The 57671-nt window shown below is 36.9% G+C and carries 53 protein-coding genes, 1 pseudogene and 1 riboswitch (2 of these 55 running past the window's edge); of the genes and pseudogenes, 43 read left to right on the top strand and 11 right to left on the bottom strand.

Annotated features, from left to right (window positions below; all coding sequences use genetic code 11):
- The 21 genes from L6W14_RS05345 to L6W14_RS05445 all read left to right on the top strand — a co-directional run.
- Window positions 1–206 carry the 3' portion of an ELKS/Rab6-interacting/CAST family protein gene (locus L6W14_RS05345; RefSeq protein ID WP_227744978.1) on the top strand. Its footprint begins 172 nt before the window's first position, so the window shows 206 of its 378 coding nt (coding positions 173–378); the start codon falls outside the window, past its left edge; its stop codon occupies window positions 204–206.
- A gap of 234 nt (window positions 207–440) precedes the next feature.
- Window positions 441–1529: an ABC transporter substrate-binding protein gene (locus L6W14_RS05350; protein ID WP_131521841.1), complete on the top strand. Its 1089-nt coding sequence runs from the start codon at window positions 441–443 to the stop codon at window positions 1527–1529.
- Window positions 1519–2355: an alkaline phosphatase family protein gene (locus L6W14_RS05355; protein WP_237899711.1), complete on the top strand. Its 837-nt coding sequence runs from the start codon at window positions 1519–1521 to the stop codon at window positions 2353–2355. Before L6W14_RS05350 ends, L6W14_RS05355 begins: the two co-directional genes overlap by 11 nt.
- Before the next feature lie 72 nt (window positions 2356–2427).
- Entirely contained in the window at window positions 2428–3273 is an 846-nt protein-coding gene (locus L6W14_RS05360) for an ABC transporter permease (protein ID WP_237899713.1), read from the top strand.
- Window positions 3270–4055, top strand: coding sequence for an ABC transporter permease (locus L6W14_RS05365; protein WP_131521838.1), 786 nt, complete (start codon window positions 3270–3272; stop codon window positions 4053–4055). Before L6W14_RS05360 ends, L6W14_RS05365 begins: the two co-directional genes overlap by 4 nt.
- Window positions 4052–5053: an ABC transporter ATP-binding protein gene (locus L6W14_RS05370; protein ID WP_131521837.1), complete on the top strand. Its 1002-nt coding sequence runs from the start codon at window positions 4052–4054 to the stop codon at window positions 5051–5053. Before L6W14_RS05365 ends, L6W14_RS05370 begins: the two co-directional genes overlap by 4 nt.
- Window positions 5050–5835, top strand: coding sequence for a DeoR/GlpR family DNA-binding transcription regulator (locus L6W14_RS05375; RefSeq protein WP_237899715.1), 786 nt, complete (start codon window positions 5050–5052; stop codon window positions 5833–5835). The genes L6W14_RS05370 and L6W14_RS05375 overlap by 4 nt, the downstream gene beginning before the upstream one ends.
- Entirely contained in the window at window positions 5832–6842 is a 1011-nt protein-coding gene (locus L6W14_RS05380; RefSeq protein WP_131521835.1) for a histidinol phosphate phosphatase domain-containing protein, read from the top strand. Before L6W14_RS05375 ends, L6W14_RS05380 begins: the two co-directional genes overlap by 4 nt.
- A gap of 115 nt (window positions 6843–6957) precedes the next feature.
- Window positions 6958–8226, top strand: coding sequence for a carboxylate--amine ligase (locus L6W14_RS05385; protein WP_237899722.1), 1269 nt, complete (start codon window positions 6958–6960; stop codon window positions 8224–8226).
- Window positions 8227–8430: 204 nt separating this feature from the next.
- Window positions 8431–9975 carry a tRNA (N6-isopentenyl adenosine(37)-C2)-methylthiotransferase MiaB gene (miaB, locus tag L6W14_RS05390; protein ID WP_048391476.1) on the top strand — a complete coding sequence of 515 codons (1545 nt, stop codon included), beginning with the start codon at window positions 8431–8433 and terminating at the stop codon, window positions 9973–9975.
- On the top strand, window positions 9976–10413 hold the full coding sequence (locus tag L6W14_RS05395; RefSeq protein ID WP_048391473.1) for a YlbF/YmcA family competence regulator: 438 nt from the start codon (window positions 9976–9978) through the stop codon (window positions 10411–10413).
- A gap of 134 nt (window positions 10414–10547) precedes the next feature.
- Window positions 10548–11201: an outer spore coat protein CotE gene (cotE, locus tag L6W14_RS05400; protein WP_175400709.1), complete on the top strand. Its 654-nt coding sequence runs from the start codon at window positions 10548–10550 to the stop codon at window positions 11199–11201.
- A 128-nt stretch (window positions 11202–11329) separates the two neighbouring features.
- Complete coding sequence (gene mutS / locus L6W14_RS05405) at window positions 11330–13900, top strand: DNA mismatch repair protein MutS (RefSeq protein WP_131521833.1); 2571 nt, start codon at window positions 11330–11332, stop codon at window positions 13898–13900.
- A 15-nt stretch (window positions 13901–13915) separates the two neighbouring features.
- Complete coding sequence (mutL, locus tag L6W14_RS05410) at window positions 13916–15778, top strand: DNA mismatch repair endonuclease MutL (protein ID WP_237899724.1); 1863 nt, start codon at window positions 13916–13918, stop codon at window positions 15776–15778.
- Between the two features lie 18 nt (window positions 15779–15796).
- Window positions 15797–17290 carry a glycerol kinase GlpK gene (gene glpK, locus L6W14_RS05415; protein ID WP_054550562.1) on the top strand — a complete coding sequence of 498 codons (1494 nt, stop codon included), beginning with the start codon at window positions 15797–15799 and terminating at the stop codon, window positions 17288–17290.
- 18 nt (window positions 17291–17308) lie between these two features.
- Window positions 17309–18955 carry a glycerol-3-phosphate dehydrogenase/oxidase gene (locus L6W14_RS05420; protein ID WP_237899726.1) on the top strand — a complete coding sequence of 549 codons (1647 nt, stop codon included), beginning with the start codon at window positions 17309–17311 and terminating at the stop codon, window positions 18953–18955.
- A gap of 3 nt (window positions 18956–18958) precedes the next feature.
- A complete protein-coding gene (locus tag L6W14_RS05425) occupies window positions 18959–19876 on the top strand; it encodes an alpha/beta fold hydrolase (RefSeq protein WP_237899728.1) in 918 nt (305 codons plus the stop codon).
- The gene (gene miaA / locus L6W14_RS05430) at window positions 19863–20765 is read left to right on the top strand and encodes a tRNA (adenosine(37)-N6)-dimethylallyltransferase MiaA (RefSeq protein ID WP_048391396.1); all 903 of its coding nucleotides are present in this window, start codon (window positions 19863–19865) and stop codon (window positions 20763–20765) included. The genes L6W14_RS05425 and miaA overlap by 14 nt, the downstream gene beginning before the upstream one ends.
- A 97-nt stretch (window positions 20766–20862) precedes the next feature.
- Entirely contained in the window at window positions 20863–21093 is a 231-nt protein-coding gene (gene hfq / locus L6W14_RS05435; RefSeq protein WP_004225825.1) for an RNA chaperone Hfq, read from the top strand.
- Between the two features lie 95 nt (window positions 21094–21188).
- Entirely contained in the window at window positions 21189–21491 is a 303-nt protein-coding gene (locus L6W14_RS05440) for a rhodanese-like domain-containing protein (RefSeq protein ID WP_131521828.1), read from the top strand.
- 149 nt (window positions 21492–21640) lie between these two features.
- A protein-coding gene (locus L6W14_RS05445; protein ID WP_237899731.1) for an IS3 family transposase occupies window positions 21641–23214 on the top strand; the annotation gives its coding sequence in 2 pieces (ribosomal slippage) (window positions 21641–22283 and window positions 22283–23214; 1575 coding nt in all).
- A 167-nt stretch (window positions 23215–23381) separates the two neighbouring features.
- Here the strand turns inward: L6W14_RS05445 and L6W14_RS05450 are convergent.
- Window positions 23382–23576 (bottom strand): annotated as a pseudogene (locus tag L6W14_RS05450) (response regulator transcription factor); the annotation flags it as partial.
- A 282-nt stretch (window positions 23577–23858) separates the two neighbouring features.
- On the opposite strand from L6W14_RS05450, the gene L6W14_RS05455 reads away from it, so the two are divergent.
- From L6W14_RS05455 to cobT, 6 genes are all read left to right on the top strand, one after another.
- Entirely contained in the window at window positions 23859–24017 is a 159-nt protein-coding gene (locus L6W14_RS05455) for a hypothetical protein (RefSeq protein WP_371824161.1), read from the top strand.
- Between the two features lie 82 nt (window positions 24018–24099).
- Window positions 24100–25512 carry a PapB family radical SAM/SPASM ranthipeptide maturase gene (locus L6W14_RS05460; protein ID WP_131519479.1) on the top strand — a complete coding sequence of 471 codons (1413 nt, stop codon included), beginning with the start codon at window positions 24100–24102 and terminating at the stop codon, window positions 25510–25512.
- Window positions 25496–26359, top strand: coding sequence for an ATP-binding cassette domain-containing protein (locus tag L6W14_RS05465; protein WP_131519480.1), 864 nt, complete (start codon window positions 25496–25498; stop codon window positions 26357–26359). Before L6W14_RS05460 ends, L6W14_RS05465 begins: the two co-directional genes overlap by 17 nt.
- A 676-nt stretch (window positions 26360–27035) precedes the next feature.
- Window positions 27036–28298: an ABC transporter A family member gene (locus tag L6W14_RS05470; RefSeq protein ID WP_131519481.1), complete on the top strand. Its 1263-nt coding sequence runs from the start codon at window positions 27036–27038 to the stop codon at window positions 28296–28298.
- Between the two features lie 39 nt (window positions 28299–28337).
- Window positions 28338–30032 carry an ABC transporter ATP-binding protein gene (locus L6W14_RS05475; RefSeq protein WP_237899735.1) on the top strand — a complete coding sequence of 565 codons (1695 nt, stop codon included), beginning with the start codon at window positions 28338–28340 and terminating at the stop codon, window positions 30030–30032.
- 96 nt (window positions 30033–30128) lie between these two features.
- Window positions 30129–30305, top strand: a riboswitch (cobalamin riboswitch).
- A gap of 91 nt (window positions 30306–30396) precedes the next feature.
- On the top strand, window positions 30397–31452 hold the full coding sequence (cobT, locus tag L6W14_RS05480) for a nicotinate-nucleotide--dimethylbenzimidazole phosphoribosyltransferase (protein WP_131519483.1): 1056 nt from the start codon (window positions 30397–30399) through the stop codon (window positions 31450–31452).
- Between the two features lie 51 nt (window positions 31453–31503).
- Here the strand turns inward: cobT and L6W14_RS05485 are convergent, their stop codons facing one another.
- The gene (locus L6W14_RS05485; RefSeq protein ID WP_004225816.1) at window positions 31504–32109 is read right to left on the bottom strand and encodes a trimeric intracellular cation channel family protein; all 606 of its coding nucleotides are present in this window, start codon (window positions 32107–32109) and stop codon (window positions 31504–31506) included.
- Window positions 32110–32450: 341 nt separating this feature from the next.
- On the opposite strand from L6W14_RS05485, the gene L6W14_RS05490 reads away from it, so the two are divergent.
- The 3 genes from L6W14_RS05490 to glnA all read left to right on the top strand — a co-directional run bounded on the left by L6W14_RS05490 (window position 32451) and on the right by glnA (window position 35626).
- Entirely contained in the window at window positions 32451–33704 is a 1254-nt protein-coding gene (locus tag L6W14_RS05490; RefSeq protein ID WP_131519484.1) for a methionine gamma-lyase family protein, read from the top strand.
- Window positions 33705–33858: 154 nt separating this feature from the next.
- Complete coding sequence (locus tag L6W14_RS05495) at window positions 33859–34236, top strand: MerR family transcriptional regulator (RefSeq protein ID WP_131519485.1); 378 nt, start codon at window positions 33859–33861, stop codon at window positions 34234–34236.
- Between the two features lie 55 nt (window positions 34237–34291).
- Window positions 34292–35626 carry a type I glutamate--ammonia ligase gene (gene glnA / locus L6W14_RS05500; protein ID WP_004225810.1) on the top strand — a complete coding sequence of 445 codons (1335 nt, stop codon included), beginning with the start codon at window positions 34292–34294 and terminating at the stop codon, window positions 35624–35626.
- Between the two features lie 98 nt (window positions 35627–35724).
- Here the strand turns inward: glnA and L6W14_RS05505 are convergent, their stop codons facing one another.
- Entirely contained in the window at window positions 35725–36030 is a 306-nt protein-coding gene (locus tag L6W14_RS05505; protein WP_016991980.1) for a CotD family spore coat protein, read from the bottom strand.
- A gap of 574 nt (window positions 36031–36604) precedes the next feature.
- Between L6W14_RS05505 and L6W14_RS05510 the strand changes: the two genes are divergently transcribed.
- The 5 genes from L6W14_RS05510 to L6W14_RS05530 all read left to right on the top strand — a co-directional run bounded on the left by L6W14_RS05510 (window position 36605) and on the right by L6W14_RS05530 (window position 41422).
- A complete protein-coding gene (locus L6W14_RS05510) occupies window positions 36605–37615 on the top strand; it encodes an ABC transporter substrate-binding protein (RefSeq protein WP_237899738.1) in 1011 nt (336 codons plus the stop codon).
- Between the two features lie 123 nt (window positions 37616–37738).
- Entirely contained in the window at window positions 37739–38755 is a 1017-nt protein-coding gene (locus tag L6W14_RS05515) for a FecCD family ABC transporter permease (RefSeq protein WP_131519487.1), read from the top strand.
- Window positions 38748–39788, top strand: coding sequence for a FecCD family ABC transporter permease (locus tag L6W14_RS05520; protein WP_131519488.1), 1041 nt, complete (start codon window positions 38748–38750; stop codon window positions 39786–39788). Before L6W14_RS05515 ends, L6W14_RS05520 begins: the two co-directional genes overlap by 8 nt.
- Before the next feature lie 48 nt (window positions 39789–39836).
- Window positions 39837–40664 (top strand): ABC transporter ATP-binding protein, encoded by an 828-nt coding sequence (locus tag L6W14_RS05525; RefSeq protein WP_131519489.1) that lies wholly within the window; start codon window positions 39837–39839, stop codon window positions 40662–40664.
- Window positions 40661–41422 carry an IucA/IucC family C-terminal-domain containing protein gene (locus L6W14_RS05530; RefSeq protein WP_237899746.1) on the top strand — a complete coding sequence of 254 codons (762 nt, stop codon included), beginning with the start codon at window positions 40661–40663 and terminating at the stop codon, window positions 41420–41422. The genes L6W14_RS05525 and L6W14_RS05530 overlap by 4 nt, the downstream gene beginning before the upstream one ends.
- Before the next feature lie 60 nt (window positions 41423–41482).
- Here L6W14_RS05530 and L6W14_RS05535 read toward each other — a convergent pair whose 3' ends face one another.
- Window positions 41483–42055: a TetR/AcrR family transcriptional regulator gene (locus L6W14_RS05535; protein ID WP_131519491.1), complete on the bottom strand. Its 573-nt coding sequence runs from the start codon at window positions 42053–42055 to the stop codon at window positions 41483–41485.
- Window positions 42056–42221: 166 nt separating this feature from the next.
- Between L6W14_RS05535 and L6W14_RS05540 the strand changes: the two genes are divergently transcribed.
- The 3 genes from L6W14_RS05540 to L6W14_RS05550 all read left to right on the top strand — a co-directional run bounded on the left by L6W14_RS05540 (window position 42222) and on the right by L6W14_RS05550 (window position 45222).
- A complete protein-coding gene (locus L6W14_RS05540; RefSeq protein WP_237899748.1) occupies window positions 42222–43145 on the top strand; it encodes a DsbA family protein in 924 nt (307 codons plus the stop codon).
- A 14-nt stretch (window positions 43146–43159) separates the two neighbouring features.
- Entirely contained in the window at window positions 43160–43480 is a 321-nt protein-coding gene (locus L6W14_RS05545) for a monooxygenase (RefSeq protein WP_237899755.1), read from the top strand.
- 386 nt (window positions 43481–43866) lie between these two features.
- The gene (locus tag L6W14_RS05550; RefSeq protein ID WP_131519494.1) at window positions 43867–45222 is read left to right on the top strand and encodes a YjiH family protein; all 1356 of its coding nucleotides are present in this window, start codon (window positions 43867–43869) and stop codon (window positions 45220–45222) included.
- A 15-nt stretch (window positions 45223–45237) separates the two neighbouring features.
- Here L6W14_RS05550 and L6W14_RS05555 read toward each other — a convergent pair whose 3' ends face one another.
- Genes L6W14_RS05555 through L6W14_RS05570 form a run of 4 tightly spaced genes read right to left on the bottom strand, consistent with a single transcriptional unit; the run spans window position 45238 to window position 47912 of the window.
- A complete protein-coding gene (locus L6W14_RS05555) occupies window positions 45238–45969 on the bottom strand; it encodes a CPBP family intramembrane glutamic endopeptidase (RefSeq protein WP_237899757.1) in 732 nt (243 codons plus the stop codon).
- A 24-nt stretch (window positions 45970–45993) separates the two neighbouring features.
- The gene (locus tag L6W14_RS05560; RefSeq protein ID WP_237899759.1) at window positions 45994–46689 is read right to left on the bottom strand and encodes a hypothetical protein; all 696 of its coding nucleotides are present in this window, start codon (window positions 46687–46689) and stop codon (window positions 45994–45996) included.
- Window positions 46686–47549, bottom strand: a complete 864-nt coding sequence (locus L6W14_RS05565) for an ABC transporter ATP-binding protein (RefSeq protein ID WP_131519496.1) — start codon at window positions 47547–47549, stop codon at window positions 46686–46688. The genes L6W14_RS05560 and L6W14_RS05565 overlap by 4 nt, the downstream gene beginning before the upstream one ends.
- Window positions 47550–47912: a GntR family transcriptional regulator gene (locus L6W14_RS05570; protein ID WP_237899766.1), complete on the bottom strand. Its 363-nt coding sequence runs from the start codon at window positions 47910–47912 to the stop codon at window positions 47550–47552.
- Window positions 47913–48234: 322 nt separating this feature from the next.
- On the opposite strand from L6W14_RS05570, the gene L6W14_RS05575 reads away from it, so the two are divergent.
- Window positions 48235–48486, top strand: coding sequence for a phage holin (locus tag L6W14_RS05575; protein ID WP_131519498.1), 252 nt, complete (start codon window positions 48235–48237; stop codon window positions 48484–48486).
- 81 nt (window positions 48487–48567) lie between these two features.
- Entirely contained in the window at window positions 48568–50655 is a 2088-nt protein-coding gene (locus tag L6W14_RS05580; RefSeq protein ID WP_237899768.1) for a DUF2339 domain-containing protein, read from the top strand.
- Between the two features lie 185 nt (window positions 50656–50840).
- Here the strand turns inward: L6W14_RS05580 and L6W14_RS05585 are convergent, their stop codons facing one another.
- From L6W14_RS05585 to L6W14_RS05595, 3 genes are read right to left on the bottom strand one after another with little or no spacing between them, the layout of a single operon-like run.
- Entirely contained in the window at window positions 50841–52508 is a 1668-nt protein-coding gene (locus tag L6W14_RS05585; RefSeq protein ID WP_131519500.1) for a pilus assembly PilX N-terminal domain-containing protein, read from the bottom strand.
- Window positions 52508–52957, bottom strand: a complete 450-nt coding sequence (locus L6W14_RS05590) for a PulJ/GspJ family protein (RefSeq protein ID WP_131519501.1) — start codon at window positions 52955–52957, stop codon at window positions 52508–52510. Before L6W14_RS05590 ends, L6W14_RS05585 begins: the two co-directional genes overlap by 1 nt.
- A 1-nt stretch (window position 52958) precedes the next feature.
- Complete coding sequence (locus L6W14_RS05595; protein ID WP_237899778.1) at window positions 52959–53423, bottom strand: type IV pilus modification PilV family protein; 465 nt, start codon at window positions 53421–53423, stop codon at window positions 52959–52961.
- Window positions 53424–53960: 537 nt separating this feature from the next.
- Between L6W14_RS05595 and L6W14_RS05600 the strand changes: the two genes are divergently transcribed.
- The 3 genes in view from L6W14_RS05600 to L6W14_RS05610 are tightly spaced (at most 17 nt apart) and all read left to right on the top strand, a layout consistent with a single transcriptional unit that may run on beyond the window.
- Window positions 53961–55289 carry a G5 domain-containing protein gene (locus L6W14_RS05600; RefSeq protein ID WP_237899786.1) on the top strand — a complete coding sequence of 443 codons (1329 nt, stop codon included), beginning with the start codon at window positions 53961–53963 and terminating at the stop codon, window positions 55287–55289.
- Window positions 55290–55306: 17 nt separating this feature from the next.
- On the top strand, window positions 55307–56977 hold the full coding sequence (locus L6W14_RS05605; RefSeq protein ID WP_369823970.1) for a GspE/PulE family protein: 1671 nt from the start codon (window positions 55307–55309) through the stop codon (window positions 56975–56977).
- Between the two features lie 11 nt (window positions 56978–56988).
- Window positions 56989–57671, top strand: the 5' portion of a protein-coding gene (locus tag L6W14_RS05610) for a type IV pilus twitching motility protein PilT (RefSeq protein ID WP_016991992.1). It continues 364 nt past the right edge of the window; the window shows 683 of its 1047 coding nt (coding positions 1–683); the start codon lies at window positions 56989–56991; the stop codon falls past the right edge of the window.

The raw sequence follows: 57671 nt of genomic DNA on the forward strand, positions 1-57671 counted from the left end.
TTCTTGGCTTTCTATCCATTTTAAAGGATGAGCAAATAGAACCGTTAGATATTTTTCAAGATGTCTTTTCATTAGAGCCCTCTCGTTTTGAAATGTCCTACAATATGAGATGGTGGTCAGTTGTGCAATTGGCATTTACATTTTTAACAATTCTCAAGGAAAATGAGCCGCATACATATGCTGATTTTTTAGGTCTCTCCAAATAATCTAAGTATGTGTACGTCTGTAAAGCAAACGTACACATACTTAGATTTTTCTTATCTTCCCCCGCTAGCTTTACAAGCCTACTTCATTTATTCATTAAATTCATAGATATTTATAATTCCTCAATAATTTTTACTAAATATTCTTAACACCTCCATACTTGCTTAATGTTTGTTTTATAACATAACGTTTGTAAGCAAATAAAAATAAAGCAAAACAAATGGAGGGTCCAACACATGGCAATTCAAAAACTGTGGAAAAAAGGTCTAATTGGTGCATTAGCTATTTCCATGTTGGCAGCTTGTTCTGACAGTTCATCTAGTGCAAATGAGGTAAACAAGGATTTATCGCTTGAGGACATTACAGAAAAAGCAAAGGAAGAGGGCACTGTTCATTCTGTCGGTATGCCAGATACATGGGCGAACTGGGTAGAAACCTGGGAGGAACTCGGGACCGAATATAGCATCAAACACAAGGATACGGACATGTCGAGTGCAGAGGAGTTAGCGAAGTTTGAAGCAGAGAAGGATGATGCTACGGCAGATATTGGAGATGTCGGGATTGCTTTTGGACCAATCGCTAAGGACAAGGGCTTAACATTATCATACAAAACGTCTTATTGGGATGAAATACCTGATTGGGCTAAAGATGATGAGGGACACTGGATTGTTGGCTATACAGGAACCATTTCTTTTTTGACAGATAAAAATAATGTGAAGAATGCTCCAACATCATGGGAAGACCTAAAAAATGGAGATTACACAGTAAGTATTGGGGATGCATTAACAGCTAACCAAGCACAGTTTGCCATCTTAGCAGCGGCTATGGCATTTGGTGGAGATGAGTCCAACATCCAGCCAGGTATAGATTTCTTTGCTGAATTAGCGAAGCAAGGACGTCTACAGGGAGATCCATCAGTAGCAAACCTAGAAAAAGGTGAAATAGATGTTGCGATCTTATGGGACTTTAATGCATTAGGTTATCGTCATCAAATTGATGAGGACCGCTTTGATGTAGTGATACCTAAGGAGGGATCTGTCACTTCTGGTTATGCAACGGTAATTAATAAATATGCCAAAAACCCACATGCTGCCATGCTAGCACGTGAATATATTTTATCTGATGCAGGTCAAGAAAATTTAGCAAAAGGCTATGCGCGTCCAATTCGGGACGGAGTGAAATTACCACAGGATGTAAAAGATTTACTATTACCTGCTGATATGTATACGAATGCACAACCTGTTAAAGACCAAAAGAAATGGGAAGATACAACAAAGCAAATCCCTCAACTCTATCAAGAGCAGGTGTTAATCCATGCAAAATAACAAAGTGGTTCTCATTGTTATCGATGCCTTGCGCTTTGACACAGCCTGCACACATATGGGGTTCTTGCACCATTTAGTCGAGCGTCAGGTAGCTGCTCGCTATAAGGTTTGCTCAGAGGTGCCTTCTTTATCAAGACCATTGTATGAGACGATTTTAACAGGTACACCCCCTATTGTACATGGCGTTACCAGCAATATGACAGTGCGTTTATCGAAAGGGCAAAGTGTCTTTCATATCGCAAAGGAGCATGGTTTAACTACAGCAGCCTCCGCCTATTATTGGGTGAGTGAGCTTTATAATAGAGCGCCATTTAATCATATGGAGGACAGGCTACAACTCGATACACATTTACCAATTGACAATGGTATGTTCTATTTTGAGGATCATTATCCAGATAGTCATGTATTTGCCGATGCAGCATGGTTAATGGCTCAAAAGCAGCCTGATTTTCTGTATATTCATCCAATGAATGTTGATGATGATGGTCACAAATTTACGGCAGATTCTGCTCAATATCGCAATCGAGTTTTAGCAATGGATGCTTTACTATCCTTGTTTATTCCAAAGTGTATGGCGCTGGGCTATGAGGTTATCGTTACGGCTGATCATGGCATGACAAGAGATGGTAATCATGGCGGTACAACACATGAGGATCGTCATGTCCCGCTATTTGTCATTTCAGATGCAGTAAAGGCTGGTATAAAAGAAGGCGTTATTTCCCAATTACAAGTTGCACCACTGTGCTGTCATTTATTAAATATTAAGCCTGCTGAAGATATGGTGCCACTCCTATTAGACGGTGTGTTTACAGCAAAAGAGGTTTAATTATATAGTAGTCGCTCTCATTATAAGGAGCGGCTATTATCCCCATGAGCCGCAAGTCATTTATAGAAAGAAGTGAGTGTGTTGATATCGAAGCGGCAATCCATTGCTTGGCTTTCACCTTTTCTTGTATTACTATTATTGTTTTTCTTAGTACCGCTCCTATATATGCTTATTACCAGCTTTCAAAATAGTGAGGGCTTTACTCTGAAGCAGTATGAATCAATTTTGACGAACGACTACATTCTTCAAGGTTTTAAAAATAGTATTACTTTATCTGTTATCTCAGCTATGATTGCGTTATTTATCACCTTGTTTGCAGTTTATGCCATGATGAAGTTTTCAGAGCCAGTACGGGAGAAGATTTTAATACTTACGAACTTAACCTCCAATTTTTCAGGTATTCCGCTAGCATTTGCTTTTATCGTTTTACTTGGCAATAGTGGTTTATTTACATTGTTATTTGACAAATGGGATATTGAGGCGTTGACATCCTTTTCATTATACAGTTGGAGCGGTTTGTTACTTATTTACATTTACTTTCAGCTGCCATTATCACTAATGCTGCTATATCCCATTTATGATGGAATTCAGCAACAGTGGAAGGAGGCGGCAGCCCTTCTTGGTGCATCTAGCTGGCAGTTTTGGATGAAAATTGGTCTCCCTGTTATGCTCCCAGGAATTGTGGGAACCTTTAGTGTATTGTTCGCCAATGCAATGGGCGCGTATGCCTCTGCTTATGCATTAACAAGTAGTAATTATAATTTAGTGGCGATTCGTATCGGCTCCTTAATAAAAGGTGATATTTTTGCTCAGCCAGAGCTAGCCAGTGCCATTGCAGTTATATTAGCAGTGACAATGGTGACGGCCATGCTGATCAGTGAGTGGAGCATCTCTAAAACAAGGAGGAAAGTAAAATGAAAAAGCGTGGTTTGGCTGATTTCTTTTTCCTTCTGCTCGTGGGATATTTACTATTACCTGTGTTAGCAACAATGCTCTATGCGTTTGCAACAAAATGGAATAAAACGATATTGCCAGAAGGACTCACACTAAAATGGCTTTCCACATTGTTTCAGGATACCGATTTTATTCAGGCATTTGGTCGTTCAGTATTTTTAGCAGGGGGGGCAGTTAGCATTGCACTCCTTGTCATTGTGCCAGCCATTTTCGTCATCATCCTATACTTTCCAAGATATGAAAAATGGATACAGATGGCAGTGGTGATGGTGTATTCTTTTCCAGGAATCATTTTAGCTGTAGGGCTTATACGCGTTTATAGCCAAATAGGTATACCGATGATATTTGTTGTTTTAGGTGCCTATGTTGTGGGAATTCTTCCTTATATCTATCAAGGTACACGAAATAGTTTAAGAAATATAGATGCGAGGCAGCTACTTGATGCCGCTCAATTACTAGGCGCAACCAAAAGGCAGGCATTCACAAAAATTTTACTGCCTACCGTTTATCCAGGCTTATTTGCGGGGGCATTGTTATCCTTCTCTGTCTTATTTGGTGAGTTTGTCTTAATTAATCTTGTTGTAGGTTCTCGCTTTGAAACCGTTCAAATTTATTTAATGAAAAAGCTTAGCACAAGTGGACATATTGCTAGTGCTGTTGTTTTCATCTATCTCGTGCTAATGGGTCTTTTAACATTCATCATTGCTATCGTAACGAAACGATCGAAAGGTGCTACAAATCTATGAGTTATCTTGTTATTGAAGGGCTTCATAAAAAATATGGACAAGTATCTGTTTTAACCAATATTCATATGGAAATTCAAAAAGGAGAATTTATCACACTATTAGGTCCTAGTGGCTGTGGAAAGAGTACGATTTTGCGTATTGTTGCAGGCTTAACAGATGCATCGGCAGGTAAGATTTTGATTGAAGGAAAAAATATGAGTGGCGTACAACCGAAGGATCGTCAAGTGGGTATGGTCTTTCAATCCTATGCACTTTTTCCTAATATGACTGTGCTCGAAAATGTTGCTTTTGGTTTGCGTATGCAAAAAGTTAATAAGGCAGATATAGAGCAGCGTGTTCATGAAATGCTAGCGCTTGTTCATCTAAGTGAGAAAGCTAATGCGTATCCGAAAGAATTATCGGGAGGTCAACAGCAGCGTGTTGCTCTAGCTCGTGCATTAATTGTCCGACCTAAAGTACTGCTATTAGATGAGCCGCTTAGTGCGCTCGATGCTCAAATTCGCAAAAAACTTCAAGCAGATTTACGAGCAATTCAGCGAAAATTAAATATGACAATGATTCTAGTTACACATGATCAGGAGGAGGCAATGGCTGTTTCGGATAGAATATTTGTCATGAATAATGGCAGCATTGCCCAAAATGGTACGCCAACGGAAATCTATACGAAACCAAATAATGAATTTATTGCTAATTTTATCGGTCATTATAATGTTTTTCCACGCCAAACTTTAGAAAAAATGCTTGGAGCATCTTTAATAGAGCAAGCCACGAAATTTGCTATACGACCTGAGGCGTTACATCTCGATCAACGAGATGGGGACTTATGTCTCTTTGGGGTTGCCAAACAATCATTAATGAGCGGCAATATTATTCGTACTACGTTTGAAGGAGAAATGGCGTTTACAATGGAACAACTGCATCAACAAGGGAATTCGATTGAAATGGGAAAATCCTATAAGTGTTATGTCGCACAAGAAGATGTGATTGCGCTATCATGACTTACGCTAAACTGGAAAGATTTGAATTTATTTTAAAAGAATTAGATTCTGAAGGAAAAATTATTGTTGCCAATATTGCCGATGCCCTTCAGGTAGCACCAGAAACAATTCGCCGAGACTTTGATGAATTAGAACAACAGCATTTATTAACAAGAGTTCATGGCGGGGCTATTAAATATACGAATGTACGTAATGAACCGGTATTTTTACGCAAGCTACAAATGCACAAGGACGCAAAGAGACAAATTGCTCGTATTGCTGCAAAACGCATTTGCGACGGCGATACTATTGCAGTAGATACAGGTACTACAACAGTACATATAGCCGATTTTTTACTAGCTGTGGAAGATATAACGGTTGTAACGAATTCAATTGCAGCAGCTATTCAATTTAATTTAGCCATAGAAGAACGACGCATGACAGGCAAGGTCATATTACTAGGAGGCACGGCGAATCCAAAACAATCTTCTGTTGCAGGTGCTATGACGTTAGAAATGCTAGATAATATGAATTTTGATAAGGCTTTTTTATCGTGTGGTGGCATGAGTGAGGGCATTGTTTATGATTACGATTTGGATGAATCTCTTATTTCAAAGAAAATGCTCAAACATAGCAAAGTGAGTTATTTATTAGCCGATGCATCTAAAATTAATGGCAAATCATTTTTTCAAATCTGTCATCTTGATGAATGTACAGAAATTCTTTGCGAAAGCACTTGTCCATTAGAATGGCAGGCGTATGAGGAAAAATGGACGATATGTAATGGAGGGAAGAGTGGATGACAATTGATTATCACGTACATTTAGAAGAGGGACCTTATTCATTTCGCTGGCTAGAGCGTACATCGCAGGCACTGGAGTTTTTTCATTCGGATGATGAAACGGAAAAAGGCTCCAAACAACAAATAACTTGTCATTTACAGCGGCTAGCAAGGCGTGTGAAAAATGGCTGTTATAGTGAGGAATGGTTGGATTTATATCTCGAACAGGCAAAGCAGCTTGGCTTACGTGAGGTGGGGATTGTCGATCACTTATATCGATTTCAACAAACGCGTGCCTATTTTGAGCGCTTTATGAGGCTGGATGATAGTGAAATTGGGCAAATTCAGCGCTATTGGCTGGATCGTGTGATGACAGAAAATATGGATACTTTTGTGACGACCATTCAGCAGGCGAAGGAAAAGTGGCGTCAACATGGCATTACACTGAGACTTGGTATAGAGGCAGATTATTTTATTGGTGGAGAGGAGGAATTAACGGCTTTACTAGCAGGCTATCCTTGGGATTATGTAATTGGTTCTGTTCATTTTGTTGATGGGTGGGGCTTTGATAATCCACAAACACAATATCTTTTTGAGCAAATGGATCAACCCTCTTTACAACAAAATTATGAGCGTTTTTTTAAAGCAGTAGAGAAAATGATTCAATCCAATATGTTTGATTTTGTTGCTCATTTAGATAATTTTAAAGTATTTAATTATCAGGTGGAGGATCGTACGTTTCTTGAAGTTTGGTATAAACGTATTGCAAAGGCACTAACGTCTACTGAAACCGCCACTGAAATCAATGCCGGGCTGTATTATCGTTACCCTGTACAGGAAATGTGCCCGGGTCCTCGTTTTTTACAAATCTTACTTGAGCATGGAGTTGCTTTTACTGTATCCTCTGATGCACATTTCCCAGATGATTTAGGTAAATATACATTTGCCAATACAGAGCTGCTAAAGGGTTATGGCGTTCAAGCTATTGCCTCCTTTGAACAGCGAGTGAAAAAAATGATGACGTTATAGGTTGAGTAAAGGGCACTAAAGCTTCAATGTAGTGCCTTTTATTCGTATTACATAAGTACAATTTTACTCGCATACAAATGATTAAATTCATTTTTATAATGTGAGGCGATTCAGATTGACATCTATTAAAGAACAACCCTTTTTACCTATTATTATACAATCGGGTCAGCATGCATACGGGGTAGCCCGCTCATTTTATGCAGCCTACCGCATGAAAAGTCTTGTCATTGAGCCAGCAAAAAAAGGGAGGACGATGCGCTCACTCCTTTTGAAAGGCTCACAGGGAATTGCCACGCAGAATAGCGGTATTCTGGATTTTCAATACGTTGAACATTTAGATGATCCTACCCGTTTTGTACAAGCGCTAGTGGGATTGGCCATGCAGTGCCAACAAAAGAAATTGATTTTATTAGTTTGTGACTGCTACTATGCAGAGCTTATCATTGAAAATAAAGAGCAGCTTGAAAAGTACTTTATTTTACCTTACATTGATCAGGCATTACTAAATAGGGTGCAAACAAAGGAGAAGTTCTACAGGCTTTGTGATAAATATCAGTTAAAATACCCCAAAACCATCATTATAACAAAGGAACATCATTCAAATAGAGAAATTCCAATCCAGTATCCCATTATTATTAAACCCTCCAATACCGTGGCCTATACGAACTGTTCCTTTCCTGAAAAGAAAAAAATATATCTAGTGCACGATGCACATGAGATGCAGCACATCATTCGCTGTATTTATCGTTCTAGCTATCAAGACACCTTAATCGTTCAAGAATTTATTCCAGGCGACGATTCCTATATCCGTGTTCTAGATGTATATGTAGGAAGAGATCGAAAAGTAAAATTAATGTGTCTTAGCAACAAGCTACTCGAAGATCCATCTCCACAAAACAAAGGTATTTCTTTAGCTGTTATGACCGATTATGATGAACAGCTAATGGAATCCATTCGGCATTTTTTAGAGGACATCGGCTATACGGGCTTTGCTAATTTTGATATGAAATATGATGCAAGGGACGGGAAATACAAGCTTTTTGAAATGAATTTGCGAGCAGGGGCTTCAAGCTACTATGTGACCGCAAGCGGGTATAATTTAATGCAATATGTGGTGGATGATTATTTATACCAGGTTAATCATGAACGAACATATGTCCAGACGAAGCATGTATGGTCACTACTTCCTTCAAAAACACTATTTAAATACATGAAGAATGAAAAATTAAAAATAGAAGCAAAGCAATTAATGAAAGAAGGGCAATACACGGATGCATTACTATATAAAGAAGATATGAATATCAAGCGTTGGATAAAGCTGAAATTGTATCATTCATATTTACAGATAAAATACAGCAAGTATTTTAATAAGAGCAATAGTTAGCAAATGTGAACGCATGGATAGGACATTAAAACTTTCAGGATAGAACGCCAGAGCTGATGGATAATTACGCCTATCTTCATATAATTAAGTCGAAACCTCGACATTTGAGGCGCAAACCTTGTAGGAAGTATCAACTATTCAGTATAATAATAAAATGGGAATTCAAGTGCATGGATTTCGTTTGAAAGGAGTTACCTGATTGCGATGAATGAGGAACAACGCTTAGCTAATCAACAAGTCAATCAACCAAAAAAAGAAGACAAGCCTGAAAAGGATTATAGTAAATATTTTGAGAGGGTCTTTACAGCTCCATCCTTAAAAGATGCTAAAAAACGTGGGAAAGAAGATGTGAAGTATCATAAGGATTTTAGCATTGCAGAAGAGTTCGCAGGAATGGGCAAAGATCGCACCTTCTATATTCGTACTTATGGCTGCCAAATGAATGAGCATGACACAGAAGTAATGGCCGGGATTTTTATGCAGCTAGGCTACACACCAACAGAGGTGATTGAAGAGGCTGACGTTGTCTTGCTAAATACATGTGCTATTCGTGAAAATGCAGAAAACAAAGTATTTGGAGAACTTGGTTTCCTGCTGAAATATAAACGAAAAAACCCTGAGATGCTAATAGGGGTTTGTGGCTGTATGTCGCAAGAGGAATCTGTGGTTAATAAAATTTTAAGAAGCTACCCACATGTTGATATGGTGTTTGGTACACACAATATTCACCGTCTGCCAAACATTTTAAAAGAAGCCTACATGTCAAAAGAAATGGTCATAGAGGTTTGGTCTAAAGAAGGCGATGTCATTGAAAATCTGCCGAAGAAACGTCTTGGCTCCATTAAGGCTTGGGTTAATATTATGTATGGTTGCGATAAATTCTGTACGTATTGTATCGTTCCATATACACGTGGTAAAGAGCGCAGTCGCCGACCAGAGGAAATCATTGCTGAAGTTCGTGAGCTAGCGGCAGCGGGCTACAAAGAGATTATGTTATTGGGGCAAAATGTCAACGCTTACGGTAAAGATTTTGAGGATATTGATTATCGTCTTGGCGATTTAATGGATGAATTAAGAAAGATCGATATTCCGCGGATTCGATTTACAACGAGTCATCCACGTGACTTTGATGATCATTTAATCGAAGTTCTTGCAAAGCGTGGCAACTTAGTGGAGCATATCCATTTACCAGTACAATCTGGCTCGAATGACGTGCTAAAAATTATGGCGCGTAAATACACACGCGAGCATTTCCTTGGTTTAGTGGATAGAATTAAAGCGGCAATACCTGAAGTAACCTTAACAACAGATATTATCGTTGGCTATCCGAATGAAACAGAGGAACAGTTTGAGGAAACATTGTCCTTATACCGTGAAGTTGGCTTTGACGCAGCCTTTACGTATATTTATTCGCCGCGTGAAGGTACACCAGCTGCAAAAATGATTGACAATGTACCTGAAGAGGTGAAAAAAGAGCGTCTTCAACGTTTAAATGAAGTGGTGGGTGAATACTCTCGCAAAGCGTTAGAGCGTTTAAATGGTCAGGTTGTCGAAGTATTAGTTGAAGGCACAAGTAAACGACGCGACGATGTGTTAGCGGGCTATACGAGGAAAAATCGTTTAGTTAACTTCAAAGCACCAGCAGAAGTAATTGGTCAATTAGTGAAAGTAAAAATAACAGAGACTACATCCTATTCACTTACTGGTGAATTTGTGGAAGTCGTAAAAAATGAAAAGGTGGAAGCATAAATGACACAAGTCTTATATACAAAAGAAGATTTAATTAAAAAATCACATGAAATTGCACATATGATTGCAAATACGCCAGAGGTTGAATTTTTCAAAAAGGCAGAAGCGCAAATTAACGAAAATCAACAAGTACGTGAACGTATTGCAAGCTTAAAAAGCTTACAAAAACAAGCGGTTAATTTCCAACACCTAGGGAAAGAAAAAGCATTAAAAATGATTGAAGATAAAATTGCTAAAATCGAGGAAGAAATTAATGCCATCCCAGTTGTGCAACAATTTAAAGAATCACAAGGCGATGTGAATGATTTATTGCAACTTGTTTCAAATACGATCGCAAATAATGTTACAAATGAAATTATTCGCTCAACTGGTGGCGATGTTCTTCGTGGTGAAACGGGTTCATACGTAGAAAATAGTCAACCAGGTAGCTGCTCTTAACAGATTATAGAAATCAAAGCTCGAATGCTGTCATTCGAGCTTTTTTTACGTCTTCTTCTATTGAAGCATTCAGCTGCTATAATAGACCTCTCATCGAAAAGTTTTAAATGATCCATTTCATTCTCTAAAAATATATGTTCACCCAATGGGCGCTACCTGCATATGATGGAGTGAAAAGAGTCGAAGGAGGAATTGCGCTGAAACGTTTACGACAAATCGTGACGAAAGCAGTAGTTGCCAAAGGGAAGAAGAGAACGGAAGAACGTGTAACATTATCACCAACAAATAAACCGACAAGTATTTTAGGGTGCTGGGTAATCAATCACACTTGCTCTGCAAAAAGAGTCGGGAAATTTGTAGAAGTAACAGGGAAATTTGATGTCAATGTTTGGTATGCCTATAGTAATCATTCGAAAACAGCTGTGTTTTCTGAAACGATTCACTATAAAGACAAAGTGAAGCTTCACTATCGAGACGGTGAAATTAGCGTTGGTGATGATGTTCGTGTACGTGTGATACAAGAACCAAATTGTATTGAAGCGATTATCTCTCCATGTGGTACAAAGTTTGAAATTGTAGTGGAACGTGAAGTAGTTGTTGAGGTAATGGGTGAAACAACAATTTGTATTAGTGTCCATCCACTAGACTATGAAGAAGATTGGAGCCTTAATGATGAAAGTTCATCTTCATCCTCATCAAGCTCTAGTTCTAGCTCCTCTTCAAGTCCTGAAGGAGAAGGCAGGTATGTGTTAGAGTCTTCATCGTTTCCTGATGAACGACCAAGATAAGTCTAAAAAACATCATATTTTGATACATGCGAAATGCTAGCATCTTAAAAAAGGTGAATAAAGCGTTTCGCATGTATCTTTTGTTATAATAAATATATCTATAAGGCAAGAGCGAGGTAAATAGTGATATGACAACATATACACCAATGATGCAACAGTATCTACAGGTAAAGGAAGATTACAAAGATGCCTTTTTATTTTTTAGATTAGGTGACTTTTATGAAATGTTTTTTGAGGACGCAATCAATGCCTCACAAATTTTAGAAATTACATTAACAAGCCGAGATGCAGGCGCAAAAGAGCGAATACCAATGTGCGGTGTGCCGCATCATTCGGCTAAAAATTATATTGAAACACTTGTGCAAAAAGGCTATAAAGTGGCTATTTGTGAACAAACAGAAGATCCAAAGCAAGCAAAAGGTGTGGTCAAACGTGAAGTTGTTCAGCTTATCACACCAGGAACAATTATGGAAGGGAAGGCTCTTGATGGTAAATCTAATCATTTTATTGGAGCGGCAGAGCAATTAGATGACACAACATTTGGCTATGCTTATTTAGATTTATCCACAGGTGAGGCAGTAGCATCTTCTATTGAAGGCGATGGAAAAGCCTTATTAATGCAAATGCAGGCTTACGGAATTCGAGAGCTGATTGTAACGGATAGTTTGCAGCTATTATTAGCAGAGCATGCCGTCAATGCCGGGATCGTACTTTCAATTGAAGTGAATGAAATGCCTATAGACAAAGCAGCAAGTTATCTAGAAGCTGTACCAAAACCGTTACAAATTGCGTGTCTTCGATTGTTAGCTTATATTGACCAAACGCAAATGAGGTCTTTATCACATATTCAGGCATTCACGTTTAATGAAATTAAAAATTATTTACGCATTGATTCAAGCTCAAAGCGCAATTTAGAGCTGATTCAATCGATTCGTGGTGGCGATCAAAAAGGTACACTCTTATGGCTATTAGATGACACCGTGACAGCGATGGGTGGGCGAAAATTAAAGCAATGGCTACACCAACCGCTTGCCACACGTTCAGCAATAGAGGCTAGACTAGCGATTGTTACGGATTTATTGGAAGAATATTTTGTACGAACAGAGCTTCAAGCATCCTTAAAACAAGTATATGATTTAGAGCGTTTGGCTGGTCGTGTTGCTTTTGGCAATGTGGGTGGACGAGATTTAGCCCAATTGCGTGATTCTTTACGCCAAGTGCCGACTATTCAACAGCAGTTGATGGGGTCAAATAAAGAAACATTACAGCAATTAGGTGCGGAACTTGATACATGCTCAGATGTCGAGGCATTATTAGCAAAAGCGATTACAGACAATCCCCCTATTACCATTAAAGAAGGGGATGTTATCCGTGACGGGTATAACGAACGCTTAGACGAACTTCGCTATGCCGCTCGTAATGGTAAGGATTGGATTGCCCAACTGGAACAAGAAGAACGTGTGAAAACGGGTATTAAAAATTTAAAAATAGGCTATAATCGCATTTTTGGTTACTATATAGAAATTACAAAATCAAATATTCATTTAGCAGATTTAACTCGCTATGAGCGAAAACAAACACTGGCGAATGCGGAACGCTATATTACACAGGAACTAAAAGAAAAAGAAGCATTGATTTTAAATGCTGAAGAAGAAAGCTTAACATTAGAGTACAACCTGTTTGTAGAAATTCGTGATGTATTAAAAGCTTATATTCCGCGTGTCCAAGCACTGGCTGCAAGCATTAGTGAATTGGATGTCTTACTAAGCTTTGCAAGCGTCTCAGAAAAATATCGATTTACGAAACCAGAATTTCATGGTGGACGTGCCCTTAAAATTATAGAAGGACGCCATCCTGTCGTTGAAAAAATGCTGAATAAGCAAATGTATGTACCAAACGATTGTGTGCTAGAAGAGCAGAATAATATGATGCTTATTACAGGGCCGAATATGTCTGGTAAAAGTACCTATATGCGTCAAGTAGCATTAATTGTTGTTATGGCACAAATGGGCTGTTATGTACCTGCTGAAAAAGCAAAGCTACCAATTACCGATCAAATTTTTACTCGGATTGGGGCGGCTGATGATTTAGCGGCAGGACAATCTACATTTATGGTGGAGATGCTTGAATCGCAACATGCTATTATGCATGCAACAAAAAATAGCTTAATGCTATTTGATGAAATTGGACGTGGAACATCGACCTATGATGGTATGAGCTTGGCACAATCAATGATGGAATATATTCATGACAAAATAGGAGCCAATACGTTATTTTCTACGCATTATCATGAATTGACAGCACTTGAAAAGGATTTGCCACGTTTACAAAATGTCCATGTTTCAGCCACTGAAAAAAATGGTACGGTCGTTTTCCTGCATAAGGTGAAAAAAGGAGCGGCTGATAAATCCTATGGTATACATGTGGCACAGCTTGCTCAATTACCTGAGGAAATTTTAGCTAGAGCACGTGTATTACTTGAGAACTTTGAGGCAGGGAAAGAAGTAGTTGCCGAAACACAGGTGATAGCTGAACAACCAATACAGATGTCTTTATTTACAGAAGACGAACCGATTTCCCCAGCCGAGACAAAGGTGCTAAAGAAATTAGAAAAGGTAAATATTCTAGGTACTTCACCGATGCAGGCAATGAATATTTTATATGAGCTACAGCAAGAGCTAGTGAACGCTAAAAAATAAAGGAGTGATACGTTAGTGGGAAACATACAAATTATGGACGAATGGCTATCCAATAAAATCGCAGCAGGAGAGGTAGTAGAGAGGCCAGCTTCTGTTGTCAAAGAGCTAGTGGAAAATGCTATTGATGCTGGGGGTACGTCCATTGATGTTTTTTTACTAGAAGCAGGTCTCACTTCTATTCAAGTAATAGATAATGGTAGCGGTATGGATGAAGAGGATGCACTAATGTCATTCTCTCGTCATGCTACTAGTAAAATTCATCAGGAACATGATTTATTTCGTATTCGAACACTTGGCTTCCGTGGTGAGGCTTTAGCATCCATTGCCTCTGTTTCTAAAATGACATTGATTACATCAAATGGTGAATCTGGAACACATTTAGAACTTGAAGGTGGACATATCCTCACTCATAAACCTGGTCCGTTACGTAAAGGGACTGATTTAACAGTCTCCCAGCTATTCTTTAATACACCTGCCCGTTTAAAATATATGAAAACCATTCAAACCGAACTAGGACATACAATAGACCTGATGAATCGCCTCGCACTTGGTAACCCACAAATAGCATTCAGATTATTGCATAATGGTCAACAACTACTGCAAACAAATGGCCGAGGAGATGTACAACAAGTGCTAGCAGCTATTTATGGAATACATAATGCGAAGAAAATGGTGTCATTCCAAGGCGAGTCACATGATTATCGAATTTCTGGCTTTGTATCCTTACCAGAGGTAACACGTGCTTCTAAAAATTATATGACTCTATTTGTTAATGGTCGTTGGGTCAAGCATTATTTAGTACAAAAGGCCATTGTGGATGCTTACCATACGTATTTACCTATCGAGCGCTTCCCAATAGTTGTTCTATATATAGAGGGTGATCCTTACTTAACAGACGTGAATGTGCATCCTGCAAAACATCAAATTCGTTTAAGTAAAGAGGCTGAGCTTTTGAAGTTAATAGAGGAAACCATTCGTGAAACAATACGCAACATTATTCGAGTCCCACAAATGGAAAAGAAAGAAAAAATAGTTAAACCAGCTACTGAGCAATTAAACATTTGGAAGCCTGCTCCGAAGATTGATGTGGAGAAAATGAATGCTATCGTAGAAAAATTATATGATGCCCAAACCATTCAAGAAAACAATCTTGAACAAATAGATGAGCCTAAGCCAATTTTTACGGTTCTAGAGGAAAGTTGGCAGCCTACACCACAAATAGAGGCTGAAACAATTGATGAAGTAACAATAGCTGCACAGTCGGAAATATTGGAAGAGATGCCTACGAAGGAACCCTTTCCTGAACTCGAAGTAGTGGGACAAATCCATGGCACATACATTGTCGCACAAATGGAGGATGGTTTTTATTTAATTGATCAGCATGCTGCTCAGGAACGTATTAAATACGAATTCTTCCGTGAAAAAGTCGGTCAAGTTAATCCTCATGAACGTCAGGCATTATTGTTACCACTAACATTCCATTATGCAGCCGATGAAGCACTGATCTTACGAGAACACAGGCATGAATTAGAAGCTGTAGGCGTATTTTTAGAGGAATTTGGACAGTCATCTTTTGTTGTACGTGAGCATCCGAGTTGGTTCCCACAAGGGGAGGAACAGGAAATCATTGAGGATTTAATTGAACAGGTGTTGACAACTAAAAAGGCTGATATCAAAAAACTACGTGAGGCAGCCGCAATTATGATGAGCTGTAAAAAGTCAATCAAAGCCAATCATTATTTAACAAAAGAGCAAATGGAAACATTGCTACGAGATTTACGCAATGCAGATAATCCATTTACATGCCCACACGGACGTCCAGTGCTTATTCACTTTACATCATATGAAGTGGAAAAAATGTTTAAACGGGTTATGTAAGGGAGAGGGGGAAAATGGATGGGTGAATTTATTTTAGCGATTGATCAAGGAACGACAAGTTCAAGAGCCATTTTATTTGATAAAAAAGGTCAAATTGTTCATGTAGCACAAAAAGAATTTCAACAAATTTTTCCAAAGGCTGGCTGGGTAGAGCATAATGCCAATGAAATATGGGGTTCTATCTTGTCCGTTATTGCGGCGGTATTAACCGAAAGTGGCCATGAAGCAAGTGAGGTTCATGCGATCGGCATTACCAATCAGCGCGAAACAACAGTGGTGTGGGATAAACACACAGGTCAGCCGATTTACAATGCGATTGTCTGGCAATCACGCCAAACACAGGACATTGTGAATACCTTAAAAGAACAAGGACAGGAAGAACATTTTCAGCAAAAGACAGGGCTTCGCTTAGATGCTTATTTTTCAGCGACAAAAATTAAATGGATCTTAGATAATGTTGAAGGCGCTCGTGAAAAGGCAGACAATGGGGATTTATTATTTGGGACGATTGATACATGGCTTGTTTGGCGATTATCAAAGGGAAAGGCTCATGTGACCGATTACTCAAATGCAGCTCGAACAATGCTCTACAATATTCATGAATTGAAGTGGGATGAGGAACTTTGTGAGCTTTTAGCTATCCCAATGTCCATGCTTCCAGAAGTGAGAAATTCATCAGAAATATATACAGAAACGGCTCCAAGTATATTTTTTGGAGAAAAAATTCCGATAGCTGGAATTGCGGGTGATCAGCAAGCCGCACTTTTTGGACAAACTTGTTTTACCAAAGGAATGGCTAAAAACACGTATGGCACTGGCTGCTTTATGCTATTAAATACAGGAGAGCAGGCAGTGACATCGGAAAATGGTTTATTGACAACCATTGCGTGGGGAATTGATGGGACAGTGACCTATGCATTGGAAGGTAGTGTATTTGTAGCAGGATCAGCTATTCAATGGCTACGCGATGGACTTAGGATGATTCGTACAGCAGAGGATTCTGAATCCTATGCTAGAAAAGTAGATCATACCGATGGGGTTTATGTTGTCCCTGCCTTTGTTGGACTCGGTACACCTTACTGGGATACAGATGCACGTGGCGCCATTTTTGGGTTAACACGTGGAACATCAAAAGAACATTTTATTCGAGCAACACTAGAATCATTAGCCTATCAAACGAAAGATGTACTAGATGCAATGGAAGAAGCAGCAGGTACTCCGATTGAAGTACTCCGTGTAGATGGTGGAGCTGTCAAAAATCAATTTTTAATGCAGTTCCAAAGTGATGTTTTACAGCTACAAGTAGAGCTAGCAAAACTGAATGAGTCAACAGCACTCGGTGCAGCCTATTTAGCGGGGCTGGCGACAAGCTTCTGGCCAAACCAAGAGGCTTTATCTGCATTATGGGTGAGTGGGGAAACCTATCAACCTCACATGGATGAAGAACAAGCCACAGCTCTGTATACAGGATGGCAGAAGGCTGTAGAGGCAACACGAATTTTTAAATCATAGCTATTGGGGGAGAAAGGTATGTTTTCATTTGAGCAGCGACCAAAAATTTTATATTATCTAGAGCACTATAGCTTTGACGTATTAGTCATTGGTGGTGGTATTACAGGTGCAGGAATTGCATTAGATGCCGCATCAAGAGGCCTTTCTGTCGCATTAATTGATATGCAGGATTTTTCAGCTGGTACGTCGAGCCGTTCAACCAAATTAATTCACGGTGGTCTACGTTATTTAAAGCAATTTGATGTAGGCGTTGTAGCTGAAGTAGGGCGAGAGCGTGAAATTGTTTATGATAATGCTGTACATGTCACAACGCCTGAAAAAATGCTATTACCTTTATATAAAAAGGGATCACTCGGTCCCTTCACAACATCTATGGCATTAAAGGTCTATGACCGCTTGGCAGGCGTCAAAAAACATGAACGTAGAACGATGTTAAATGCTCAGGAAACCCTGGCATTAGAGCCTTTACTTAATCAAGATGGCTTAGTCGGTGGTGGCTACTATGTAGAATACCGTACAGATGATGCTCGTCTAACAATTGAAGTATTAAAAAAGGCTGTAGAATATGGAGCGCTTTGCCTCAATTATGCTGAAATGACGGAATTTATCTACGAAAAGAAAAAGCTTGTTGGCATTAAAGTGAGGGATCATGTGACGGGGAAAATGCTCAATGTCCATGCCGCACAAATTGTGAATGCAACGGGGCCATGGGTTGATGACGTACGACAAAAAGATAAAGTTGCAGATAACAAGCAATTACGTCTAACAAAGGGCGTACATATTGTCTTCAATCAAAAGGATTTTCCGCTAAAGCAAGCGGTTTATTTTGATATGGCTGATGGTCGTATGGCCTTTGCTATTCCACGAGATGGCAAAACCTATGTAGGGACTACGGATACTGTCTATGAAGGTAACCCTGTACATCCAGTGGCAACACAGCAAGATGTGGATTATCTAATTGAGGCTGCTAAAAAGGTCTTTCCAACTGCTACTATCACAAGGAACACAATTGAATCCTCTTGGGCAGGCGTCCGACCTCTGATTTATGAAAAAGGTAAGGATCCATCAGAAATTTCAAGGAAAGATGAAATTTGGACAGCGCCAAGTGGTTTAATGACGATTGCGGGTGGCAAGCTTACGGGCTATCGCCAAATGGCTGAAACGATAGTGGATAAAATTGTGAAGTCCCGTCGCTACAAGCATGCAAGTGCCTGTTTAACACGTGAGCTAGCACTTTCTGGTGCAAAGGGAATTAACGCTATTAATTTCCCTGACTATATTGCCTATAAAGCTCGTGAAGGCGTACAATATGGCTTAAATTATGATGAAGCCAAGCATCTCGTACAAAAGTATGGCACGAATGTAGATGCCTTATTTGATCGGGTGAAATTTTTACATGAACATGGTAGTACAATGCCTCTTGCCTTACATGCGATGCTACTGTATGGCATTGAAGCCGAAATGGTCTATACACCAAGCGACTTCTTTATCCGTCGGACTGGTTTATTATACTTCGATATTGAAGCAGTAAAACTTTATAAACAGCAAGTGATTCAGGTGATGCAACAACGCTTAAATTATACAGAGGAGCAAAAAAATAGATATATTGCTGAATTAGAACAAGCCATTAACGATGCAACAAATTTTGTGAAAGAAGGGGAGTAAGGGATGGAGCGTTATATTCAAATGTCGGATGAACAATTTGTCTTCACGCGAACATTGGAGCCTTCAACGCCATGTATTGGACATATTCACATTTTGCATGGCATGGCAGAGCACAGCGGTCGCTATTTAACATTTGCGAAAACACTCAACGCAGCAGGCTATGTTGTGACGATGCACGATCACCGTGGGCATGGTGAAACGGCAGCATATAATGGGACATTGGGCTTTTTTGCTGAAGAAAACGGCTTTGAGCGTGTTGTAAAAGATGCTCATGAAGTGATTACACAACTTCACGTACCATATGCTAATGTACCATTAATTCTCTTTGGCCATAGTATGGGTTCTTTCATTACTAGACGCTATATTCAATTATACGGAGAGCAAGTTGATAATGTTATTCTCTGCGGCACTGGAAATGTGACAGCCTTGCATGCTGTAGGAAATCTAGTAGCCAAGGCTTTAGCAAAGGGACTAGGAAAAGAAACTGAAAGTAAGCTGTTAAATCAATTGAGCTTTGGTAGCTTTAATAAGCAATTTCCTAATCCGAAGACTGCCTATGATTGGTTATGTTCAGTACAACAAGAGGTGGAAAAGTATATCGATGATCCCTATTGTGGCTTTATTCCAACGAATCAATTTTTCGTGGATTTGACAACTGGCTTTGCCACACTAAATCGTAAAAGAGAATTAGCAAAAGTAAGAAAAGACCTCCCTATTCTCTTGATTAGTGGCAGTAAAGATCCAGTAGGTGAACAGGGGCTAGGCGTTTACAAAGTTGCTGAACAGTTAGCAGCGGTGGGTGTAGAGGATGTAACGGTTTATTTATTAGAGGATAAACGACATGAAATTTTAAATGAAGACAATCAAGAAGCGGTCTTTCAAGTTTTATTACGGTGGTTAGAAAAATATGATAGAAACTAAATTGCAGCAGGCAGAGGTCGTAGCAATAGTGGGACCGACTGCCTCAGGTAAAACGGCATTAAGCATTGAACTGGCAAAAAAATATAACGGTGAAGTCATTAATGGTGATTCCATGCAAGTTTATAAAGGGCTCGATATTGGGACAGCTAAAATTACCGAAGAAGAGATGGAGGGCGTTCCTCATCATTTACTTAGCTTTTTAGAGCCTACAGAATCTTTTTCGGTAGCAGATTATCAAAAATTAGTACGTGCGAAGATCGCGGAAATACAAGCTCGTCAAAAATTACCTATAATAGTAGGAGGCTCTGGCTTATATGTACAAGCTGTCCTCTATGATTTCCAATTTACTGATGAAAAAGTAGATGAAGAAGCACGAAAAGCCTACTATGAGGAATTAGCAAAGCTTGGCCCTGAGGCAATGCATGACAAACTAAAACAACTAGACCCTCAAACAGCGCAGACAATCCATCCAAACAATACACGTCGTGTTATTCGTGCATTAGAAATGCTGGAATTAAGCGGTGTATCAAAAGCAGCTGAAGCGCAAAATCGAGGGGAAGTACCCCTTTACGACCATGTTATTTTAGGTCTAGGTCAAAACATGTCCCGTGACGTGCTATATGACCGTATTAATCGTCGTGTTGATTTAATGGTGGAAAATGGTCTTCTGCAAGAGGTGAAGGGATTATGGCAGCAAAATATCCGTGGAGTACAGTCTATACAAGCCATCGGGTATAAAGAATTATATGATTATTTAGATGGCAAATGTACCCTAGAGGAAGCCCTTGATAGCTTAAAACAAAATTCCCGTCGCTATGCAAAAAGACAGCTTACTTATTTCCGTAATAAAATGGATGTCCATTTTATTACGCCGGATGATCGATTATAAGAATAAAGAAAAATTTCTAAAAATTACTAATTGATAAATTGGTAGAACGTGCTACTATAGGAATGAAGAGGTAGAAAGTTAGTAGGGAGGCTATTTGATGAAATCAATCAATTTGCAAGATACGTTCTTGAACCAACTACGTAAAAACAGTGTTTTTGTAACTGTATTTCTGTTAAACGGATTTCAGTTAAAAGGGACTGTGAAATCATATGATAATTTTACAGTATTACTACTTGATGCTGAAAATAAGCAGCACCTAATCTACAAGCATGCCATTTCTACATTCGTACCAGCAAAACAAATAGAGTTTTTAGAGACAGAAGTATAATAAGTTTGTTAAACAGTTAGTGTTCTCACACTGGCTGTTTTTTTTGCTACAAGCTATAATGATAGTGGAATTTGATATTTTGGAGGACAAAGTTTATGAAAACAATGGAAACAACACAATTATTAGATCTGTTAGATGCAAATGAGGACCTATATATTATCGATGTACGTGAAGAGGATGAAGTAGCACATGGCATGATCCCAGGTGCTCAACATATTGCACTCGGAACTATCCCTGAACGTTTAGAGGAATTAGATGTACAAAAGCCATATATTATTGTATGTAAGGCTGGAGCTCGTTCTGCCAATGCGTGTGCTTACTTAGAAGCACAAGGATTTGATGTAACAAACCTTGAAGGCGGCATGCTGGCTTATGATGGAGAATTAGAATTTAAATAAAGTGTGAGTAAAAAGAAAGAGTTTTTTATCTTGGAATGACAACTTTCACCCCAATTAAAATTAATAGACCAGACATATTATATGATATGCTCCCTATTAGGTAGACAGATTAAAAAATAAAATCTGTTTATCTAAGGGGAGTATTTTTTATGGGGCGAAGCAAACATCCACTCGAGTTGAAACTACATATCCTTCAATTGTTCGAAGAAGGTCACTATTCTATCAATGAATTGTGTGAAAGGTTTTCAATAGATCATCAAACTTTTCATAGATGGAAAATGAGATTTGAGGCAGGTGGACGTGAAGGATTACAAGAAGCTACTTCATGTAAGTTCTATTCAAAAGCGTTAAAACTAGCGGCTGTGGAGGACTACATTCAACGAAATTATTCACAGATGGAGGTGTTGTCGAAATACGAGATTAGCAGTACCTCCGTTTTAAAAAGCTGGGTAAAAAAGTATACTAGTCATAGTGAAATAAAAGATTCAGGTAAAGGAATGAGTCAAGCTATGACAGAAGGAAGAAAGACAACTTTTGAAGAACGTATTGAGATTGTCGAGTACTGTTTGAAGCACCAGAAAAATTATCAGTTGGCAGCACACACCTATGGTGTTTCGTATCAACAGGTATATCAATGGTCGAAGAAATTTGAAACGAACGGTGAAGAGGGATTACGTGATCGTCGTGGTCGCACAAAAGATGAAGTCGAATTAACCGTTGAGGAGAAATTGAAATTAGAGATTCAACGTATTGAACGTGAAAATGAACGTTTACGTGCAGAAAATTTATTTTTAAAAAAGTTAGAGGAAATCGAAAGGAGGCGTCGTTAAGCCAAGTACGTCTACAGCAACGCTATTTAGCGATTCAAGAATTACATCGAGAGGAAGAACTTTCGATTCTTTTACTATGTGAAATAGCTGATGTTTCGCGTGCAGCTTACTATAAGTGGCTAAGTCGCAAGCCTTCTAACAGAGAAGTTGAAAATGAAGCAATTTTAAAGGACATTCGTCTCCTTTACCAACAAGTAGATGGTATTTACGGCTATCGTCGTACAACGTTGACAATCAATCGTCAGCGAAAAGAAAATAATCAAACAACGGTTAACGAAAAGCGTATTTATCGTTTAATGCAGATTAGTGGATTGAAGTCTGTTATTCGTAGAAAGCGCAAGCCTTATCGTAAATCTCCAGCACATCATGTGGCGGAGAACGTATTAAATAGAGCATTTGCATCGAAAAAGCCCAATGAAAAATGGTGTACAGATGTCACAGAGTTTAAGTATGGAAATGGGAAAAAAGCTTATTTAAGTGCAATTATCGATTTATATGATGGTTCAATTGTGAGTTATGTGTTAGGTCATTCGAATAATAATTCCCTTGTTTTCAAAACAATAAAATCAGCTATTCAATCATTACAATCAGGCGAACAGCCATTAATACATAGTGATCGAGGTTTTCAATATACATCAAAGGAATTTAAGCGAATTGTGGAAACTGCCAATATGACACAGAGTATGTCCCGTATTGGTCGATGTATTGATAACGGACCAATTGAATCATTTTGGGGCACATTGAAGTGTGAGAAGTATTATTTACATAAGTACGATTCATATGAAGAGTTAAAACTAGCGATTGATGATTATATTCATTTTTATAATTACTATCGTTATCAGAAACGATTAAGCGGTTTAAGTCCGTTAGAATTCAGGACTCAAGCCGCTTAATACATTTTTTATTATTTCAACTGTCTACTTGACGGGGTGCAGTTCAATATACTTAAATATGTTTGGTCTATTTTTTTGTTTTGTTCGTTCTCAACTAACAGAGCAGTTGAACGGCATGTCATATACAGGGATTTCTCCAAAATTAAATCTTTCATGAGTTGAAAAATTTATTTGATTCTTAGTAAGCCTAGTTTAATAGCAGTAACAACAGCACCTAAACGAGTTTCTGCATTTAATTTGCGAATAATAGAGGATATATGATATTCCACTGTTCTCCTACTCATACCTAATTCTAAACTAATCTCATTATTGGTTTTGTCCTCAGCAATACGCTCTAAAATCTCATATTCTTTAGGTGTTAACTTTATCATATGTAATACTCCCCCCATTTATTTTCAGAAGATATCGTATCAATAAATTCCATTTTATTCTATATTCTGGATAAAAAATACCGTTTAATCAAATGTAAAAAGTGACAATTTTTCAAAAAATAATTAATTTTTCCCTAAGGTTGCGGAAAATACGGATACCTTATTTGAGAAATTTTGTTAACTTTGAACTACAAAACAAATTAATATTTACATATTAGTACCTAATAATTAATTGTTTTGTGGGAGTTATATGGGATCTGAGGAGGTGAAAAAATGCTCAAGAGAATTAATCATGGTTTTAATAGTGCTAGTTCTAGATCTAAATGGTGTGTTTTTTGTGATGCTAAAGATTATTGCAATAAGTGTGATTCTATGGATTGGGGATGTGCTGGAGGCTGGGAAACTTGTTTTAGAAAAGATACAGATGGTTAAAACAAGTGCTTAATTTTTTATTTGGCAATGTAGAGTAAATCATTATTTACTCTACATTGTATCAAGAAATGGGGGGATATTTATGATTGAATCTATGGAGAAAAAAATTAAAGTATCAAGTATTAAAGAGTTAGAAGTTAATCATAAAAAATATATTTATGTACCGAATACTAATGGTTTATTTGAAATAGATGATATTGTTTATTCTATTTTATCAAGTGACAACAAAAGCATAGTGGAAGTTTTTAATCAATTAAATGATAAAATAGCTGAAAATGAATTTAATAGTATTATTGAATCACTAATAGAAAATAGGATAATCAATGATACTACTGATAGAAATGCTGTTAACGAAGAAAATGTTAAAAACATAAGTGCACTCACATTAATGATGGTCCAAGAATGTAATTTACGATGTAAATATTGTTACGCTGGTGACGGAGAATATAACGAAAAAGGCAGAATGTCTATAATGACAGCAAAATCAGCAATTGACTATTTGCTAGAACAGTCAGGTGATCGTGATGATCTATCCATTGTATTTTTTGGGGGGGAACCTTTATTAAATTTTCCAGTAATTAAGCAAGTAGTAGAATATGCAAATTACAAAGTAAAATTACATAATAAAAAAATAGGTTTTAGTATGACATGTAATGGAACGCTAATAAATAAAGAAATCACAAAATTTGTTTTAGACAATAACATCGCTGTTCAAGTAAGTGTTGATGGGACTAAAAGCGATCATGACATAAATCGTTTTTATGGAAATAAAAAGGGAAGTTATGATGTTATTTTAAACAGAACAAAAGAATTAAGGGAGCAAAAACAACTGGGAGTTAGGGCAACCATTACTCCGAATAATGTTGATTTGGTAAATATATATGAGCATCTATTCGACTTGAATTTTAGAAGTATCTATGCTGCCCCAGCTATGCAGATGTTTACAGAAGATCAATTCATTGAATTGTCTAAAAGTTATGATGAATTAATTTGTTATTTCGAATATTTAGTTAATAAAAAAGAATATTATAAAGCTGTCAAACTCAATAATATAATGAAAAATTTAGAACGTATTCATATTGGACACGAATCAACATATTTTTGTGGTGCAGAGGTTAATTTTTTAGCCGTTGATATTAATGGTGATTTATATCCTTGTCATCGTTTTGTTAATAATAAAGAGTATAAACAAGGAAATATTTTTGAAGGAACATATTCCAGTGCGAAGTCAAAATTTTTAGAAGAAGCACACGTTTCAAATAGATTAAATTGTAATAAATGCTGGGCAAAAAATTTGTGTGGGGGTGGGTGTCACCATGAAAATTTAGAATCAACAGGTAAAGTAACGACACCACCTTTACATTATTGCATTTTAACTCAAAAGCAATTAGAAGCTACCTTGCATTTATATTTACGGTTATCAGATGAACAAAGAGAACTATTATTAGAAAAGAAAAATACAAGAGAGTTTGTTAAAAATGGAAATCAAAATTAAGAACTTAACAAAAAATTACAAAAATAGAAAGGTGCTAGACAATATCTCCTTAGAAATTCATAATGGTGTATTTGGTTTATTAGGGGAAAATGGGGCAGGAAAAACAACATTGATGGAAATAATCTCTACATTACTTCCATTTGATGACGGAGAAATTGAAGTTGCAGGGCTAAACGTAAAAAAAGAACCACTTAAGGTTTGTGAAATATTAGGTTATCTTCCTCAGAAGTTCGATTTTTTTCCAAAGGTTACTTTAGAAGAGTCATTTGACTATTTATGTAAGTTAAAAGGAATGAATAATAGTGAAAGTCGAAAACAGGAAATCAACTTAAGACTTCAAGAGGTGGGCCTATTAAGCGAACAAAAAAAATATATTCAAGAACTTTCGGGTGGTATGAAACAAAGATTTGGCATTGCTCAAGCTTTAATTGGTAATCCCAAAATAATACTAATTGATGAACCAACAGTAGGTTTAGATCCTCATGAGCGCATTTCATTTAGAAATTTAATTACTCGGATTAGTCGAGATAAAATCATTCTGCTTTCAACACATATCGTACAAGATATTGCTTCTACATGTAAAAATTTGATGGTGCTACAAAAAGGAAAAGTGAATTACTTAGGTAGTACAATAGACCTTATTAATAAAGTTCGAGGGAAGGTATGGCTTTATAATGTTTTAGATGATGAAATACCTCATGTGGATTTATTTGTATCTTTACAAGATAAAGGCAGCAGTATTGAGATTCGTTACATTGCAGATAGTCCATTACAAGGAAGTATATCGACAGAGCCTACTCTAGAGGATGCATATATTTATATAAATAGAAAAGAGTTATCCATATGAGAGAATTACCTTTTCTAATAAACTTTGAATTAAAAAGACTCATAAAAAGTAGAGCTATTTCCGTCATTCTTATACTAATAATGTTGGTTCTTCCAATTATCATGAATAACTTAGACACTCAGGAAACTTTTATTGAAAAATGGTATGGAACACTTCAATTACAAATGGTATTTTTACTTATTTTAATACCGAGTATGGTTTCATATGTTTGGAAGGGGTATCTTCAATCTTTTGAAAGAGCAGTCATCCTACTAAAATTGACAAATAGGTCGATGTATATAGTTGGAAAAATCGTAGCAGTTATTCTTTTTGTTTCAGTGTATCTATTTTTCTTCTACATAGTTTTTTTTATATTTTATGTAAATAAAGTTCCTATTAGCATTCTATTAATTACATTGTTTCAAGTCTTCCTTTCTATTTTCTACAGCATTACCTTTAGCTTTTTCATTTCCTTTTATTTGAAACGTACTGTATATCTACACATTTTACTAATAATATATTTGGTATTCAGCATTTATTTAAATTCTCCTTATTTTTCTATATGGTTCAATCCTGATTTTATACAACATCAAATGACTGACCTGCTATTTAATGTAAAGAGAGGTATTTTTCTAAGTATTGGCATACTATTTATGTTTGGAAATGTGTTGCTATTTAAAAGAAGGGTGAATGACAAATGAGAGATATCTTTTTATTTTGGTCGAAAGTGGTCTTACGAAGTGATTATTTGTTGACTTATTATACTATCGTCATTCTATTATGTATCTCTCAGTATTTCTTTACAGTCAGTGATGCTCAAGCATTGATTCCTTTATATGGGATTTTTTCAAGTGTATTAACGATTCAAATTATAACTTTGCATCAAAGATATCATGTAGAGAAAATTTTAATGATTTCCCCAATATCGAATGGAAAGCTTTTATTATGGCAATGGGTTTTCAGCTTTATTCTGACCACCCCTGCAATTATGTTACTAGTTGGTTTTGTAAAGTTTGTATATGTAGAGACACCAATATATAAAATTCTACTTATCGTTTTTATTTTTCAGCTATTTACTATATCCATTCCATTTTTGATGGCAACAATTTTTAAAAGTCAAGCAGTGTCTATAATTTTAATTGTCATCATTTATTTTTTATTAATGCTAATGCATGGTTATAGACTAGAAACGATTCAATATTTAGCTCCAACTCTTAACTTTATGTATCCAGATTTTATTCATTACTTAAATGTTATAGGTGTTTTATCCGTTTGTTTGTGTTCTATATCGTTCGCGATTTTATTCAGCAGGAAGGCCACCAATAAAACGGAAAAGTGGGTTGCTGGAATTATGACCAGTATGATGCTTTTCGTTCTATTAAGCTTACATTTTTATAATGGATATAAAGAAGAAGAGCTGTCAAATAAGCCTTATCAAAATTATCAATATAACGGGCTTACTGTCCAATACAAAGGTGTAAGTATAGAAAAAATGAAGAATTATGCGAATGTTTATAAAGACATTACTCAAATAATGGAGAGCTTTGGTGTCAACAACATTCCGTATCACACGCTGAAAATAACGAGGGTTTTTAGCCTTCCAGATAACAATAGTTTAGAAAATATTATTAGTAGCTCTGGCGACATCATTGAAATACGCCCGTATTCTAATAAATTTTTTGAATTTAACTATGGCTATAATATTACAGAAGACATGATAAATACATTAATGAATGAACAGTGGGAAAACAAGGAACAAACTAATTGCTATGAGGTTTTAAAAAGAACAATTGAGCAAAAGGTTATATACACAAATAAAAGCATGCTCTTTAGTGAGGCGAAAAAGAAGTCAGTAGAAAATTTGTTCATAAGTAATGAAAAAGATCCGTATATGGAAAAGTTTCTACATATATTACAGGAAGAACCGAAAAATGCTTATCTGTATATCAAAAGGTTATAAGAAAACCTTAACTAAATCAGGGAGACAGAGTATTATTTCATGAAAATATTAGGTGAGGTATTTAAGTATACAAAGCCATACAAAGCAAAATTATTTCAAGTAAATATTTTGATGGGCATTTCTATGATTTTAAGTATAGTACACCCCCTTTTATTTGGTAAATTTATTGATTCTATAACAGTAAAAGACCTCAATTCAGCATTCATAATTATAGTGTTTATGGCTTTTTTGTTTCTTTTTAATTTATTTTTTAAAGTAATCCAAAAATATTATTTAACGAAATTTGCCTGCTATCTACAAATGGACATTAAGTTAAAGATAATAAAAAGAATCATGGCTATGGACATGGATGAGTATCAATTAAAAGCAAAAGGTGAACTGATGAATAAAATAGAAAATGATACAAAGGCATTTTCTGAAGTAGTATCAGAGTTTTTAAATATTGTTGTAGATTTTATCAGCATAATAATTGTGTTAGTAATATTGATAAATCTTAATTTTATTTTAGCTAGTATTTTATTCATAGCTTGTCCTTTAGCACTTATCATTTTTAAATATTATGGAAGAAAAATAAGGATGATGGATACTGCCATCAAAAAAGATTTAGATTCTTATTTAACCTATTTGGGAGAATTACTGTCATCATTTAAATTATTTAAGATATTTAATACTGAGATAAACGCAATAGATAACTATCAAAAGAAAATTACCTTATTATACAAAAATACTCTTGATAAAATGCGTTTAAGTATAAAATCAGCATCAATAATAGAATTAATAAACTTTACAAGTTATTTGATTATCCTTATTATAGGTGCCTACTTTATTTATAAAGGAAGCCTCACGTTAGGAGTATTAATAGCATTCACTACCTATGCCAATAACTTTAGTCAGTCATTTTTAAGATTTTCTCAACTAAATTCATTTTTACAAGAAGCAATTGTGTCTGTAAATAGAGTAAAAAACTTAATGCAAGACAATAAATATCATCTAAAGAAATTAGAAGTACCTGACTATGTAAATTCTTCGCATCATTTTAGAAAAGATAAAATAGTATTACGGAATGTAAGCTTTACCTATACTAATGCATTATCTCCAGTTTTAGAAAATATAAATCTCCAAATACCTTTGAAGAAAATTGTATTGATTAAGGGAGAAAGCGGATCAGGTAAATCGACATTATTGAATATATTATCAGGTTTATACATTAATTATCAGGGTGAAATATTTCTATCCAATCAAAATATTAGATATATTCCTATTGATGTTTATAGAAAAAGGGTATGTTTGGTAACGCAAGAGCATTTTATAATGACAGGGACAATAAGGGAAAATTTGTTATTAGCAAAGCCGAATGCAACGGACGAAGAATTAATTCAAATTTGTAAAATGGTTAACATTTATTCATATATAGAAACGTTGGACTATAAATTTGAAACTCTTATAGGGCATAACGGGCTTGAATTATCTACTGGGCAACAGCAAAGACTTTCAATAGCAAGATCGCTTCTAAGAGATGCGGATATCTATTTGTTTGACGAGATTACTTCTGCGCTTGATAAAGACAATCAAATAAATATAGAAACATTACTTTTATATTTAAATAAAGAAAAACAAAAGACTGTTATATTGGTTACTCATCACCCTGTTTTAATAAGTGAAGCAGATAAAATTTTTGAAGTTGATAAGCATCAAGTGAATGAGAGGGATTCATTAGTTGTTACAAGCTCTTGATAAGCCTATATTGTTTGAATAGGTGGTGTTACTAAGTTAACACTCAAAAAATTTTTTCCTCTTGACACTAAAAAAGTTGTAAAGTAGATTTAACATAATTACATAAAAGCAATAGGTGCCCACTAGGGAGAATAGGGAATAAAGTGAAAAGCTTTAGCGGACCCGCCACTGTATAAGGGAATTTCATAGTGTATGCCACTAGCAAATTGCTGGGAAGGTACTATGAGGTGTTGAACTTGAGCCAGGAGACCTGCCTACATGCTTTAGAAGATATAGATGATGGAAAAGTCTGTAGTTTATTTGTCATGACAATAAACTACAGACTTTTTATTTTGTCTTAATGAGAACGAGAGGAGAAATAATCATGCAATTATTACAAGACACGATTCAAAACATTCAGGGGGCTGATATGAAAAGTATGGAGCAAGCCAGAAAGCGGATTGATGCGCTTTGTAAGCCCCCAGGTAGCTTGGGTAAACTAGAATCACTTGCCGTACAGCTCTCTGGTATAACAGGACAATTATATCCGATGGTCGACAAAAAAGTGATGATTGTCTGTGCTGCAGATCATGGTGTTTGCGAGGAAGGTGTAACCACGAATCCACAAGATGTTACGGTCTTTCAAACATTAAATTTTCCTAAGGGGGGTACAGGCGTTTGTGCGATTGCTGGCATTACCAATGCAAAGGTGGTCACAGTAGATGTTGGGGTAAAAGGAGATATTCCACTTGATGCAGGTGTCCTTATTCATAAAATTAAATATGGTACAGATAACATGGCACAAGGTCCCGCTATGACCAAACAAGAAGCCATTCAATCGATAGAAGTAGGAATCCGTGTGGCCACTGAGGAAATCATAAAAGGTGCTGATGTACTTGGGACTGGAGAAATGGGCATCGGCAATACAACACCAAGTGCTGCGATATTAGCTGTTTTGACGGGATGCAACCCTATCGAAGTAACGGGGTTTGGTGCAGGAGTAGGCCAAGGAGGCATTGCCTATAAAGCGGCAGTTATTGAAAAAGCAATTACCTTAAATAAGCCTAATCCAAATGATGTTATTGATGTTCTGGCTAAGGTTGGAGGGTTAGAGATAGGGTCGATGACAGGTATTATTCTTGGCGCAGCTGCCCATCTTAAACCCGTTGTCATTGATGGATTTATTTCGACTATAGCCGCCCTCATTGCTTATAAGCTCGAACCAAAAGTAATCGATTATATCATTCCTTCCCATGCTTCAGAGGAACCAGGGGCAAAAATTGCCGCTGCCTTACTAGGCATTGAACCAATGTTGCACATGAATATGCGTTTAGGCGAAGGTTCTGGAGCAGCCTTAGCCTTTCCTATTTTAGATGCAGCTTGCTCGATGATGAAAAACATGGTGACTTTAGAAGAATCAATGCAGTTGTTAAAAAGATAAAAACAATAAAACAGCCAATGACTTAATTTTTGGTCATTGGCTGAATGGTATTTATGCACGATTTAATTTTCGTAATGGCAAGCGCCACTTCATCATATAGGAAAGAATACGTAAAGCTGTAATTACTGCGAATAAAATATAAAGGAAAATATCCCCTGTAAAAACCTCGAAGCCGATTAACAATCCAGCAAGAGCTGCCCAAACCCCATAAACTTCATCACGGAGAACTAATGGTTTTCTTCTAGCTAATAAATCTCGTACAATTCCACCACCTGAACCTGTCAAAACAGCAGCTACAATGACTGCGCTTACTGGCATATCAAGCTTGACAGCATAGAGTGCGCCTTGAATTGCGAATGCTGATAAGCCAATCGCATCTGTGAAGTTACCCCAACGATGCCAATGTTGAATCAGATGATGGGGAAAAATAAAGAATATCGTAATCGCAGCAAGCGCTATTTGAAACATCATATCCTGTCCCCAAAGTGTTGTGACAGGTAGTCCAATGAGTAAATTTCGGATAGCTCCTCCACCAAAAGCAGTCACAATACCAAGTATATATACACCGAATAAATCGTATTCTTCTTCCATGGCAATAATTGCCCCCGAAATAGCAAAGGCAATTGTTCCTATAATACTAAAAACCTCCCAAGCCATCCCTTTCACCCCTTCTATCAATAAATAAACTTTTTTAAAAGTTAAAAGACTTTTTACGTAACAGAATCTATGAATTTAATAGCCAAAATCGGTCATTAAATACGCTTCTTGAAATGAGTCCGCACATTAGCTTAGCGTAAAATGCCCTTAGAAACAATAGGCAAGTTTTACAGGTGCACATACAAATTGATAAAATGTGATTAAAATAAAGAAAAACATTCGTCAAAAGCGTTCATATAACAGTAGTTGGTTAGGGAATTCTAGAGTGATTGAAGTCAATTTAGATAGTCAATAAATCTTACTGATTGAAATGCGAGACATTATGAAATGGAGAAGAAAGAATGACGTTTACATCAAAGTTATCAACAGAAACGCTATCGTTAGCGGAAAAAGTAGAGGAACAAGTTCGGCCTTATCATGCCAAGGTAGAAGAAATGGCGTTCTACAATCAGCAGAAGGTGCTAGCAGCTTTCAGAAAGCATCAAGTAAGTGATTATCATTTACATCCAACAAACGGCTATGGCTATGATGATGAGGGACGGGATAATCTAGAGCGTGTTTATGCAGAAGTATTTGGTGCAGAGGCAGCCATAGTTCGACCACAAATTATTTCAGGGACACATGCAATTACGCTTAGTCTATTCGGTATTTTACGTCCTGGTGATGAGCTGCTTTATATTTCTGGTCAGCCATATGATACATTGCAATCCATTGTCGATGGTGGTGAAAAAGATACAGGTTCACTGAAAGATTATAAAATCGGTTATCGACATGTGGATTTACTAGATAATCAGGTTATTGATTGGGCAGGTGTCGAGGCTGCTATTACAGCACAAACCAAAATGATCGCGATTCAGCGTTCAAAAGGCTATGCAACACGTCCATCCTTTACAATAGAAGAAATTGCAGATATGTGTGTAAAGGTACGTAAAATAGCCCCGAAAGCTGTTATTTTTGTAGATAACTGCTATGGCGAGTTTGTAGAGGCACAGGAACCTACAGAGGTCGGTGCTGACTTAATGGCAGGCTCGCTCATTAAAAATCCAGGTGGAGGCTTGGCTAAAATTGGTGGCTATATTGCTGGCCGAGCAGATTTAGTGGAGAAATGTGCCTATCGTATGACTTCTCCAGGTATTGGAGCAGAAGCGGGGGCCACATTAAATACACTAGGTGATTTTTATCAAGGATTTTTCCTGGCACCCCATGTTGTATCGCAAGCACTTAAAGGGGCGATATTTACAGCTGCAATGCTCGATGAAATTGGCATGAGTACTACTCCGAGCTATCATGCGAAGCGTACAGATTTAATTCAATCAGTATCTTTTCAAACAGCACAACAAATGATTGACTTTTGTCGCGAAATACAAGCGAACTCACCGATAAATGCCCATTATGCTCCTGAACCAGCCTATATGCCAGGCTATGAAGATGATGTCATCATGGCGGCTGGAACATTTATTCAGGGGTCCAGCATTGAGCTAACAGCGGATGGCCCAATACGACCGCCATATACAGCATTTATCCAGGGTGGATTAACATATGAACACGTTAAATTTGCTATATGCAGTGCGGTTCAAGCCATTCAAAAAGCATAACAAGACAATAGATAAAGCCTAAATATGAAGAGTTTTTTACAATTTTTAATCAGATTGAAAAAAATAGTGCCATTCATGTTAGATAACCTTACATGGTTGGTTGACAGTAAAAAAAATTCGTTATATGATAAGCGGGTATTGGAGGAGGACTTAAATGAGTCGTGAAATTAGACGAACTATGCCGTTATTATCGATGAGTATCGTGATGCAATTAACAGAGCTTTCGGCAAGACAAATTCGTTATTATGAAGAACACCATTTAATTGAGCCGCACCGAACAGAAGGCAATCGACGTATGTTTTCACTAAATGACGTCGATATATTGCTTGAGGTTAAAGACTACTTAGAACAGGGTATGAATATGGCGAAGATTAAAAAAATATTTGCTAAAAAGAAAAATCCTGTTGCAACAACTGATGAGCAAGATTTAAGTGATTCAGAATTACGCCAAATTATGCGCGAAGAAATGCGTCAAGCACAGCGCATGCAAAAATCGTCCATCCGAAGAGGGGATTTATCTCGATTCTATTAATAAATAGGGTAGGGTAAACATAAAAGCTAGACAAATTATAGGAGTGTGGAAAACTGTGGGTAAATACACAAAAGAGGACATTAAACGTCTCATCGAAGAAAAAAACGTAAGCTTTATTCGTTTACAATTTACAGATATTCTTGGCACTATCAAAAATGTTGAGATTCCTGTAAGTCAATTAGACAAAGCACTGGAAAATAAAATGATGTTTGATGGCTCATCTATTGAAGGTTTCGTTCGAATCGAAGAATCTGATATGTATTTATATCCTGATCTTGATACTTTCGTAGTATTCCCTTGGACTTCTGAAAAAGGGAAAGTAGCACGTTTTATCTGTGATGTATACACTGCGAAAGGCGAACCGTTTGCTGGTGACCCACGTAACAACCTAAAACGAATTCTTAAAAAAATGGAAGAAATGGGCTTCTCAAGCTTCAATTTAGGGCCTGAGCCAGAATTCTTCTTATTCAAATTAGATGCAAAAGGCGAACCAACATTAGAAGTAAATGACCATGGTGGTTATTTCGATTTAGCGCCAACAGACCTTGGTGAAAATTGCCGTCGTGATATCGTGTTAGAGCTAGAAGAAATGGGCTTTGAAATTGAAGCATCACACCATGAGGTAGCTCCAGGACAACACGAAATCGACTTTAAATATGCGGATGCTGTTACTGCGTGTGATAACATCCAAACATTCAAATTAGTGGTTAAAACAATCGCTCGTAAACATGGCTTACACGCTACATTTATGCCAAAACCACTATTTGGTGAAGCGGGCTCTGGTATGCACTTTAACGTGTCACTATTTAAAGGCAAAGAAAATGCGTTCTATGATGAATCTACAGAATTAGGTCTTTCTGAAACAGCTATGCAATTCATGGCGGGTGTTCTTGCACACGTACAAGGTTTCACAGCTGTAACAAACCCAACAGTTAACTCTTATAAACGTCTAGTACCAGGTTATGAAGCACCATGTTATGTAGCATGGTCTGCACAAAACCGTTCACCATTAATTCGTATTCCATCTGCACGTGGCCTTTCAACTCGTGTTGAAGTACGCTCTGTAGACCCTTCTGCAAACCCATATTTAGCGATGGCAGTTATTTTAGAAGCAGGTCTTGAAGGTATTCGTCAAAGCCTAACACCACCTGCTGCTATTAACCGCAACATCTATGTGATGTCGGAAGAAGAGCGTCAAGCAAATGGTATTGAAAACCTACCTGCAGCACTTGATGATGCACTAACATTACTTGCTAAAGATCAAGTAGCACAGGAAGCATTAGGTGAGCATATTTATGCAAACTTTAAAGAAGCAAAAGAAATCGAGTTCGATATGTACCGTACAACTGTTCATCAATGGGAACGCGATCAATATTTAAAAATGTATTAATCATAAAGATACCGAGTGCCTGATAAAGGGTACTCGGTTTTTTTCTGAACATATTAGGAACGATGGGGTCATATGATAACCCCATCGTTATTTTAGTATTAGCGCATATGTTTATGATGGTGTGGCATATGGCAAGGGTTAGGTGGCATACCGCACATTGTATGTGTTTCACAGCATTCATTCACGACAGATTCTGTGCATGGGAAATAATACTGATGATCAATCATATGTTTGTTCACTGTTGTAACATGTGCAGGTTGTACGTGTGGAACAACTGTATGGATATAATTTGTGCGTACATATTGCTCTGGTGGTAAAAATTGTGGTGGATCATATTGCATGGGCATCATTTGTGGCGGACAGCAGTGTGGACCTTTTGCCGGATGGCGTCTTCGTTGAAACATGTTATTACCTCCTGTTTTGATAAGTTGTAGTTCATTATTAAGATATGAGATATACGTCGATAGGGTCTATTTATTTGCCTATTAATGCATAGGTAAATCTAACAAGTAACTAAAATAGTAGAAAATCTATAATCAATTTGCCTACGTCTTTGAGTGAAATGAAAGCATGACATATTGTTGAAAAAAGATGATGTTAACGGCAGGAAAACCAATTTCGCAGGGCGAGGTGTTTTCCTTTCCAAAGGGCATAAGTTCTCCTCGATCATGTGCAAAACTTTTTTCATACTAACAGTAGAGAACAAAATAGCACATATTTTCGAAGTGAAGAAGTAACGAGTCTAACAGCCATCCACTTGCTTGTTTTTCAACACAATGAGTAGGTTTTAGTTTTATTAAAATAACGTTCTTCCTCGCGTCATTAGCTTATTGGTTAAATGTCATGAAATTTTAAAATAAATTTTTATTAAAAAAGTATGTTTTTTGAAAAAATAGATATTGTCAATAAAACAATCGTACAGTATACTCTTTAATTGATAATGATTATCGTTGTCGATTATTTCTTAGGAGGAAATGTATGCCAAAATTATCACTGCAAAAAAAGAACTTTTTTGTACTTTTCACACTACTATTAACCTTCGCGTTATTATTAGTTGGGTGTGGGGAGAAAACATCGAACTCCAGTAGTTCACAAGAGAACGACAAAGCAGAAGAAAGCAACACTGAATCAGCATCTTCTAGTCGTGAGATTACACATGCAATGGGTACTACAACGATTGAAGGCACACCTACAAAAATCGTTACACTATATCAAGGCGCAACAGATGTTGCAGTTGCTATGGGCATTAAACCAGTTGGGGTAGTAGAATCTTGGGCAGAAGCGCCTGTTTATAATTATATGAAGAATGAGCTTGATGGCGTTGCGATTGTAGGACAAGAAACACAACCAAACCTTGAAGAAATTGCAAAGCTTAAACCAGATTTAATTATTGCTTCTAAAGTACGTCATGAAGAAATTTATGATCAGTTATCGCAGATTGCACCAACAGTTGCTCATGAAACGGTTTTCGATTTCAAAGGAACAGCTGAAATGATGGGTCAAGCAATGAATCAAGAAGATAAGGTGAATGAATTACTTGGCGATTGGGCTACACGAGTAGCTGATTTCCAAAAAAAAATCAAAGAGAAGCTTGGCGATAAATGGCCATTCCATGTTTCTGTTGTCAACTTCAGAGCAGACCATGCTCGTATTTATGTGACAGGTTATGCGGGTTCTATTTTATCTGAGCTTGGATTCCAAGGTCCTAAAAATTTAACAGATGATTCTTTAGAAATTGTGAAGCTAACTGACAAGGAAAGCATCACACAAATGAATGCTGATGTTATTTATATGTTTATGGAAAATGATGAGACAGTGAAAAAAACTTATGAAGATTGGACAAACCATCCACTTTGGAAAGAGCTTGACGCAGTGAAAGCGAATCAAGTTTATCAGGTAGATGAAATTAATTGGAATCTAGCAGGTGGTATTACTAGTGCTAATTTAATGCTAGATGATATTTATGACAAGTTTGAATTAGAAAAATAATGAATGAAGGATGGGCTGTTAAAAGTGTTAGAGAATACTTGAATAACAGCCCTCTCATTGTAGTGTTTGAGCATAATAGAAACCTACAAAAGCTAAATCGTGGATCAAGAAAGTTGGCATAACATGAGAATTATTCTTTCCAGTACACCGATGAAACAAATAGGTTTATTCATCAGCTGTTTGATTCTTTTGCTGGCATTTATATTCAGCATAGCTATTGGTCAAACGTCCATACCTTTTTCGTCAATCTATGATGCTATTTTTCATTTTGATGCTGCTAACAAGGAGCATGTCATTATTCGAACATCTAGATTTACAAGAGCTGTGATCGCTACAGTAGTTGGCGCAAGCCTTGCCATTGCGGGCGCATTAATGCGAGCATTAACAAGAAATCCTTTAGCAGCTCCTGATATTTTAGGTATTAATGCAGGGGCCATATTTTTTATTGTCAGTGCTATTACTCTTTTTTCCGTTCAATCTTTAATGAGCTATATGTGGATTGCCTTTTTAGGGGCAGGTGCAGCGGGGGCGATGGTTTTTTTCCTAGGCTCATTAGGAAGAGATGGGTTAACACCGATAAAAATAGTATTAGCTGGTGCAGCGATTACAGCTCTATTTGTCTCGTTTACGCAGGGGCTTTTAGTCATCGATGAACAAGGTTTACAAAGTGTCCTGTTTTGGTTAGCGGGTTCTGTATCGGGGCGTAGTATTGAAATGCTCGTGCCTGTCTTACCGTTTATTTTAGGAGTGACAGTTGTGGCAATATTTATGGGGCGTTCAATCAATATTTTACAATCAGGAGATGATATTGCCAAAGGATTAGGACAACGAACAATGATTACGAAAATCACGCTAGGCATAATTATTATCATACTGGCAGGCAGTTCAGTAGCTGTTGCAGGTTCAATAGGCTTTATTGGCTTGATTGTCCCTCATATGGCGCTCCATCTTGTTGGCACGGATTATCGCTGGATTATTCCCTACAGTGCCGTGTTGGGAGCAATATTGCTACTGTTGGCTGATATTGCGGCAAGATATGTGATTATGCCATTGGAAATGCCGATTGGTGTCATGACAGCCTTAATCGGAGCTCCTTTCTTCATTTATATTGCACGAAAGGGGTTAGCAAAAAATGCCTAATTATGTGTCGGTTCGAACGAAAACTAATCGTATATCTTTTCAAATTGCTAAAAGAACGGCTTGGATTCTACTACTATTAAGCTTATTATTAGTCCTCATTACGGTTCTTGGTTTATCTGCGGGGAGCGAGTTTATCCATCCTGTCACAGTGGTGAAAGAATTATTAGGCTATGGCAATGGAGATTACGATTTTGTCTTACATACATTAAGGCTCCCGCGTGTCTTAATGGCCTTATTAGTTGGTGCTGCGCTGGGAGTTGCCGGTTTAATTTTACAAGGAATTATCCGTAACCCTCTTGCTGCCCCAGATATTATTGGTGTAACGAGTGGAGCATCGATGGGGGCAATTATTTTTATCGTGTACTTTATGGGCTCAGTCAGTATTCAATTTTTACCGTTAGCTGCTATATTAGGTGCTGGTATTGTCTCCTTCATCATTTATCTACTATCATGGAGAAAAGGAGTCACACCCATTCGGATGGTACTAATTGGAATTGGTATCTCAGCCTTAGCAAAGGCGGTTGTGACGATGCTGCTTGTAATCAGTAATGTAGCCGCTACAACGAAAGCCTATTTATGGCTGACAGGTAGTTTGTATGGGGCCAATATGCAGGATGTCTATTTGCTATTACCGTGGCTAGTCATTTTAGTGCCACTAACATTTATTTTAGCAAGAACGGTGAATGTGAAGGAATTAGGCGATGAAATAGCGATAGGGCTAGGAGTAAAAGTACAAGTGTATCGATTACTTTTTCTACTCATTAGTGTCATGCTAGCTGGTTCTGCAGTAGCTTTTGCTGGTGGCATTGCCTTTGTTGGATTAGTGGCTCCTCATATGAGCAGAATGCTTGTTGGGCGTTCCTTTGCAGGATTAATTCCTGTGACAGCTATTATAGGTGGAATCATTGTCATTCTGGCTGATATGGTGGCACGCACAGCCTTTTTACCAAAGGACTTACCTACAGGAGTCTTTACTGCTGCAATTGGCGCACCATTCTTTATTTATTTATTATTTAGAACGCGCAATCAATAAAGCTTCATGATAAAAAAATTAAAAGCAGGAGAAGAAGGTGACAGGGTTTTGAAAAATGTCTTAGAAGCACAAAATTTACATGTAAGTTATGGAGAAAATCTTATTTTAGAGGATTTGAATCTTCAAATACCAAAAGGAAAAATTACAGTACTAGTTGGGGCCAACGGTTGTGGAAAATCTACACTACTTCGGACATTTGCACGACTACAAAAAGCGAAGTCGGGTGAAATTTTTTTAGATCAGAATAAACTAGATGCCATTTCAACGAAAGAAGTGGCGAAACGTTTAGCTATTCTGCCGCAGGGCCCTGTTGCACCAGAAGGATTAACTGTTCAGCAATTGATTAAGCAAGGTCGTTATCCACACCAAAGTTGGTTAAAACAATGGTCTACGGAGGATGAAGAAATTGTAAACAATGCGCTTGCAGTAACGCAGATGACTGAATTTGCTGATCGCCCAGTAGATGCATTGTCAGGTGGTCAGCGGCAACGTGTATGGATTGCTATGACATTGGCTCAAAAAACAGATCTAATTTTACTAGATGAACCTACTACATATTTAGATATGGCTCATCAAGTAGAAATTTTAGATTTACTATTTGATTTAAATGAAAATGAAGGGCGTACCGTCGTTATGGTATTACACGATTTAAACTTAGCCTGTCGCTATGCCCATCATATTGTGGCTGTGCGTAATAAACAGGTTTATGCCCAAGGCAAGCCAGAGGAAGTGGTGACAGAAGAGATGGTCCAGGCTGTTTTTCGTATGGATTGTACCATTATTAAAGACCCGCTCTTTGGTACACCTTTATGTGTGCCACATGGCAAGGGGCGAACAGTTCAAACAGTGGAATTAGAGGAGGTAGGGATCTGTTGAGCCTATCACTGTCAGCTGAAGAAACATCCGTGTTACTAAGAGACTATCGATTGGCGATAGAGCCTGCAGTAGATGCTACATACTCTTTATATGCCAAAAATTTATTGGACAATGAACAAGCTCTAGATTATTTACAAAAGATTGCCCATTTCTTTCAATCGCCCTCTATCCTAGTTACGGCATCGTTATTTGCGAAGCGCTATAGCGTCTTAACGATAGCTTCAGCCTTCTATGCTATGTCCAGATACGATAAAGGACTACATTGCAGAATTGATAATATGTGGGTAGAAGCGGAATATACAAAACCTTGGCTTCCCAAAATTCGGCTAATCAATCGCACAGTGTCAATACCTACTGAAGACCGAGAAAAATGGCGTGATGAGGTTCTTAGAGAAATCTTTGCGAATAATTTAGCGAAGGTTTGGCAGTCATTGGCGGAAATAAGTAAAATTCCAAAAACAATCTTATGGGAAAACACAGCTATTTATGTGAATTGGCTCTATGAAACAAAAATAGGGGAAGGAGCCAGTGAGCAAGAAAAGGCCCGTATACAAGAGGATTATCATTATATTGTAAACCTAGCACCAGGCTCTATTTTTGGAGAAAGAAAAAATCCTTTGACGAACTATTGTGGTCCTAAAGTGACGATTATGGAATCGGAGCAACCTGTACGCTTGAGAAAAACATGTTGTTTCTATTATCATACCTCTGAAGAAGCAAATGATTTTTGTATCTCCTGTCCAAAAATAAAAAGATGATCATAACAACAAAATCTCTAACCACCAAAAGTGAGTAAACACTTATCATTTCATAAGTGTTTATTCACTTTTATGTTGGTTGTCAATACCTGCCAATAAATAAGGAATTGCAGGTTTGATAAATTCTTCAGGCTGTATCTCCTGATTGCTAGTTCTCCATTCTATAGAAGCGCCGTAGATTCCCCAGCTTAATATTACAGCAGTCATTTTTAGCGCTTCGTTCCCTGTCGCTGCATTTTGTTTCAATAACATTTTGTAAAAGATAATTTCAAGCTGCTCTCTAATAATTCGAGCAATTGTCTCTTCATAGCCTCGATGACAACGATTAGACAATGACTTTTGAAAATTAGTTATCGCTTTAAAGAGAATAAGGAAAGCTCCTTCATTAAGTTCGTTATGTTGTAGAAAGTCATCATTCAAATTAACTAATAATACTTCTGATAGGACCTTCTCTAACAAATCATATATATCTTCAAAGTGATAATAAAAAGTTGCACGATTAATCATGGCCTCTGTCGTAATATCCTTAACCGTTATATCCTTGAACTCTTTTTTACTAGAAAGTGCAATGAAAGAATCCATGATTAATTTACGAGTCCGTATAACACGAAGATCTGTCTTAGATGAGGTCATTACTTAGCACTCCTTTTTAAACAATTTCTTCAAAGTGTTGTATATACAACAATTCAAATAGATTATTGGTTTATTGATGATTTTATTATGAATAAAATACAACTGTAAGGCAAATAAGAGTGTTATATATTTATTTTTAATGAAAGTAAGAAAAGGGGATAGTCAATTGAAGAATCATCCAATGGTTTGTGATTTAGAGACAGGTGTATGTGGAGTAGCTGGCGAGGAGGAATTGGGGATAATTGATTTTAATCAACCAAAGAAATCCATTGAAGTATACTATGTAACTGATCCAATATGTTCTCATTGTTGGGCACTCGAACCCGTTCTTCGACGTTTTATCGAGCAGTACGGACACTATTTTAACTTTCATACGATTATGGGAGGATTACTAGAAAAATGGGGTGATGGTCCAGTAGACCCTGCTAATGGAATATCTGGACCTGCCGACGTTGTAGGACACTGGAGAGAAGTGGGAGAAAATTATCGCATGCCAATAGATGGAACAGTGATGATGAACAATCCAGTGCAATCATCCTATCCACCATCTCGTGTTTTTAAAGTGATTCAAAAAAATCAGCATGATGCTATAGCATTTGAATATTTGCGCAGAGCAAGAGAAGCGCTATTCGTATTCAATCAAAATATTGCAGATACATCCGTTATGATTGACATTGTAAATAGACTGGGGCTTGATGGAGCGGCTATTGTAAACGAATCAGAACAAACAAACGGGCAACCGTTATTAAATGAAGATTTTGACCTTGCAAGAAATCTAGGCGTAAGAGGATTTCCAACTATTATTATGATGAATGAAGATAATAAAGGGTTGAAAATTGTTGGTGGGCGTCCATTTGTAAACTATGTGGAAGGACTAAAACAGGTTCTCAATTTGGAAGAGCTGCAACCAAAGCAACAGCCATCTCTTTTAAGCTTGCTTGAAAAAGAAAAGCTTCTATTTTCGAAAGAAATTGAAGTCATGTATGATTTGGAAAAGTCAGAGGTTATATCTTATGTGAAAAAAGAGCTTTCATCAGAGCAATATGAAATGAAAGAAATACTCGGTGAATGTTATATTACTACTAAATAATGAGGAGAATGGCAATGACATACGTATTACAGGTAGATTTTAAATTGGATGGACCATTTGGTGATGAGATGACAGAAGCGTTTTCTGATTTAGCCAAAAGTATTTATGAAGAGGAAGGACTTTTGTGGAAAATTTGGACAGAGAGCCCTGAAACAAACGAAGCAGGCGGCATCTATCTATTCGAATCTAAACGCACAGCTGAACAATATATAGAAATGCATTCCAAAAGGCTAGCTGAATTTGGGATTACTACTATCAACGCAAAAATCTTTGCGATCAATTCAAAACTGACTGAAGTCACGAAAGGTCCAGTAAAACAATTAAAAAAATGCTGATGTATACTAGAATTGCTAGCTCATTCACAGGAGTCTAATTTCGAATTAAGAAGTTAGACTCTTTTATTTATGGATGTATAAAAATTCAGAATATTGCGAGGTTGAACCAAATGTGTTGTAGCGTTTACAATAGTTTTATAACACGTTAATGGTATAAAAACATGAATAATGTGAGTGTTATTCTATTTAATGCTCAATACTTCAAAGCTTTTAAAATAGTCCTATAACAGAAGGAGGGATGAGGTAGTGAATGAACACAACATATATTTGCTTGTATAGTAGTACAACGATGGATAAATAAATGTTTCTTATAAACACTATTTTAATTGTTGTAATGCAAAATACATAAATTATTGAGATTAAAAGAGATGAGGTTTTATAAAAAAATGAAAAAGTATTCTGTTGCTACATATTTTTACTTCATTATTCCGTCTTTAATTGGTATCTTTCTATTTATGACCCCCCTTTTAACAGAAGAGGGCTGGAAAGTGCCCATTGCCATACTAGCCAATGTTTTAGCGGGGATTGTGGCTCCGGTCATTAGCTATTTTACAATTATAATGTTTGCCATCTCTGCGATTGGTGCACTGATAGCGAAATTTATCCCTCGTAAAAATGCTAAAGAACCTAGTATTTTAGATTCATTGTTTTATGTTAATTGGTTTTGGACCATTACTCGTTTTATCGGTTTAGCCTTTGCTTCAATGGTGGTCTTTAATTTTGGACCTTCTGCCATTAATAATGAAAATACAGGTGGACTCCTAATGGATCCAAATGAGGGACTTGTGACGTTTTTATTTACCATTTTTTTGTTTGCTGGTTTCCTTTTACCATTTTTAACAAACTTCGGTTTACTTGAATTTTTCGGGACAATGATGGTGAAAATTATGCGGCCACTGTTTAAAAGTCCAGGGCGTTCTTCCATTGATGCTCTTACTTCATGGGTTGGTGATGGCACAATAGGTGTGTTAATGACAAGTAAACAATATGAGATGGGGAACTATACAAAAAAAGAAGCTGCGATTATTGCCACAAGTTTCTCAGTAGTGTCCATCACATTCTGTATCGTTGTGCTGGATACTGTGCATTTGGCACGCTATTTTATTCCTTATTATTTGACAGTAGTCCTTTGTGGAATTGTATTAGCCATTATTATGCCTCGAATCTATCCACTTGCGAAAAAAGAAGATACATATATAGATGGGACACCAGTAGATTATTCACGTGAGAAATTACCAGAGGGCTATAATTCTGTCTCACATGGCTTAGAAAATGCACTTGCTATTGCGCATGCAAATCGTGATCCTCGACAATTTTTCAAAGATGGCTCTAGAAATGTAATTGATTTATGGGTGGGTGTTGCCCCTATCGTTATGGCTTTTGGGACAATTGCCTTAATGCTTGCTGAATTTACAAGTATTTTTGTGATTTTAGGAAAACCATTCGAGCCAATTTTAACCGTCCTTGGCTTACCTGAAGCGGCTGAAGCAGCGCAAACAATGGTTGTTGGCTTTGCCGATATGTTTCTACCTTCTATTTTAGGGGCAGGGATTGAATCGGATGTTACTAGATTTGTTATTGCAGTTGTTTCTGTGTCACAGCTAATCTATATGTCTGAGGTAGGTGGACTTATTTTAGGTACAAAAATTCCATTGAAATTTTTGGATTTAGTCGTCTTATTTATACTACGTACGCTTATTTCTCTTCCAATTGCCGCATTGGTTGGTCACCTACTCTTCTAACTAAAATGCCAAGTCTTAAATGGACTTGGCATTTTTCATAAACAGATTGTGATCGATTTTCTTTAGACGTCTCCATAACGTCAGCATGTAGATAAAGAGTACTAAAATGATAAGATAGGCACTTAACATGGAGCCTGCCGTATTTCCCATAATGTTAAAGAAATTATTCAGTCCATGGAAAATAATTGTTACGATAATTGATTGACCTTCCAATACAAGTAAAGCTAGAACAAGGCCAACTAAAAGAGCATAGATGATTTGAAGAATCGTATCTTCTAGAGATTGGCCACCTAGTAATTGTAACGCATGTGTGACGCCAAACAATATACTAGAAATCCAGACAGCAGAAAAAGCCCCTTTTGCTAATAGCATGCGTAGCATAATGCCTCTAAATACAGACTCCTCAATAAACGCTACAATGAAAATTTGCATGATAAACATGACAACTAAATCACTAATAGATGTCATATTCAATCCTTTTGTGCTTACTAAGATGATGCCGAAAATAAGAAGAAGCGGTAAGGTGATGAAGAAATGATTCTTTTTAATAGGATAAAAGAAATATTCTCTCCATTTCTTTTTCGTCGCTATATATATGAAGAGACCTAATGCAAATGGGATTAACAGCGCAAACTGTAGAAAAGGGCTTAAAGGTTGTTTGATAGAAACAAAGGCACCATTTAAAACATAGAAAAATAGGAGTAGAGACTCTAAACCAATTATTTTTATCAACATTTTTGGGTTCATGTTATTATCTTCCTCCTATTCTATTTATACAGGATTTACAGAAACCTTTCGCATACTAGCTGAAATAACTAGATAGAGGAAAATACTAAAAACAAACATGCTCCCTAAAATCGCTAATATAGATGAATTGGCTAATAGTTGATACAACGGAGAATACCATTCAAAGATCACCATTAATATAGGTATTAATGCTAGGAAACCAATTAAGCTATAGCCTCCTAGTATGCCTAAACGATAAAAAACAACGTTAAGGAGAAGGCCAGAACTTAGACAAAATAAAAGCAAGACCGTATCCAATACTACTGTTTGTAAAAATGAATGGGTAATATCAAAAAATAAGATAGGGTGGATGATAATAATATCTTTGATATTGAATAGGGTAGAAACATAAGAAATGATTTGATGAGCACACGCAATAATCAAGGCACCGACCAGACTCCAGCTGATAAAAAATAGCCCGACATACAACATATATTGCTGACGACTTAATCCTAGCTTTAAAAAATAGGGTAAGGTTTTATTGAGAAGTTTTGTTGCCATCATACTGTAAAAAATATAAACAGGAATTGAAATAGTCATAGCAAATGATACATATTGACCAAAAAATGCATCTAAGAAAAATGACAAAAGCACAATCGAAAATAAAATGCTCCAAAAAATAATATTTTGCTTCTTATAGCTTTGAAATAAGATATAAAAACTGCCTTTCATCGTGTTCATCGCCCTGGCCTCACTTTCTGTTTACTTAAATAGACGAGCATATCTTGAAGAGAAACAGATTCAAGCGTAATGTTCTGATCTTCAATGGATTGACCATTTGCGAAGACAATAGCTGTCATCTCTTGCATAAATGTATGTTGATAGATTACTTGTAAATCCCCAATTGCTCTCTCAACATCTGAGGCATTGCCTTTTACAGCCACAATATGATCTCGCCATTCATCAGTGGTCTTTTGGAGCAAAAGTTCGCCCTCATGTAGAATGAAAATTTCCTCAAATAGCTCGCTCGCCTCATCGATTAAATGTGTAGATAGAATAAATAATCGCGGATTTTCTGTTTGCTGCTCAATTAACAAATCATAAAACATATTACGTGCGGCTACATCTAAACCGATATATGGTTCATCGAATATAGTTATAGCTGTACAACTTGCAAAGCCTGTAATAATTCCAAGTGCGGAGACCATCCCTTTTGAAAGGTTACGCACTTTATCTTTTGGATTCAGGGCGAATACTTGTAGCAGTTCCTGAGCTAGCTCCTCATCCCATTTTGGATAAAAGAAGCGATTGGCCTTTAATGTTTGGGCAATGGTCATTTCTTCTTGAAAGTTGCCACTTTCAGCCACAAAGCAAATATCACGTAATGTGGATGGGGCATTAAAGACATTTTCTCCGTTAACTAAAATTTCTCCGCTTGTTGTAGAGATGAGGCCTGATAATAAATTCAAAAAAGTTGTTTTGCCAGCACCATTGTGTCCTAAAAGGCCAATAATCTTTGGTCCTTCCATGGTGAAAGAGATATTTTTCAAAGCTGCTTTCTGTTTATAGGATTTCGTGACATTACTCACATTAATTTTCATTCATGATCCCCCTTGTATCAATTTTTGTAACTCTTCATCTGAAATGCCTAGACGTCTTGCTTCCTTTTTCAATGGTTCAATATGTTGCTGGACAAAGCTTTCTTTACGCTCAGTAATTAAAATATTTTTGGCGTCTTCATGGACAAACATACCGACACCTCTCTTTTTATAAATGACGCCCTTATCCACTAATTCATTCACGCCTTTCCCAGCAGTTGCAGGATTAATCTGGTATTCTTTTGCAAACTCATTTGTAGATGGAATGCGATCTTCAGGCTGTAGCTGTCCATCTAGAATGGCATCTTCTATTCTTTCACGTATTTGTTGGAAAATGGGCTTTTCGTTATTTAAAGAATGAATCACAATCCACCTCACTTGTTAGTTGGTTAATTACTTATGTAACTAACCATATAACTTGTGGCATCTATTGTCAATGACTTGAGAAAAAATGCACAAAAATTTTTACATAAAAAAACCTTCTCATTTTTGAGAGGGCTCTAAGTAAACTAAATAGATGAACATGTTATTCATGAAAAAGCTTCCTTCACTTTCTATGTTTGAAAATAGTTTGCATCACAAAATATTATCAAAAAATCCTAGTAACTTGGCGAGAATTCCATTTTTGCATATGTGTCACATAACCACTATGCATATACTGTGGCAAGAGGGGGGGAGGTGAGCTTTTATGAGAATTAATTGGAAGGTTCGTCTTCAACATATTCCATTTCTACTAGGGCTATTTTCATTGCTGCTCTTACTCGCACAACAAGTGGCTGCAATTTTTGGCTATGATTTTACAGGGGTGATGAGTGAGCAAATATCATCTATTTTAAATACAGTCTTGTCCATTCTTGTGTTAATGGGGGTCATTGTCGATCCAACCACACGGGGTACTAGTGATAGTGAACGTGCCTTAATGTATCGGAGACCGAGATAAAATGAACAAAAAGTGTAATTTTACAATAAGGATAAATATGTTATAATGTTAGAAAATTGATAAAGTGGGGAGGATGATTGAATGTCCCTTGAATTGGAGCGCAGAATTGCAAAGCTCGAGGAGGAAATGGCAGATTTACGTCAGGAGTTGTCAGTATTAAAAGGTTCGCAAAGAGCTGAAAAAATTAATACTCTTGATGCCAGACAGTCGATGATCAAGCAATCAGAACCAATTAAACCAAAACCAGTACTGGAGTCGAAGCCTATCCCGACTAAAGTAGCGGAAAAAGAAGTGCAACCACAGCCATCGATGGAGGAACGTGTTATGTGGGCACTTCCAAAAGTATTCATGGTTATTTTAGTAATGGGCGTACTTTGGGGTCTAAAACTTGTCAGTGACTATGGCTATTTATCGGATGGCGTGAAAATCATCCTTGCCTATGTACTATCGGTGGGATTGGCGGTTATAGCCTATGTACTAGAGCGTAGGAAAGTAGGCTCATCAGCTATAACGATTTCTTTATATGGTGGGGCATTTATTGTTGGTATTTTAACAACCGCAGCGAGTGCCATATTATATGAAATCATTGGTCTTATTCCAGCACTAGGCATTACGCTGCTTTATATTGGCTATGGTATTGCCATTAGCTATTTGAAGAAAAATGAAGCACTAACTGTTTTTGTTGCCTTTACATCATTATTACTACCTTACTTACTAGAATATATGGATTTTAGTGCTGTCATTATTTTATTATTTGTGGTCGTATTGTTTGCTGCATTGCAGTTAGTGATTTACCAGCACAAGCAAAAGCTAGCCCTTTATATCGCCACATTCTTTTCAGTGCTAGCAGTGAGTGTTATAGCATTTATGAATAGTGATCAGCAAGTAGTTTTTGCACTTGGCTTACTTGTGATTCTAGCAATCTTTTATGCAATATGGTGTTTACTGTATAACGCACAATCCAAATGGAAGCCACTTCACATTGGACTCCAATTTTCTTTAGGCTCATTTAGTTTATTACTGCTGAACCTAATCATTCGTTCTCTTGAAAATGGAGAAATGCTACTCCTCATTTTAATGGCTTTATTTGGCGCTGTAGCGTTTTATAGCTATCGTCAAAAATGGCAGGAGGTACTGGATAGTGCTGTGACACTTGTGTTTATCACCTTCTGTAATATGATACTTCTATTGAATATTCCGAATAAAGTGGATGATTTATTGTATCCTTTGATTGCATTTGCAGGCGTGATGATGAGCTTACGAATACGTGCAAGTATGATGAAGGTCGTTACTTCACTTTCCCTTGTGATGACATTTACACTAAACTTTGTTTTCCATGAACCAAGTCCATTTTTCAGCATCGATCATTTAAGCTTATTTATGCCAATCATCTATTTCATCATTATTTATTTATATGCAAGACGTCCTAAAGAGGCACTCTCACCTTTTGAAAAGGTCATGAAGGATTTGTATGTAATCGATATTTTAGCAGTGGTCACAGCTGGCTATTTCTTAGCCTATATTAGCAAGCTAGATGCCGTATACTTTACAGCCACAAATGACATTCCATATATAGTGTGTATCGTACTAGCTGTCTTATTTACTGGTTCTTTATTTGTAGAGGAAACTTACAAAGGACGTGCTTTAACGCCAGTACTTGGCGCATTTTTCCTACTTGTCTCCTTGATGATTAGTACTAGGGTGTCAATGTTGGAAAGCTTAAACACTATCACTAGATTAATTTATTTAGCAGTGGTTGTAGCGATTGTCGCTGATGTGCTTGTAAAAGGAATTATTTATCGATTGTACGAGGACCGTCTGGGGAAATATGTGGACGCCATTGTAAGTACGGGGATTGTGCTCACGATGATTTCAATATGGGGGCTGATCCATCAGTTTACGTTTAACAACGCCCTTGATTGGAAGCTAAGTATAGCTCTTACAACTATTACATTATTCTTAACTGCTAGTGTATCACTATGGATTAGTTCCACACATCATTTAAAAACATTGCGCACAACAGGCTTTATTATTTTAGTTATCGCATTTATTAAGCTAATTTTCTTTGACTTATCTGCCCTTGATTTACTGATTAGAGCTGTTCTATTTATTACCATTGGTGGTATTGGAATGCTATTGTCGGGTAGGTTGTTGAGGAAAAATGAATAGAATAAAGATATAATTGCTAGTAAAAGGTACTCATTAAATACAAAATACCAAAGCGTATACCTTTTATTGTAACGATGTTAAAAGGAAAGATGATAAAACAGCCAAATGAGAGTTGCATTTCTCCTTGGCTGTTTCATTTGTTTAGAAAATCATTAGGTTTCGCATTGTTTATTTCTTTGTAGTTATTAACTTTCTATAATAGAGCCTTCTTCAAGAGGTAATCTTCCACCATCAGGGTTAGGTAATTCTTCGAAATCATCCGATGGCCCTACACCTGGTGGCAGGGGAGGTAAATTAGAACCTTTGTAAATTCTACCATTACCAGTGAAATTTATAGAGTCAGCTATAACGGAACCTCTAATAGAAGCGCTCCCATCTATAATTAACTCAGCATTAGGTGCAATAACATATTGACCTGTAGTAGGTGTACTTCCAGAAACAGTGATTTTACTTCCTCCAGAAATAATATTACCATATACTTTAGAGCTCCCACCCAATGACATATTAGCACTTTGGTTAAATAATGTTGCATAAAATGGTGTCGAACCATTTAAGGTGAATTGTGATGAGCCTACGTAATAGAAATTAACTTTTGAAGGGTCTGCTGTATTTGCGTTAAATCCAGTAGTAGAGTTAAGAGCAGTGAATTTTTTTACATATAAATTCAACTTCCCATTCCCTGTGACATTTATTGTGCCATAATTCATATCAAAATCATCTACTAATAAATTTACTTCCTTATCTACATTAATAGTAATTGTTCTATTACTGTAAATTTCAATAGCTTTTAAATGAGTGTCTTCTGTTAAATTAAATGTTACATCAGTTCTTAGCCAAGCGAATGGCTGCCCCTCTCTTGTTGATAATACACCATTAGACACTAAATCTATTTTATTTCCACTTTTGGTTATCGTATATTTTTGTAATGGATAAAGCTCAGATAATTGATTTGTTTTATCTGATGTACTTTTCCAATAATCATTCGGTAAAAAGCTTTTTGGGTCAATGGCAAGTGGTGGTAATATGGCTTTAGGGTAATGCCACTCATTCTTTTGTTGTTGATTTTTAGTTGTAATGGACTGTTTTGTACTATCCATATTAATATTTCCACCAATTGAACCATCTTCAGTAAGGATTTTTCCAGAATAGTTATTAAAAATAACATTCCCGTACCTTAAAGATGTGTCTCCATGAATTTCACCACTACTATTAAATACAATATCTCCAGATGTCAGAACGGTATGATTTTCCCAACCTCCAGGTATAGTACCAATTTCGTCGCCATCTTCCTCCTCATCATCCTCATCTAATTTAATATATAGGGAAGGTCTAAGTTTTATTTCTTGATCAACTACACGCTCCCTAGTAGAATCAATTGTCCCAGATGAAATGATTTTGACTTTAAAATCTACACTTGTCGGTTGTAGATTAACAGATGCTATTTTACCTGGAGAGATAGTAAACGATGTGTCAGAAAAATCTCCATTATCAATTGCTTTATCAAATTCTTTTTTTAGAACTTCATTTACATAATGCTCCATTGCCATTTGCTTTGATAATTTTGGTAATTTATTAGCTTTGCGATAAATATTTTGTTCAGCAATCCAGCTCGTCATTTCTTGAATTGCGTCATCTTCAATTTTTCTTAATTTAAATTTTACTTCCTCTTTAGCTAAATTAACCCCCGCCTCAGCAATATAAAAAACCGCCTGATCTTTTCGCTCATAGTCTACTTGTTTTAGACTGTTTGAAGAGACACTGAGTAAAGAAATACCAAGGATTGAGATAATCACAACTAAAAATAACGCAAGCGCAAGAGCTGAACCTCGTTGATTTTTAATTTGTTTACTCATTAATTTCCTCTCCTTTGAGTAATATCTGTTGTAACTGTTTGACCATCTTCACTTATAATTTCAATAGCGCCTCCACTGATCGTAAATGATGATATTCTATATGCAATGACTTCATCCTTGCCGTTTGAATTTCGAATAATTTGATTATTTTCTAATCTATAAGTTGATATAATTTCATCACCTAACAATAATGTGTGTAGTTCTGTCGGAGGGTCGGTTGTTTCATCTTTTTCTGAATCGAGGTCATCACTCTTCCGAAAATCCTGCGTAATTACTTTTAATGCAAAGGATATATCCTTAATATCACGATTATGTGTACTTTGCTCAAGTTGTTGCTTTGTAGCAGATGTTACAATACTAATACTCAGCATGGATACGATGGCAAGAATAACAACGACTGTAAGCACTTCGAATAATGTAAGACCTTTGCTATTTCGAAGCCATTTCATTTTATTTTGCCCCCCCTAGTATATACACATTTTCCATAGTGGCTGTGCTGTTTGTGCTGTTTTCAATAACTTTTAGATGCACATAAATCGCATTTTTATAAGTGTCATCTTCAGGAAATGTTTCTAATGTTAAATAGTAAGTATAACGATCTTCTTCATGTGGTAGATATTTATACACTTGATTAGTAGGTAAAGAAGACAAGGACGTTCTAGGGCTTTCGTCATCCAATGTATAGCCCCCTGTTAAATCATCATAAGAATCAGCACCGCTAGACAAATTATAAATCTCCTCCATTTTTTTTTGTGCCGCATAAGTAGCATCCATAATATCATTTGACTTATGTGTTGTTTTATTTGACTGAACGAGTAAGCCGAAAAATGAAATTAACACAATGCCTATTATTAAAAGGGCGGCAACAACTTCGATCAACGTCATGCCATGATTGTTTTTAAGATGTTTTATCAAATCAATTCCCTCCCTATACAACTACTGATATATCAATAGTTTGATCTGTTTTGAGTATCCAATTTTATTTTATTGATTTCTTTGCACATACCTATATAATGAGGACTTCTCAGAGCAATGCTTTATTCAGCCGTTTGAAGACTAATAAATCTTTCATCATTTGGTGTTCATAAAAATAAATATCATATAAGGTGTGTAAAACCTCCTGAATATCATAATTATTTTTAATGCTAAAGATATAGTTATCTTCAATTTATTATAAAATAAAAATTTCTTATTATGTAAGTAAGTTCAAAATATAATGCATTATAATAGTTGATTAAGGCTATTATAACAAATTCAAACTATGTATCGAAAGGAATTTAAGGTTATGTATAGTTCTTTGTGACTAATTGTTGAATTATTTTTGAATTTTCATGTGAAATATCTAGTCAAAATCGGAACAAAGTTGCATTTTAGTAGTGCCAGAATACCATAGTTGTAGTATCATTTGTATATAAATAGAAAAACCACTAAGTTAAATAAAGGATGATGTGGATGAAAATATACATAAAAATAATTAGCTTGTTTTTGGTAATTGTTCTAATTGTGGGATTTTTTGTTCCATCATTTGTGCTAAATGACACAGTTTTTGCTAAAGAAGGTCCTGAATCTTCAACCATTGGAGGTATTGAGATCTACGATGTGAAAACCGCAGATTTGGCAACTACGCTACAAAATGCAATTTCAGAATGGCAAGATGCTGAAATGGAAATTGTTAGTGATGGTATAGCCAAAACCATTGACTCGAAACAATTTGTTTTTGATCCATCAGCAGCTATTGCTCAGTACGAAATGCTGACAAAAAAGCCTTGGTATGCTTTTTGGCAAAAAGAAAAAGTAGTTCATATTCCCATTCCTGTTACCGTCAATGAAGCGATTACGCAGCAAATAAATGAAGCAGGTGTTTGGGATACAGATAAAACACTCCAGAAACTAATCTTACAGGCCAGCTATTTGAAGGAGCATAAGGTTGAAGCCGTTATCAATGAAGATTCCATGCAAACCGGGGAAAGGATTGCCTTTCAGATTGCCGAGCTACCAGCAAATAGTCAAGGAGTAGCAAAAATCATTCCGTTATTAAATGATGTCCATCTAGTTCCAAATCAATCCATCTCGTTACTTACACTTTTAGGTGAACAGGCTGGGGTTGTCAATGATGCAGGTTTAGATTTTGTGGCATCAATGCTATATAGTGTTATTCTTCAAACGGATTACGAAATTTTAGAAAGACACTCTCAGGAAATAAATCCAAGCTATTTGCAACAGGGAATTGAGGCAGATATCAATGCAGCTTTAGGAAAAGACTTACAATTTATTAATCGGTCTGAGCAGCTCGGTAAACTGAAAGCATCTATAGAGGGTAATCAATTAAAGATAGAAGTTTTTGCAGCCGCGAAAGACAAGGACATTACAGTACGTGTTAGCAAGGATAAAATTGTAAAGCCACGCATTATTTATCGCTATTCGGAGGAGTTAAAGGCTGGACAAGAACGAGTGGAGCAAGAGGGGAAAGAGGGTTCAAGAGTGGAAGTTTATCGTTCCATTGTAGAGAACGGAGCAACAGAAGAACAATTCATTAGTAGAGATTATTATGCACCTCAAAATCGAATTGTTACGCGTTCTTCGCAGGAGCCTGTTATTAACACAACGCCTACTCAGAACGTAGGGGCTGCTGCATCAGATCCTGATTTAGAAGTGGATTTAGATGGTAATGGCTTGCCTGATGTGAAACCTTCAAAACCAGAGGAAACAAAGCAAGAAGGACCAGAAATTGTCTATGGCTACTATGATAAGGGTGGTAATTTTGTACAAACAAGTCCATAACGATTGGAGGTATGTTTATGGCAATGAAGCCAGGGCGTAAACGTTTAGGGGATTTACTGGTTGAATCAGGTGTTATTACTGCTGACCAGCTTGAGTACGCATTAACGACTAAGATGAAAAATGAGAAGCTTGGAGATTTCCTTATCAAAGAAAATTTCTTAACAGAGCAGCAGCTTATTGAAGTCTTAGAATTCCAGCTTGGTATCCCTCATATCAGCCTGAATCAGTTTTCTATTAGTCCCGAATTATTACAGCTTATTCCCGCGGAGCTGGCGAAGCGGACAAATATTATGCCGATTCGCAAAGAAAAAAATAAATTATTTATTGCAATGGAAGACCCGATGGATTATTTCGCCATTGAGGAAGTTCGTATGACAACAGGCTGTCAAATCGAGACAAGTATTGCGGCAAAAGATGATTTATATCGGACGATAACAAAGTACTATGATTTACAGGAATCAATGGATGCGGCCATGTTGGATTTGGCTGCGACTAGTACGGAAACACAAGAGGAAATCGAGAATGAGGATTCACCTATTGTTCGTTTAGTGAATCAAATTATAGCCAATGGTGTCGCACAGCGCGCAAGTGATATCCATTTTGATCCACAAGAAACAGAGCTTCGTGTCCGCTATCGAGTAGATGGTGTGCTACGTACTGAGCGATCCTTGCCAAAGCACATGCAAAATGTCGTGTTGGCTCGTATTAAAATTATGGGAAATTTAAATATTACAGAAAATCGTATTCCTCAGGATGGACGTATTAAAACTAATGTTAATTTTAGACCTGTCGATATCCGTTTAGCGACACTACCAACAGTTTATGGTGAAAAGGTAGTGATGCGTATTTTAGATTTAACCAATTCAGCCAATGATATTGATAAATTAGGCTTTAGTGCAAGTAATGAAGCACTTTTCAGGAAAATGATAGCCCATCCAAACGGTATGATGCTAATTACTGGACCAACAGGCTCAGGTAAGTCCTCTACGTTATATGCAGCACTTTCTCATTTAAATGAAGAAGGCGTCAATATTATTACGGTTGAGGACCCAGTGGAATATCAGTTAGATGGTATCAATCAGATTCAAGTAAAAGAAGAAGTCGGCTTAACATTTGCGGTAGGGTTACGATCGATTTTACGACAGGACCCCGACATTGTAATGGTAGGGGAAATTCGGGATCTTGAAACAGCTCAAATTGCTATACGTGCTTCACTAACAGGCCATTTAGTATTAAGTACACTGCATACTAATAGTGCCATCGAATCTATCTCACGGCTCCATGATATGGGGATCGAGCCATTTTTATTATCCTCTTCCCTGGTAGGAATCATGGCGCAACGTCTTGTACGAAAAGTTTGTCGTGATTGTGCTGAACCATATATATTCACTTCTCGTGAGCTTGAAATACTTGAGGAAAATGGGGTGGAAGGCGTAACACATGGTAAAAAAGGGCGTGGATGTCCTGCCTGCAATCAAACAGGCTACAGAGGACGGATGGCGATTCATGAAATCCTCCCTGTTGATCGCCAAATAAAGGATATGATTTTAAATCGTGTTGGTGATCGCGTCCTCCGTGATTATATGAAAGAAAAAGGCTACCATACCCTATTAGTGGATGGATTACAAAAGGTTGTAGCAGGCCAAACAACCACATCAGAAATATTACGTGTTGCAAGTGCAGACTAGGGGTGAAAAAAATGACAGCATATTCAATCGTTGAATTATTAACACGTGCATTTGAAGAAAAAGCATCTGACCTTCATTTAACGAAAGGTATTCCACCGGTATATCGTATCCATGGGCAACTGGAGCATTACGGCACAGTCCCACTTGAAACAGAGGATTTAAAGGAAATGGTAAAGGTCATTCTTCCTGTCCATAAACAACAGGAATTTGAGGACAAGGGAGAAACGGACTTTAACTTTTCATTGCCTGGGAAATGTCGATTCCGTGTCAATGCATACCATCAACGAAATGAAGTAACGATTGCAGCTCGTTTAATTGAGGCTAAAATTCCTTCTATTGAAGCGCTCAATATGCCACAGGTGTTATATAAGCTTGCAGAAAAACCACAAGGCTTAATATTAGTGACAGGCCCAACAGGCTCAGGGAAATCAACTACCTTGGCAGCCATGATAGATCATATCAATGAAACAAGATCTAAACATATTATTACGTTAGAGGATCCAATTGAATATTTGCATACACATAAGAAGTCTGTCATCAATCAACGTGAGATTGGTGTCGATACAATGAGCTTTGCCAATGGTTTACGTGCATCATTACGTCAGGATCCAGATATTATTTTAGTTGGGGAGATGCGAGATTATGAAACCATTTCAACGGCTATTACGGCTGCTGAAACAGGGCATTTAGTTAT

The sequence above is a fragment of the Lysinibacillus sp. ACHW1.5 genome, assembly GCF_022014815.1.
Classification (GTDB): Bacteria; Bacillota; Bacilli; order Bacillales_A; family Planococcaceae; genus Lysinibacillus; species Lysinibacillus capsici.

Coding starts and splice junctions, on each gene's coding strand:
- L6W14_RS05350 (WP_131521841.1), top strand. CDS start 441: ATGGCAATTCAAAAACTGTGGAAAAAAGGTCTAATTGGTGCATTAGCT.
- L6W14_RS05355 (WP_237899711.1), top strand. CDS start 1,519: ATGCAAAATAACAAAGTGGTTCTCATTGTTATCGATGCCTTGCGCTTT.
- L6W14_RS05365 (WP_131521838.1), top strand. CDS start 3,270: ATGAAAAAGCGTGGTTTGGCTGATTTCTTTTTCCTTCTGCTCGTGGGA.
- L6W14_RS05370 (WP_131521837.1), top strand. CDS start 4,052: ATGAGTTATCTTGTTATTGAAGGGCTTCATAAAAAATATGGACAAGTA.
- L6W14_RS05375 (WP_237899715.1), top strand. CDS start 5,050: ATGACTTACGCTAAACTGGAAAGATTTGAATTTATTTTAAAAGAATTA.
- L6W14_RS05380 (WP_131521835.1), top strand. CDS start 5,832: ATGACAATTGATTATCACGTACATTTAGAAGAGGGACCTTATTCATTT.
- miaB (WP_048391476.1), top strand. CDS start 8,431: ATGAATGAGGAACAACGCTTAGCTAATCAACAAGTCAATCAACCAAAA.
- L6W14_RS05395 (WP_048391473.1), top strand. CDS start 9,976: ATGACACAAGTCTTATATACAAAAGAAGATTTAATTAAAAAATCACAT.
- cotE (WP_175400709.1), top strand. CDS start 10,548: ATGTTCACCCAATGGGCGCTACCTGCATATGATGGAGTGAAAAGAGTC.
- mutS (WP_131521833.1), top strand. CDS start 11,330: ATGACAACATATACACCAATGATGCAACAGTATCTACAGGTAAAGGAA.
- glpK (WP_054550562.1), top strand. CDS start 15,797: ATGGGTGAATTTATTTTAGCGATTGATCAAGGAACGACAAGTTCAAGA.
- L6W14_RS05420 (WP_237899726.1), top strand. CDS start 17,309: ATGTTTTCATTTGAGCAGCGACCAAAAATTTTATATTATCTAGAGCAC.
- L6W14_RS05425 (WP_237899728.1), top strand. CDS start 18,959: ATGGAGCGTTATATTCAAATGTCGGATGAACAATTTGTCTTCACGCGA.
- miaA (WP_048391396.1), top strand. CDS start 19,863: ATGATAGAAACTAAATTGCAGCAGGCAGAGGTCGTAGCAATAGTGGGA.
- hfq (WP_004225825.1), top strand. CDS start 20,863: ATGAAATCAATCAATTTGCAAGATACGTTCTTGAACCAACTACGTAAA.
- L6W14_RS05440 (WP_131521828.1), top strand. CDS start 21,189: ATGAAAACAATGGAAACAACACAATTATTAGATCTGTTAGATGCAAAT.
- L6W14_RS05455 (WP_371824161.1), top strand. CDS start 23,859: ATGCTCAAGAGAATTAATCATGGTTTTAATAGTGCTAGTTCTAGATCT.
- L6W14_RS05460 (WP_131519479.1), top strand. CDS start 24,100: ATGATTGAATCTATGGAGAAAAAAATTAAAGTATCAAGTATTAAAGAG.
- L6W14_RS05465 (WP_131519480.1), top strand. CDS start 25,496: ATGGAAATCAAAATTAAGAACTTAACAAAAAATTACAAAAATAGAAAG.
- L6W14_RS05470 (WP_131519481.1), top strand. CDS start 27,036: ATGAGAGATATCTTTTTATTTTGGTCGAAAGTGGTCTTACGAAGTGAT.
- L6W14_RS05475 (WP_237899735.1), top strand. CDS start 28,338: ATGAAAATATTAGGTGAGGTATTTAAGTATACAAAGCCATACAAAGCA.
- cobT (WP_131519483.1), top strand. CDS start 30,397: ATGCAATTATTACAAGACACGATTCAAAACATTCAGGGGGCTGATATG.
- L6W14_RS05485 (WP_004225816.1), bottom strand. CDS start 32,109: ATGGCTTGGGAGGTTTTTAGTATTATAGGAACAATTGCCTTTGCTATT.
- L6W14_RS05490 (WP_131519484.1), top strand. CDS start 32,451: ATGACGTTTACATCAAAGTTATCAACAGAAACGCTATCGTTAGCGGAA.
- L6W14_RS05495 (WP_131519485.1), top strand. CDS start 33,859: ATGAGTCGTGAAATTAGACGAACTATGCCGTTATTATCGATGAGTATC.
- L6W14_RS05505 (WP_016991980.1), bottom strand. CDS start 36,030: ATGTTTCAACGAAGACGCCATCCGGCAAAAGGTCCACACTGCTGTCCG.
- L6W14_RS05510 (WP_237899738.1), top strand. CDS start 36,605: ATGCCAAAATTATCACTGCAAAAAAAGAACTTTTTTGTACTTTTCACA.
- L6W14_RS05515 (WP_131519487.1), top strand. CDS start 37,739: ATGAGAATTATTCTTTCCAGTACACCGATGAAACAAATAGGTTTATTC.
- L6W14_RS05520 (WP_131519488.1), top strand. CDS start 38,748: ATGCCTAATTATGTGTCGGTTCGAACGAAAACTAATCGTATATCTTTT.
- L6W14_RS05535 (WP_131519491.1), bottom strand. CDS start 42,055: ATGACCTCATCTAAGACAGATCTTCGTGTTATACGGACTCGTAAATTA.
- L6W14_RS05545 (WP_237899755.1), top strand. CDS start 43,160: ATGACATACGTATTACAGGTAGATTTTAAATTGGATGGACCATTTGGT.
- L6W14_RS05550 (WP_131519494.1), top strand. CDS start 43,867: ATGAAAAAGTATTCTGTTGCTACATATTTTTACTTCATTATTCCGTCT.
- L6W14_RS05555 (WP_237899757.1), bottom strand. CDS start 45,969: ATGAACCCAAAAATGTTGATAAAAATAATTGGTTTAGAGTCTCTACTC.
- L6W14_RS05560 (WP_237899759.1), bottom strand. CDS start 46,689: ATGAACACGATGAAAGGCAGTTTTTATATCTTATTTCAAAGCTATAAG.
- L6W14_RS05565 (WP_131519496.1), bottom strand. CDS start 47,549: ATGAAAATTAATGTGAGTAATGTCACGAAATCCTATAAACAGAAAGCA.
- L6W14_RS05575 (WP_131519498.1), top strand. CDS start 48,235: ATGAGAATTAATTGGAAGGTTCGTCTTCAACATATTCCATTTCTACTA.
- L6W14_RS05580 (WP_237899768.1), top strand. CDS start 48,568: ATGTCCCTTGAATTGGAGCGCAGAATTGCAAAGCTCGAGGAGGAAATG.
- L6W14_RS05585 (WP_131519500.1), bottom strand. CDS start 52,508: ATGAGTAAACAAATTAAAAATCAACGAGGTTCAGCTCTTGCGCTTGCG.
- L6W14_RS05590 (WP_131519501.1), bottom strand. CDS start 52,957: ATGAAATGGCTTCGAAATAGCAAAGGTCTTACATTATTCGAAGTGCTT.
- L6W14_RS05600 (WP_237899786.1), top strand. CDS start 53,961: ATGAAAATATACATAAAAATAATTAGCTTGTTTTTGGTAATTGTTCTA.
- L6W14_RS05605 (WP_369823970.1), top strand. CDS start 55,307: ATGGCAATGAAGCCAGGGCGTAAACGTTTAGGGGATTTACTGGTTGAA.